This window comes from Pectobacterium cacticida, from assembly GCF_036885195.1.
GTDB lineage: Bacteria > Pseudomonadota > Gammaproteobacteria > Enterobacterales > Enterobacteriaceae > Pectobacterium > Pectobacterium cacticida.
The window spans coordinates 1441789-1499459 of sequence record NZ_CP133656.1 but is presented as its reverse complement, the minus strand read 5'-3'; the positions used below and the strand labels follow the sequence as shown (position 1 = coordinate 1499459).

General features: G+C 48.6%; 48 protein-coding genes, 5 tRNA genes and 5 pseudogenes (2 of these 58 only partly in view). 33 read left to right on the top strand and 25 right to left on the bottom strand.

Annotated features, from left to right (window positions below; translation table 11 throughout):
- The 4 genes in view from RFN81_RS07165 to yejF are tightly spaced (at most 9 nt apart) and all read left to right on the top strand, a layout consistent with a single transcriptional unit that may run on beyond the window.
- Nucleotides 1–514: the end of an extracellular solute-binding protein gene (locus RFN81_RS07165; protein ID WP_264498422.1), read on the top strand. It extends 1295 nt beyond the left edge of the window; only the last 514 of its 1809 coding nucleotides appear in the window; its start codon lies beyond the left edge, outside the window; its stop codon occupies nt 512–514.
- A 9-nt stretch (nt 515–523) separates the two neighbouring features.
- The gene (locus RFN81_RS07160; RefSeq protein WP_264498421.1) at nt 524–1618 is read left to right on the top strand and encodes a microcin C ABC transporter permease YejB; all 1095 of its coding nucleotides are present in this window, start codon (nt 524–526) and stop codon (nt 1616–1618) included.
- On the top strand, nt 1618–2643 hold the full coding sequence (locus tag RFN81_RS07155; RefSeq protein WP_264498420.1) for an ABC transporter permease: 1026 nt from the start codon (nt 1618–1620) through the stop codon (nt 2641–2643). Before RFN81_RS07160 ends, RFN81_RS07155 begins: the two co-directional genes overlap by 1 nt.
- A 1-nt stretch (nt 2644) precedes the next feature.
- On the top strand, nt 2645–4261 hold the full coding sequence (yejF, locus tag RFN81_RS07150) for a microcin C ABC transporter ATP-binding protein YejF (protein ID WP_264498419.1): 1617 nt from the start codon (nt 2645–2647) through the stop codon (nt 4259–4261).
- Between the two features lie 38 nt (nt 4262–4299).
- Here the strand turns inward: yejF and RFN81_RS07145 are convergent, their stop codons facing one another.
- From RFN81_RS07145 to rsuA, 3 genes are all read right to left on the bottom strand, one after another.
- Nucleotides 4300–4644 (bottom strand): YejG family protein, encoded by a 345-nt coding sequence (locus tag RFN81_RS07145; protein ID WP_264498418.1) that lies wholly within the window; start codon nt 4642–4644, stop codon nt 4300–4302.
- Nucleotides 4645–5026: 382 nt separating this feature from the next.
- Complete coding sequence (locus RFN81_RS07140; RefSeq protein ID WP_264498417.1) at nt 5027–6217, bottom strand: Bcr/CflA family multidrug efflux MFS transporter; 1191 nt, start codon at nt 6215–6217, stop codon at nt 5027–5029.
- A 40-nt stretch (nt 6218–6257) separates the two neighbouring features.
- Nucleotides 6258–6953 carry a 16S rRNA pseudouridine(516) synthase RsuA gene (gene rsuA / locus RFN81_RS07135; protein WP_264498416.1) on the bottom strand — a complete coding sequence of 232 codons (696 nt, stop codon included), beginning with the start codon at nt 6951–6953 and terminating at the stop codon, nt 6258–6260.
- 209 nt (nt 6954–7162) lie between these two features.
- Here rsuA and RFN81_RS07130 point away from each other — a divergent pair, with 209 nt between their 5' ends.
- The 3 genes from RFN81_RS07130 (at nt 7163) to rplY (ending at nt 9586) form a co-directional block, all read left to right on the top strand.
- Nucleotides 7163–7402, top strand: a complete 240-nt coding sequence (locus RFN81_RS07130) for a YecH family metal-binding protein (protein ID WP_264498415.1) — start codon at nt 7163–7165, stop codon at nt 7400–7402.
- Between the two features lie 3 nt (nt 7403–7405).
- On the top strand, nt 7406–9166 hold the full coding sequence (locus tag RFN81_RS07125; protein ID WP_264498414.1) for a DEAD/DEAH box helicase: 1761 nt from the start codon (nt 7406–7408) through the stop codon (nt 9164–9166).
- A gap of 135 nt (nt 9167–9301) precedes the next feature.
- Nucleotides 9302–9586, top strand: a complete 285-nt coding sequence (gene rplY, locus RFN81_RS07120) for a 50S ribosomal protein L25 (RefSeq protein WP_264498413.1) — start codon at nt 9302–9304, stop codon at nt 9584–9586.
- Between the two features lie 146 nt (nt 9587–9732).
- On the opposite strand, the gene yejK is transcribed toward rplY, so the two are convergent.
- A complete protein-coding gene (gene yejK / locus RFN81_RS07115; protein WP_264498412.1) occupies nt 9733–10743 on the bottom strand; it encodes a nucleoid-associated protein YejK in 1011 nt (336 codons plus the stop codon).
- A gap of 206 nt (nt 10744–10949) precedes the next feature.
- On the opposite strand from yejK, the gene RFN81_RS07110 reads away from it, so the two are divergent.
- The 4 genes from RFN81_RS07110 to RFN81_RS07095 all read left to right on the top strand — a co-directional run bounded on the left by RFN81_RS07110 (nt 10950) and on the right by RFN81_RS07095 (nt 14520).
- Complete coding sequence (locus RFN81_RS07110) at nt 10950–11180, top strand: YejL family protein (RefSeq protein ID WP_264498411.1); 231 nt, start codon at nt 10950–10952, stop codon at nt 11178–11180.
- A 14-nt stretch (nt 11181–11194) separates the two neighbouring features.
- A complete protein-coding gene (yejM, locus tag RFN81_RS07105) occupies nt 11195–12943 on the top strand; it encodes an LPS biosynthesis-modulating metalloenzyme YejM (RefSeq protein ID WP_264498410.1) in 1749 nt (582 codons plus the stop codon).
- 78 nt (nt 12944–13021) lie between these two features.
- Nucleotides 13022–13098, top strand: a tRNA-Pro gene (locus tag RFN81_RS07100).
- A gap of 171 nt (nt 13099–13269) precedes the next feature.
- Nucleotides 13270–14520 carry an integrase domain-containing protein gene (locus tag RFN81_RS07095; protein WP_264498409.1) on the top strand — a complete coding sequence of 417 codons (1251 nt, stop codon included), beginning with the start codon at nt 13270–13272 and terminating at the stop codon, nt 14518–14520.
- Between the two features lie 371 nt (nt 14521–14891).
- On the opposite strand, the pseudogene RFN81_RS07090 reads toward RFN81_RS07095, so the two are convergent.
- The 7 genes and pseudogenes from RFN81_RS07090 to RFN81_RS07060 all read right to left on the bottom strand — a co-directional run.
- Nucleotides 14892–15068 (bottom strand): annotated as a pseudogene (locus RFN81_RS07090) (transposase domain-containing protein); the annotation flags it as partial.
- Nucleotides 15069–15150: 82 nt separating this feature from the next.
- Complete coding sequence (gene ltrA / locus RFN81_RS07085; protein WP_264498408.1) at nt 15151–16383, bottom strand: group II intron reverse transcriptase/maturase; 1233 nt, start codon at nt 16381–16383, stop codon at nt 15151–15153.
- A gap of 511 nt (nt 16384–16894) precedes the next feature.
- Nucleotides 16895–18247, bottom strand: a pseudogene (gene tnpC, locus RFN81_RS07080) (IS66 family transposase); the annotation flags it as partial.
- 66 nt (nt 18248–18313) lie between these two features.
- Nucleotides 18314–18649 (bottom strand): IS66 family insertion sequence element accessory protein TnpB, encoded by a 336-nt coding sequence (gene tnpB, locus RFN81_RS07075; RefSeq protein ID WP_264498407.1) that lies wholly within the window; start codon nt 18647–18649, stop codon nt 18314–18316.
- The gene (gene tnpA / locus RFN81_RS07070; RefSeq protein ID WP_406626450.1) at nt 18643–18939 is read right to left on the bottom strand and encodes an IS66 family insertion sequence element accessory protein TnpA; all 297 of its coding nucleotides are present in this window, start codon (nt 18937–18939) and stop codon (nt 18643–18645) included. The genes tnpB (RFN81_RS07075) and tnpA (RFN81_RS07070) overlap by 7 nt, the downstream gene beginning before the upstream one ends.
- A gap of 524 nt (nt 18940–19463) precedes the next feature.
- Nucleotides 19464–20153 carry a hypothetical protein gene (locus tag RFN81_RS07065; protein WP_264498405.1) on the bottom strand — a complete coding sequence of 230 codons (690 nt, stop codon included), beginning with the start codon at nt 20151–20153 and terminating at the stop codon, nt 19464–19466.
- 39 nt (nt 20154–20192) lie between these two features.
- Nucleotides 20193–20654, bottom strand: a complete 462-nt coding sequence (locus RFN81_RS07060; protein ID WP_264498404.1) for a hypothetical protein — start codon at nt 20652–20654, stop codon at nt 20193–20195.
- Between the two features lie 483 nt (nt 20655–21137).
- Here RFN81_RS07060 and RFN81_RS07055 point away from each other — a divergent pair, with 483 nt between their 5' ends.
- The 7 genes and pseudogenes from RFN81_RS07055 to RFN81_RS07025 all read left to right on the top strand — a co-directional run.
- Nucleotides 21138–21407, top strand: a complete 270-nt coding sequence (locus RFN81_RS07055; protein WP_264498403.1) for a hypothetical protein — start codon at nt 21138–21140, stop codon at nt 21405–21407.
- A gap of 52 nt (nt 21408–21459) precedes the next feature.
- Nucleotides 21460–21730: pseudogene (locus RFN81_RS07050) on the top strand (conjugal transfer protein TraD).
- 171 nt (nt 21731–21901) lie between these two features.
- A complete protein-coding gene (locus RFN81_RS07045) occupies nt 21902–23110 on the top strand; it encodes an IS256 family transposase (protein WP_264495962.1) in 1209 nt (402 codons plus the stop codon).
- A gap of 288 nt (nt 23111–23398) precedes the next feature.
- Entirely contained in the window at nt 23399–23695 is a 297-nt protein-coding gene (tnpA, locus tag RFN81_RS07040; protein ID WP_406626449.1) for an IS66 family insertion sequence element accessory protein TnpA, read from the top strand.
- Nucleotides 23689–24024: an IS66 family insertion sequence element accessory protein TnpB gene (tnpB, locus tag RFN81_RS07035; RefSeq protein ID WP_264498401.1), complete on the top strand. Its 336-nt coding sequence runs from the start codon at nt 23689–23691 to the stop codon at nt 24022–24024. The genes tnpA (RFN81_RS07040) and tnpB (RFN81_RS07035) overlap by 7 nt, the downstream gene beginning before the upstream one ends.
- Before the next feature lie 66 nt (nt 24025–24090).
- Nucleotides 24091–25624, top strand: a pseudogene (tnpC, locus tag RFN81_RS07030) (IS66 family transposase).
- Nucleotides 25625–25756: 132 nt separating this feature from the next.
- Nucleotides 25757–25948: pseudogene (locus RFN81_RS07025) on the top strand (tyrosine-type recombinase/integrase); the annotation flags it as partial.
- 151 nt (nt 25949–26099) lie between these two features.
- Here the strand turns inward: RFN81_RS07025 and RFN81_RS07020 are convergent.
- The 5 genes from RFN81_RS07020 to ppk1 all read right to left on the bottom strand — a co-directional run bounded on the left by RFN81_RS07020 (nt 26100) and on the right by ppk1 (nt 31463).
- Nucleotides 26100–26186 (bottom strand) — tRNA-Leu (locus RFN81_RS07020).
- A gap of 6 nt (nt 26187–26192) precedes the next feature.
- A tRNA-Cys gene (locus RFN81_RS07015) sits at nt 26193–26266 on the bottom strand.
- Nucleotides 26267–27450: 1184 nt separating this feature from the next.
- Nucleotides 27451–27639, bottom strand: coding sequence for a YjfB family protein (locus tag RFN81_RS07005; protein ID WP_264498400.1), 189 nt, complete (start codon nt 27637–27639; stop codon nt 27451–27453).
- A 216-nt stretch (nt 27640–27855) separates the two neighbouring features.
- Nucleotides 27856–29391: an exopolyphosphatase gene (gene ppx / locus RFN81_RS07000; protein WP_264498399.1), complete on the bottom strand. Its 1536-nt coding sequence runs from the start codon at nt 29389–29391 to the stop codon at nt 27856–27858.
- Nucleotides 29391–31463: a polyphosphate kinase 1 gene (gene ppk1 / locus RFN81_RS06995; RefSeq protein WP_264498398.1), complete on the bottom strand. Its 2073-nt coding sequence runs from the start codon at nt 31461–31463 to the stop codon at nt 29391–29393. Before ppk1 ends, ppx begins: the two co-directional genes overlap by 1 nt.
- 217 nt (nt 31464–31680) lie before the next feature.
- Here ppk1 and RFN81_RS06990 point away from each other — a divergent pair, with 217 nt between their 5' ends.
- Genes RFN81_RS06990 through pstB form a run of 3 tightly spaced genes read left to right on the top strand, consistent with a single transcriptional unit; the run spans nt 31681 to nt 36320 of the window.
- Nucleotides 31681–33846: an ABC transporter permease subunit gene (locus RFN81_RS06990; RefSeq protein WP_264498397.1), complete on the top strand. Its 2166-nt coding sequence runs from the start codon at nt 31681–31683 to the stop codon at nt 33844–33846.
- Nucleotides 33843–35489 (top strand): phosphate ABC transporter permease PstA, encoded by a 1647-nt coding sequence (gene pstA, locus RFN81_RS06985; RefSeq protein WP_264498396.1) that lies wholly within the window; start codon nt 33843–33845, stop codon nt 35487–35489. Before RFN81_RS06990 ends, pstA begins: the two co-directional genes overlap by 4 nt.
- 15 nt (nt 35490–35504) lie before the next feature.
- Nucleotides 35505–36320 carry a phosphate ABC transporter ATP-binding protein PstB gene (pstB, locus tag RFN81_RS06980; RefSeq protein ID WP_264498395.1) on the top strand — a complete coding sequence of 272 codons (816 nt, stop codon included), beginning with the start codon at nt 35505–35507 and terminating at the stop codon, nt 36318–36320.
- Nucleotides 36321–36918: 598 nt separating this feature from the next.
- Here pstB and RFN81_RS06975 read toward each other — a convergent pair.
- Nucleotides 36919–37143: a DUF2594 family protein gene (locus tag RFN81_RS06975; RefSeq protein ID WP_264498394.1), complete on the bottom strand. Its 225-nt coding sequence runs from the start codon at nt 37141–37143 to the stop codon at nt 36919–36921.
- Nucleotides 37144–37776: 633 nt separating this feature from the next.
- On the opposite strand from RFN81_RS06975, the gene uvrY reads away from it, so the two are divergent.
- The 4 genes from uvrY to RFN81_RS06955 all read left to right on the top strand — a co-directional run bounded on the left by uvrY (nt 37777) and on the right by RFN81_RS06955 (nt 41079).
- The gene (uvrY, locus tag RFN81_RS06970) at nt 37777–38421 is read left to right on the top strand and encodes a UvrY/SirA/GacA family response regulator transcription factor (RefSeq protein WP_378928216.1); all 645 of its coding nucleotides are present in this window, start codon (nt 37777–37779) and stop codon (nt 38419–38421) included.
- A gap of 3 nt (nt 38422–38424) precedes the next feature.
- Complete coding sequence (gene uvrC, locus RFN81_RS06965; protein ID WP_264498393.1) at nt 38425–40257, top strand: excinuclease ABC subunit UvrC; 1833 nt, start codon at nt 38425–38427, stop codon at nt 40255–40257.
- A 58-nt stretch (nt 40258–40315) separates the two neighbouring features.
- On the top strand, nt 40316–40864 hold the full coding sequence (pgsA, locus tag RFN81_RS06960; RefSeq protein WP_264498392.1) for a CDP-diacylglycerol--glycerol-3-phosphate 3-phosphatidyltransferase: 549 nt from the start codon (nt 40316–40318) through the stop codon (nt 40862–40864).
- A gap of 139 nt (nt 40865–41003) precedes the next feature.
- A tRNA-Gly gene (locus RFN81_RS06955) sits at nt 41004–41079 on the top strand.
- Between the two features lie 569 nt (nt 41080–41648).
- Here the strand turns inward: RFN81_RS06955 and RFN81_RS06950 are convergent.
- Nucleotides 41649–41724: transfer RNA gene (locus tag RFN81_RS06950), tRNA-Lys, on the bottom strand.
- 334 nt (nt 41725–42058) lie between these two features.
- Here RFN81_RS06950 and cycA point away from each other — a divergent pair.
- Nucleotides 42059–43480 carry a D-serine/D-alanine/glycine transporter gene (gene cycA, locus RFN81_RS06945; RefSeq protein ID WP_264498391.1) on the top strand — a complete coding sequence of 474 codons (1422 nt, stop codon included), beginning with the start codon at nt 42059–42061 and terminating at the stop codon, nt 43478–43480.
- Nucleotides 43481–43629: 149 nt separating this feature from the next.
- Here cycA and RFN81_RS06940 read toward each other — a convergent pair whose 3' ends face one another.
- Nucleotides 43630–43896 (bottom strand): sigma-S stabilization anti-adapter protein IraP, encoded by a 267-nt coding sequence (locus RFN81_RS06940; RefSeq protein ID WP_264498390.1) that lies wholly within the window; start codon nt 43894–43896, stop codon nt 43630–43632.
- Between the two features lie 812 nt (nt 43897–44708).
- On the opposite strand from RFN81_RS06940, the gene RFN81_RS06935 reads away from it, so the two are divergent.
- Nucleotides 44709–45500 (top strand): NPP1 family protein, encoded by a 792-nt coding sequence (locus RFN81_RS06935; protein WP_264498389.1) that lies wholly within the window; start codon nt 44709–44711, stop codon nt 45498–45500.
- Nucleotides 45501–45639: 139 nt separating this feature from the next.
- Here RFN81_RS06935 and RFN81_RS06930 read toward each other — a convergent pair whose 3' ends face one another.
- Entirely contained in the window at nt 45640–46728 is a 1089-nt protein-coding gene (locus RFN81_RS06930; RefSeq protein ID WP_264498388.1) for an NADH:flavin oxidoreductase/NADH oxidase, read from the bottom strand.
- A gap of 87 nt (nt 46729–46815) precedes the next feature.
- Here RFN81_RS06930 and RFN81_RS06925 point away from each other — a divergent pair, with 87 nt between their 5' ends.
- Nucleotides 46816–47121 (top strand): ArsR/SmtB family transcription factor, encoded by a 306-nt coding sequence (locus RFN81_RS06925; protein WP_264498387.1) that lies wholly within the window; start codon nt 46816–46818, stop codon nt 47119–47121.
- An 80-nt stretch (nt 47122–47201) separates the two neighbouring features.
- Here the strand turns inward: RFN81_RS06925 and ompX are convergent, their stop codons facing one another.
- Nucleotides 47202–47717 carry an outer membrane protein OmpX gene (ompX, locus tag RFN81_RS06920; protein ID WP_264498386.1) on the bottom strand — a complete coding sequence of 172 codons (516 nt, stop codon included), beginning with the start codon at nt 47715–47717 and terminating at the stop codon, nt 47202–47204.
- A gap of 380 nt (nt 47718–48097) precedes the next feature.
- On the opposite strand from ompX, the gene rhtA reads away from it, so the two are divergent.
- The 5 genes from rhtA to glnQ all read left to right on the top strand — a co-directional run bounded on the left by rhtA (nt 48098) and on the right by glnQ (nt 52433).
- Entirely contained in the window at nt 48098–48967 is an 870-nt protein-coding gene (rhtA, locus tag RFN81_RS06915; protein ID WP_264498385.1) for a threonine/homoserine exporter RhtA, read from the top strand.
- A gap of 394 nt (nt 48968–49361) precedes the next feature.
- Nucleotides 49362–49865 (top strand): DNA starvation/stationary phase protection protein Dps, encoded by a 504-nt coding sequence (gene dps / locus RFN81_RS06910; protein ID WP_264498384.1) that lies wholly within the window; start codon nt 49362–49364, stop codon nt 49863–49865.
- Between the two features lie 416 nt (nt 49866–50281).
- The gene (gene glnH, locus RFN81_RS06905; RefSeq protein WP_264498383.1) at nt 50282–51028 is read left to right on the top strand and encodes a glutamine ABC transporter substrate-binding protein GlnH; all 747 of its coding nucleotides are present in this window, start codon (nt 50282–50284) and stop codon (nt 51026–51028) included.
- Nucleotides 51029–51054: 26 nt separating this feature from the next.
- On the top strand, nt 51055–51714 hold the full coding sequence (gene glnP / locus RFN81_RS06900) for a glutamine ABC transporter permease GlnP (protein ID WP_264498382.1): 660 nt from the start codon (nt 51055–51057) through the stop codon (nt 51712–51714).
- On the top strand, nt 51711–52433 hold the full coding sequence (gene glnQ, locus RFN81_RS06895; RefSeq protein ID WP_264498381.1) for a glutamine ABC transporter ATP-binding protein GlnQ: 723 nt from the start codon (nt 51711–51713) through the stop codon (nt 52431–52433). The genes glnP and glnQ overlap by 4 nt, the downstream gene beginning before the upstream one ends.
- Before the next feature lie 52 nt (nt 52434–52485).
- Here glnQ and RFN81_RS06890 read toward each other — a convergent pair whose 3' ends face one another.
- The 4 genes from RFN81_RS06890 to RFN81_RS06875 form a co-directional block, all read right to left on the bottom strand.
- Nucleotides 52486–54354 (bottom strand): M3 family metallopeptidase, encoded by a 1869-nt coding sequence (locus RFN81_RS06890; protein WP_264498380.1) that lies wholly within the window; start codon nt 54352–54354, stop codon nt 52486–52488.
- A 78-nt stretch (nt 54355–54432) separates the two neighbouring features.
- Nucleotides 54433–55401, bottom strand: coding sequence for a DNA-binding protein YbiB (gene ybiB / locus RFN81_RS06885; RefSeq protein WP_264498379.1), 969 nt, complete (start codon nt 55399–55401; stop codon nt 54433–54435).
- Between the two features lie 91 nt (nt 55402–55492).
- Complete coding sequence (locus tag RFN81_RS06880; protein WP_264498378.1) at nt 55493–56857, bottom strand: TolC family outer membrane protein; 1365 nt, start codon at nt 56855–56857, stop codon at nt 55493–55495.
- A 2-nt stretch (nt 56858–56859) separates the two neighbouring features.
- A protein-coding gene (locus RFN81_RS06875; protein ID WP_264498377.1) for an HlyD family type I secretion periplasmic adaptor subunit crosses the window boundary here: on the bottom strand, nt 56860–57671 show its 3' portion. 517 nt of this gene lie beyond the right edge of the window; the window shows 812 of its 1329 coding nt (coding positions 518–1329); the start codon falls outside the window, past its right edge — the gene reads right to left on this strand; its stop codon occupies nt 56860–56862.

Below are 57671 nucleotides of genomic sequence, written 5' to 3'. Positions count from 1 at the left end.
TATCTTTGAATTGTTGCTGCCAAGCGCCGGTAATTCACAATATGTCCTGCCTTTTCAACAAAGTTTGAAAAAATTAGGCATTACCATGACGGTACGCAATATCGATAGCGCGCAGTTCACCAACCGTATCCGTACGCGGGATTTCGATATGACGCCAACCGTTTACAGCGCGGTTCTCTATCCTAGTGATGACCTGCAAATTCGCTGGAGTTCACAGTATATCGATTCAACCTACAACAGGCCGGGGGTCAGCGATCCGGCTATCGATTCACTCATTCAGGACATCGTTGACCATCAAGGGCAAAAAGCGCCTTTGCTATCACTAGGCCGGGCACTGGATCGGGTGCTGACCTGGAATCAGCTGATGATCCCGATGTGGTATTCCAATCATGACCGTTTCGCCTATTGGAACAAGTTTGGTATGCCTGCGGTGCGGCCGGCTTATTCATTAGGTCTTGATAGTTGGTGGTACGATACCAAACGGGCAGCCACCCTACCCGCAGCGCGACGTTAAGGAAGCAAAATGGGAACCTATCTGTTACGCCGCCTATTGCTGGTCATTCCAACCCTATGGGCGATTATCACGATTAACTTTTTCATCGTTCAAATTGCCCCCGGCGGCCCGGTGGATCAAGCCATTGCGGCAATTGAAATGGGCCATGGCAGCGGTTTTACAGCCAACAGCGGGATGGATGCCAGCATGGCGCGCGTTGGCACCACTGGCGCCCCTAATATTGAGAACGCGTATCGAGGCTCCCGCGGGCTCGATCCCGAAGTCATTAAGGAAATTACCCAGCGTTATGGCTTCGATAAGCCGCTTCATGAACGCTATTTTAAACTGCTGTGGGACTATGTGCGTTTTGACTTCGGCGACAGTCTGTTTCGCGGGTCGTCAGTGTTGCAACTCATTAAAGAGAGTATGCCGGTTTCAATTACGTTGGGGCTATGGAGTACGCTAATTGTCTACCTAATCTCCATTCCCTTAGGGATCAGAAAAGCCGTGCAGAACGGTACTCCGTTTGATACCTGGAGTAGTACGCTGATTATCATCGGTTATGCCATTCCAGCGTTTTTATTTGCCATTATTTTGATTGTACTGTTCGCGGGCGGCAGCTATCTGGATTGGTTCCCGCTGCGCGGGTTGGTATCCAGCAATTTCGCTACCCTGCCGTGGTACAGCAAAATCACCGACTATCTGTGGCATATTACGCTACCGGTTGTGGCTTCCGTCATTGGCGGTTTCGCCGCCTTAACTATGCTTACCAAGAACTCCTTTATGGATGAAATTCGTAAGCAATATGTGGTGACGGCGCGCGCGAAGGGATTAGACGAAAAAAGCATTCTCTACCGCCATGTTTTTCGTAACGCCATGCTGTTAGTCATTGCCGGTTTTCCCGCCACATTTATCAGCATGTTTTTCACCGGTTCGCTGCTCATTGAGGTGATGTTCTCCCTCAACGGCCTAGGTCTGCTGGGCTATGACGCGACGCTACAACGCGATTACCCAGTGATGTTCGGCACGTTGTATATCTTTACGCTGATCGGTTTATTACTCAATATTGTCAGCGACATAACCTATACGCTGGTGGATCCGCGTATCGATTTTGAGGGACGCTAATGAGCCGCTTAAGCCCGATTAATCAAGCGCGTTGGGCGCGTTTTAAAAGTAATCGTCGCGGTTACTGGTCGTTGTGGATTTTCATGGCGCTGTTTATCCTCAGCCTACTTTCCGAACTGATCGCCAATGACAAACCGCTACTGGTAAAATACGATGGCAAATTCTATACGCCCGTACTTGTTGACTATAGCGAGAAAGTATTTGGCGGGCCATTGGATACTCCCGCCGACTTCCGCGATCCTTACATCGCTGAACGTATCGACGATAACGGCTGGGCTATTTGGCCATTGATTCGCTACAGCTACGACACCATCAATTACGCCACTACGGTATCTTTCCCATCCCCTCCCTCCTGGCAGAATTGGTTGGGTACGGATAGTCAGGGGAAGGATGTTGCCGCACAGGTGCTCTATGGCTTCCGCATCTCACTGCTGTTCGGCCTAGCGCTCACCATACTGTCCAGCGTGATCGGGATTGTTGTAGGGGCGACTCAGGGTTATTACGGCGGGCGTCTTGACCTCTGGGGCCAGCGTTTTATCGAAGTCTGGTCTGGTATGCCGACATTGTTTCTAATCATCCTGCTGTCGAGCGTTATTCAGCCGGATTTCTGGTGGCTCCTCGCTATAACGGTTCTTTTTGGCTGGATGAGCCTGGTTGGCGTGGTGCGAGCGGAATTTTTGCGCACCCGTAATTTTGACTATATTCGCGCGGCGCAGGCGATGGGCGTCAGTGACCGTGCCATTATGTTCCGCTGTATGCTGCCCAATGCGATGGTGGCCACATTGACCTATCTGCCCTTTATTCTCTGCGGCTCGATTACCACGCTCACATCGCTGGACTTTCTCGGCTTTGGTCTACCGATGGGCTCTCCGTCATTAGGGGCTTTATTGCTGGAGGGGAAAAACAACCTTCAGGCGCCGTGGCTAGGTATTACCGTATTTATTGTCCTTTCCGTCATGCTTTCCTTACTCATTTTTCTTGGCGAAGCGGTGCGCGACGCCTTTGACCCCAGCAAGGCGCATTAATATGTCCAGTTCACCATTATTGCAGATAGATAATCTTAGCATTGCCTTCCGCAAAGGCGACCAGGAACAGCGCGTTGTCAATGGGCTTTCACTGGCGGTAAACGCTGGCGAGACCTTGGCGATAGTCGGCGAATCGGGTTCGGGCAAAAGCGTCACCGCTCTGTCGATTTTGCGTTTACTCCCGTCGCCGCCGGTAGTGTATCCACAGGGAGATATCCGCTTTGCGGGGCAATCGCTATTGCATGCCGATGAAAAAACGCTACGCCAGGTGCGAGGGAATCGGATCGCCATGATCTTTCAGGAACCGATGGTGTCGCTCAACCCTTTGCATACCATTGAGAAGCAGCTCATCGAAGTGCTTTCGCTCCATCGCGGCATGCGTACCGAGGCAGCGCGTGGTGATGTGATCGCCTGTCTGGATCGTGTCGGTATCCGGCAGGCGAAGAACCGCCTGCATGACTTCCCACATCAGCTTTCCGGTGGAGAGCGCCAGCGCGTTATGATCGCGATGGCACTGCTGACCCGGCCCGATTTACTGATTGCCGATGAGCCCACCACGGCGTTGGACGTGACGGTTCAGGCACAGATCTTGAATTTGCTGAACGAGCTGAAGCAGGAAATGGGGATGAGTCTGCTCTTTATCACTCACGACCTGAATATTGTCCGTCAGCTGGCGGATAACGTGTTGGTCATGAAAGCGGGTCAAGCGGTAGAACAAAATCGCTGTCAGCGGCTTTTTAGCGCCCCTCAGCACCCTTATACGCGCCAATTGCTGAATGCCGAACCCGCCGGAGAACCGTTACCGCTAGCGGATAACGACGAACCGCTCTTGCGAGTGGAAAATCTGCATGTCTCGTTTCCTATCAAACGCGGGATTTTGCGTCGCACCGTCGATGAAAAGCAGGTTGTTAATAATATCAGTTTCACGTTACGACGCGGTGAGAGCATCGGTCTGGTGGGTGAGTCCGGTTCTGGAAAAAGTACCACTGGGCTAGCGCTCTTACGCCTTATCCAATCACGCGGTGAGATCTGGTTTGATGGCAACCCTTTGCAGGGGCTCACGCGTAAGCAAATGCTGCCCTTCCGCCGTCGGATTCAGGTGGTGTTTCAGGATCCTAACGCTGCGTTGAACCCGCGGCTCAATGTAGAGCAAATTATTGCCGAGGGGCTGACCGTCCACCATAGATTGAGTCAAACAGCACGTGACCAGCGGGTGATTGAAGCAATGCAGGAAGTTGGATTGGACCCCGCCACTCGCTTCCGCTATCCATCCGAATTCTCCGGCGGTCAACGTCAACGCATCGCTATCGCGCGAGCCATAATACTGCAACCTGAACTGTTGATCCTCGATGAACCAACGTCGTCTTTGGACAGAACAGTACAGGCGCAAATTTTGGCGCTCCTGAAATCATTGCAGGAAAAGCACAGAATTGCCTATTTATTTATCAGTCATGATTTGCAGATTGTTCGGTCACTGTGCCATCAGGTCATGGTATTACGACAAGGCAACGTTGTTGAACAAGGGTTATGTAAACAGGTATTCACGCATCCTGTCGAACCTTACACGCGTGAACTGTTACAGTTTTCCTCTTGTCTAGCGGAGACATCATTGACATAAAAAGGGATACCGCAGCGCGAATTCATTAATGCTGCGGTTTAAAGAGGGTACTGTGCCGACACCGATTCAGCGATAGCGACACCGACATTCTTCAGGCGGCACATTGCCGCACTTTCATCATTACGATGTAAAAACAGGCAGGGTTCACCTTCCCACTCAAGCACAGCGCATTCGACCTGTATTTCAGACAAGGATTGATGCAATTGGCGCATAATATCCCATGCCATATTGCCGTCATGACTCAATAGCTTAAGCCCAATCAGATTATTATCTTCTTCTCTGCCGCTCAGCGGAATCGGTTCAACGTTGATGCCTGTAAAACCCGATAACCAGCGATAACTTTGCGGCAAACGATGTACTACCGAAAGTTGAAAACTGTTCACAACTGTTATCCTCTGGTAATTATTCACAAAATAATAACATATTTATCATAGTAGCGTGTATATACCCTTTACCGCTACCTTTTGTGAACAAAAAAACAACAAACCCTGCATTTCAGACCGAAGTACTCGATAAATATCCCGATTGCAAGTGGTATTAATGCCAAACGGATCACGATTCAATCCTCTTTTCCGGTTATATGTAACCTTTTCCCTTTAAAATCTCAACTCTTTTAATTCCATTTTTTCACTTATGCATTAAATATTTTACATTCACAAAACAAAAATGGGATTCGATTGGCGCAATGAAAAGGAAAATACGGGATAAGAGAAAGGCGGGATAGATGCAGGTATGCCCCACCTGCATCTGATAAGGAGATAAAAATCAGGATGCGTTGCTACGATGTGCGAATAAATACAATAGGATGGCCCCCATCGAGCAGGCAGCCATTGAAATTACCATCGGCCAGGCACTATTAAAAGAAGCCAGTGAGAGGATAAGACCTACGACAGCGCCAAGGCCAAAGCGTAATGTGCCCGCGAGCGACGAAGCCGTGCCGGCCATATGCGGAAAACCGTCAAGAATCACTGCCATCGCGTTCGACGCCACCATGGCTATACAACCGACAAACAGCGCCACGCCAAACACTAATGGCAAGAAGCCGAGATCGAACAAACAGACAATAATCAGCCATATTCCCATCACACACTGAATGATTAATCCCGTTCGAAACATCGACATAGCACCTAACCGGCGTACATTACGGCTGTTAAATAGCGTCATTATAAATAGGAAGACGATGTTCAAAGCAAAGTAGTAGCCAAAATGCTGGGGGGACACGCCATAGAGATCAATATAGACAAATGGTCCGGCACTCAGGAAAGAAAACATACCGCAAAACGATAGTCCACTGGCCACCATATAGCTAAATACCCGTTTATGGCGGAATAAAATGGCAAAATTACCTATGGTCGTACGTAAATGGAACGCTTGCCGCTTCGCGGGCGGTAAGGTTTCCTTAATAAAAAAGAAAATCAACGCAGATGTCAGAAACGCCGCCCCGGAAATGGTCCAGAAAATGGCATGCCAGCTAAACAACAACAGCAACCAGCCGCCGACAATGGGCGCTATCAACGGCGCAATGGTCATTACCAACACAACAAACGACATCATGCGAGAAAAATCATCCCGTGAAAACATATCGCGCATCAATGCGTTAATTACCACCGACGCTGCTGCGGCAGAAATGCCATGTAAGAAACGCATATAAATCAGGTGTTCTATCGTTTGTGCCAGCGCACAGGCAGCACCAGCGAACGCAAAAACCAATGTGCCGCCAAGAATTACCGGCTTACGCCCCAGGCTATCCGCCATCGGCCCATAAAACATCTGACCTAGCGCAAAACCCAGTACATAGGTACTGAGCGTCATTTGAACTTGCCCACTTCCCACGCCAAACTCGTTAGCAATAGTCGGTAAGGCAGGCAAATACATATCGATGGCCAGCGGCATTAGCATCGAAATCAGGCCAAGGATAAAGATCAGGCCAAGATGAGAAGAACGGCGTAATCGCACTAATAACTCCAGAGAAGAAAGAGGGGAATGGTGAGTCGCCTTATTTTACGCTGGCAATCTCTTCATCACGTAACGCCCGGTATGCTCCCGGCTCCAGTTGACTATCCAGATAAATATCGCCTATGCGCTCACGGTGCAGCGCCACGACCCGATTCCCTACCGCGGCAAACATCCTTTTCACCTGATGATAGCGCCCTTCACCGATCGTCAGCCGGACCACATGTTCAGAAACCTGCTCAAGCGTTGCCGGTTTGGTAAGATCTTTCTCATTATGCAGTTGCACGCCCGCCGAAAACCGCGCGGCGGTATCCTCTGCCAGAGGTTGTTCTAGCGTCACCAGATACGTTTTTTCACATTCGTGTTTAGGCGAAGTAATTCGATGCGACCATTGCCCGTCGTCAGTGAGCAACACCAGCCCTGTGGTATCGATATCCAGACGCCCCGCCGCGTGCAGTTTATGCGCGACAGGGACATCCATAAAATACAAAATCGTGGGGTGGTCGGGATCGTCAGTTGAACAGACATAACCTTGCGGCTTATTCAGCATGAAATAGCGCGGCCCATTCAATTGCTCCAGCGGGTTGCCATCAAATTCAACCTGATGCTCAGGAGATAACTTAAATGCACCGCTCTTTACTACATCGCCATCCACCGTAACACGCTGCGCACGCAGTTCACGCGCCACCAGCGAACGGCTGATCCCCAAATGCTGGGAAAGAAATTTATCCAATCGCATTAACACTCATTACCTGTTTCAAAAACTACCTGTTTCAAATCATAGGATCGTAGTATACCGAGGCTTTATTGGCTCGTCCTGCAATTCCCATTGTATCGTTCGCCCTTTTTAATCGGCACTCGGCAGATTGGATGCATGCGGCAAACTACTCGCTCTCTAGGATATCGGCGGGCATAATAGGTGCTGATTTATCTTTTGGGGGTAATCACATGTCATCTATTCACGGTCATGAAGTACTGCAAATGATGCTCAGCTCAGGCGAGTCGTTTACCACTGAACAACTGATTAGCACGATAGAAGCCCGTTTCGGTCAAAATGCGCGTTTTCATACCTGCTCTGCCGACAATATGACGGCCACGACGTTAGTGCAGTTCCTTTCGGAACGTGGAAAATTTATCCCGCATGAGTCGGGCTTTACCACAAGTGCCAGTAAAATCTGCCGTCACTAGCGAATGGCATTCACGCTCCGCCCATACCAGCGTGAAGCGGTTTCCGCCACGCTCAATTATTTTCGTCACCATACTCAACCGGCTGTCATTGTTCTTCCGACCGGCGCCGGGAAAAGCCTGATCATCGCCGAATTGGCGCGGCTTGCTCGTGGCCGTGTACTCGTGCTGGCCCACGTCAAAGAGTTGGTTGCGCAAAACTACGAAAAATACTGCGCCTGGGGGCTGGAGGCGGATATCTTCGCCGCAGGATTACAGCAGCGAGAGAGTCAGGGGAAAGTGGTTTTCGGCAGTGTGCAGTCCGTTGCACGCAACCTCAGCCAGTTCGATCGTGCCTTTTCACTGCTGATCATTGATGAATGTCATCGTATTAGCGACGATGAAAACAGCCAGTATCAACACATCATCCACCACCTGCAAAAAACCAACCCTCGGTTGCGACTGCTCGGTCTCACTGCGACGCCCTATCGGCTGGGGAAAGGTTGGATATATCAGTACCACTATCACGGTATGGTACGCGGCGATGAGCATTGTCTATTCCGCGATTGTATCTATGAATTGCCGCTGCGTTATATGATCAAACAGGGTTTTCTGGTATCGCCCAATCGGCTTGATATGCCCGTGGTACAGTATGATTTCAGCACACTTGCCGCTCGCAGCAATGGGCTTTTCAGCGAGGCGGACCTGAATCACGAACTCAAACGTCAACAGCGTATTACGCCGCAGATTATCAGCCAAATTGTCGACTATGCGCAAACCCGGCGCGGCGTAATGATTTTTGCCGCAACCGTCGAACATGCTAAGGAAATTACCGCCCTGCTCCCTGTCGGCCAGGCGGCGCTAGTCAGTGCCGATACTCCTGTAATTGAACGCGATGCGCTGATTAACGCCTTCAAACAGCAGTCGCTGCGGTATCTGGTCAACGTCGCCGTGCTAACCACCGGCTTTGATGCCCCCCATGTCGATCTCATCGCCATTCTTCGCCCAACCGAGTCCGTCAGTCTGTATCAGCAAATTGTTGGGCGCGGTCTTCGCTTGTATCCAGAAAAAACAGACTGCCTGATACTGGATTACGCAGGCAACCCGCACGATCTCTATACGCCCGAAGTCGGCAATAGCAAGCCACACGGCGATAGCCAGCCGGTACAAGTTTTTTGTCCTCAATGCGGGTTTGCCAACCTATTTTGGGGCAAAACCGCGTCAAACGGCGAAATCCTAGAACATTATGGACGCCGCTGCCAAGGGTGGGAAATGACGGAAAACGGGCAGCGTCTACAGTGTGACTTCCGGTTTCGTTTCAAAGTCTGCCCACACTGCGGCGCAGAAAATGATATCGCAGCCCGACGCTGTCACCAGTGCGAGGAAGTCTTGGTCGATCCTGATGACATGCTAAAAGCCGCGCTGAAGCTGAAAGATGCGTTGGTTTTACGCTGTAGCGGCATGGCGTTTGAACAAGGGCGGGATGCGAAGGGCGAATGGCTAACCATCACCTATCACGACGAGGACGGCGCAGAGGTCAGTGAGCGTTTTCGCCTACACACATCCGCCCAGCGCCACGTTTTTCTGCAACAGTTTCTCCGCGTGCACCAACGGGCACCGGGAATACCGCTGACCTGGCAGCAGGCCACTGATATTATCGCGCAGCAGGCTTTATTACGTGCCCCCGACTTTGTGGTAGCCCGCAAAAAAGGCAAATTTTGGCAGATACGTGAGAAACTGTTTGATTATCAGGGTCGCTTTCGCCGCGCGAATGAACTCCGCGGCTAAGTCATTCTGAGATTCATTTGCCCGCGAGACGATATTCCGCTAGAATCCAGCCCGCTTTTGTTCGTAAAAGCTGAATAACCCCGCCTGCTGCTGGGTCGCCTGTAGCAGGGTTACTTTTTAAAAGTAGAGAATAAAATGATTACTATCAAAGCAGAAGTACGTAAGGATCAGGGTAAGGGTGCGAGCCGCCGCCTGCGTTCCGCTGGTAAATTCCCAGCCATCGTTTATGGCGGTTCAGAAGCGCCACTTTCTATCGAGTTGGATCACGACACAGTTAAAAACCAGGAAATCAAAGAAGGCTTCTATGGTGAAACGGTGATCCTGTCTATCGATGGTAAAGAAGTTCACGTCAAAGTTCAGGCCGTACAACGCCACGTTTTCAAGCCTAAGCTGACCCACATCGACTTCATTCGCGTTTAGTTTGCGCTGAAGTTGTTATTTCCAGGACGCTGGAAAGAAAAAACGCCGCTTATGTGGCGTTTTTTTGGGCTTAATAATACACTGTCACCTATAAACGGCCTCACCGTAAGTAATGTGACCGTTTAGCCTGTGAAAATTGCCCTTTTCTACGGTTTAGTCACGTTCATCCGACGCTGCAACTGATCGCGTAGGTTCGGCGGCGTGCCTTTTATTGTCAACGTATCCGTCGCCGGATCCCAGAAAATCCGCTCGCCAAGTAATAACGCATCAAAGTTCAGGCTAATTCCACCGCCGCTGCCAGAATATTTAGTCAACTGGCGCAACGTCCCACGGTCGGCAGGGAAGCGTTCTTCCAATTCATAGCCCTGTTCGGCTGAAAACTGCTGAAAGGTTTTCTCACCCAATGGTGGTAGTTCCTGTGACAATGACGCTAGCTCAATTTCCTCACCAGATTGCAACTGCTCATGACAGTAGCTATATACCTGTTGACGATAATTCTGACGTTCATTTTTATCTAATTGCGCCTCGTCACAATATTCGTCGACTGCTTTCAGCAAGCCACGATTTTGAGCTTTGGTGTCCAGGCCTTCAGAGGCAGCCAGAAAATCCATGAAAAAATCAGATACTTTTCTCCCTACCCGCCCTTTCAGAAACGTCAGATAGCGCAACGAATCGGGATTCGTTTCCCATTCTGTCAAATCAATACGCGCAACAATGTCGGCATGATTAATATCTAAATAATGTGTGGTACTAATATCTAACTGTTCGTTTACCCGCATACTGTTGCAACTATTGAGCACCGAGATTAATAAATAGTCGACAGCCAGATAACGGTATTGGCAAAACAAAACAATGCCGCCTTCCGCGAACGGATATTTCGCCAGTTCGTCGCGCAGACGTCCGGTAGCCGCACGAGAGAAACTTAGGAAATCTTCATCCCCTCTACGACAGGCTCTCAGCGCATCCGCCAGTTCACTTTGTTCGTTAAACACCCCGTAGGCTTTATTCTTAGCGCTATAAACACGGTGCAATTCTGCCATCATTTCTTCAACTGCCGCATTGGTCGATAGCAGCGAATCGCGCAACACCATTTCCAGCGTTTGTTCGTCACGTTTAATCAATTGATGCAAGGCAATCTGGGCGATATCCAGACTCATGGTAAACTCTCCTTTTAGCTAGGCGCGTATTCAAACACTGATACGTACAGCCCGCAATCATAAAACCCACCACACCTGATATCCGCTCATTGATGTAGTGATAACGGTATAGGAAGTAATAAAAGGTATATAGTTATAAAAGTGCAGAAAAGCATAAGCCTATACGGTAAGATAATCGACTTTACCAGCTTGAGATACGCCGTTTTATGCCACAATCATCCCGTTATAGTGACGAACATGTTGAACAACTGCTTTCTGAGATGGTCAACGTTCTGGAAAAGCATCATGCGCCTACCGACCTTGCTTTGATGGTGCTCGGTAATATGGTGACGAATCTGATTAATACCAGTATCGCGCCTGCGCAACGCCAGATTCTGGCGCACTCTTTCGCTGAGGCTCTGCAGGCTTCGATTAAAAAAACCGATAAAGCTCACTAAGTTTTGACCAACGTATGGTAACCAACCGTCAGCGCTACCGCGAAAAAGTCTCCCAAATGATCAGTTGGGGCCACTGGTTCGCTTTATTCAACATTTTGCTCACATTAGGGCTGGGTAGCCGCTATTTGTTTGTTGCCGACTGGCCTTCCTCTTTGTTCGGTCGACTTTACGCACTGGTGAGTTGGTTAGGTCATTTTAGCTTTATCGTCTTTGCCGCCTATCTCCTAATCATTTTCCCGCTGACGTTCATTGTACTGTCCCAGCGCTTGCTACGCTTCATATCCGCTACGCTGGCAACGGCGGGACTAACGTTACTGATAGTCGATGCGGAAGTATTTACGCGTTTTCACCTGCACCTTAACAGCACCGTTTGGGAACTCGTTGTCAACCCTGAGCAGGGTGAGATAGCCCGCGACTGGCAGTGGATGTTTATCGGCATTCCATTGATTTTTATGGTGGAAATGTTGTTCGGCACGTGGTGTTGGCAAAAATTACGCAGTCTGAACCGTCGACATATTGGTAAACCACTGGCAGGCGTTTTTATTTCAGCGTTCTTCGCGTCTCACCTCATGTATATCTGGGCTGATGCCAATTTCTATCGGCCGATTACCATGCAACGCGCTAATCTTCCTTTATCTTATCCGATGACAGCTCGGCGATTTCTGGAAAAACATGGCCTACTGGATGCACAGGAATATCAGCGTCGGCTAACGCAACAGGGTAACCCGGAAGCCATAACGGTTGAGTATCCACTTAGTAACATCACCTTCCGCGATAACGGCAGCGGCTACAATCTGTTAATGGTGATGATCGATGAAACGCCACCAAATGCCATACAAAATCGTATGCCTAATTTGTCGCGCTTCGCCGCAGAAAATGTGCTTTTCAGCGATCATTATGATTCAGGTTCACAGCCGAACGCCGCGCTATTTAACCTATTTTATGGCCTCTCGACGACCTACATGGACGGTATTCTGAGTTCACGCAAGCCATCGGCATTAATCACCGCATTAAGCCAACAAGGCTATCAGTTTGGGCTATTTTCGGCGAACGGCTTCAACAGCCCTCTTTATCGTCAGGCGCTGCTCGCTGACTTCTCCTTACCTCCCGCAAAACAGCAAAACGGCGACATCATCGTCACTCAGTGGCAGGAATGGCTTAATCGGGATACTCGCCCCTCCCCATGGTTTTCTTATGTTGAACTGAGTGGCACGACAAAAACCGCGAATAGCACAGACTCGAAACCGAACGCATACATTAACTATGAGGATGTTGACCGTCAGATAGGTCAAATCATTCATACTTTGCAGGAAAAAGAGCTATTGGAGAAAACGGTAGTTATCGTGACGACGACGCATAACCAGAATACTAATGTCAACCATGAGTCACGCTTCGCCCGTGCTCAGTGGAAAACACCGCTGATTGTTCACTGGCCGAACACCCCTGCGCAGACTATAACCAAAATGACGGACAACAAAGACGTCATGACCACATTAATGTTGCGTCTGCTCCATGTGAAAAACAACCCAGATGATTACTCACAAGGCGAAGATCTGTTTTCTGGACAACGACGCTATCCATGGTTAATTAACGGTGACGATGGCTCGTTGCAAATTACTACGCATGATCAACTCATCGTGTTAGAAAGTAATGGCAACTACCGGGCTTATGACACACAGGGAAATCAACTGCATAATGAAAAACCGCAGTTAACCCTGCTTTTACAGGTACTCACGAACGAAAGACGCTTTATTGCCAACTAACTGCCTAAATCTAAAGCAGTCATTTCATCCGGCTATTGCAATAAGGTCAGGAAACGGTAGTATAAGCGCCCATAGCATCGGCACGTAGCGCAGCCTGGTAGCGCACCGTCATGGGGTGTCGGGGGTCGGAGGTTCAAATCCTCTCGTGCCGACCAAATACATATTCGGTTAGTCTCGTTTACTACCGGAAACCCCACAGAAACCCGCATTCTCACTGAGTTTGCGGGTTTTTTGTTGCCTGTTATCTATCGGCATCCCCCGTTTACAGCCGGAAAGTTTGGGACTACATTTGGGACTATATCAGCGTAGTCCCAAAGGTAACGATCATGGCAATTCAGGCAAAGCCCCTCACGAACACGGAAGTCAAAGCCGCTAAAGCAATAGACAAAGAATTGTCGCTGCATGACGGTGGCGGGCTGTTACTGTTCGTCAAACCTTCCGGCACAAAGACATGGCGTTTTCGCTATTACCACCCACAAACTAAAAAACGCACTACGCTGACGTTTGGCAGCTATCCGGCAATTTCTTTAGCTGATGCAAGGCAAATGCGAGAAGCAGCCAAAGCACTCTTAGAAAAAAGTATCGATCCACAATTCCATCAGCAACAGCAGCGCGAACAAGAACAAGCCACCAACCTGAACACGTTCGCCAAAGTCTCCGCTGACTGGTACGAAGTGAAAAAATCCCAACCGCTGGCCGAGAACACCATTAAAGATATTTGGCGTTCGCTAGAAAAATACGTGTTCCCGTTCATCGGAACCTTACCGATCACCCAGCTTACTGCTCGTCACTTCATCACCGCGCTGGAACCAATACAGGCCAGCGGCAAGCTGGAAACCGTCAAGCGGTTAATCCAGCGAATTAATGAGGTAATGGATTATGCGGTTAACTCCGGGCTGATTCCTGCAAACCCCGCCGCCAAGATCCGCAAAGCGTTTCAAACACCGGTTAAAACTCATATGCCGACCATTAGGCCAGAAGCATTACCTGGCTTGATGAAAACGCTATCGGTCGCCAGCATTGAGTTACAGACCCGCTTATTGATTGAATGGCAGCTACTGACCGTTACCCGCCCTGCCGAAGCCGCTGAAACCCGCTGGAGTGAAATAAATCTTGCGGATAACACCTGGACGATCCCCGCTGGCCGTATGAAGATGCGCCGTGATCACATTATTCCCCTGCCCCCGCAGGCATTAGCCATTCTGGACGCCATGAAGCCCATCAGCGGACACCGAGAATACCTGTTTCCATCCAGTAAAGATCCGAAGCAGCCGATGAACAGCCAAACCGCTAACGCCGCATTGCGCCGTATGGGTTACAAAGGTGTACTGGTATCCCACGGCCTACGCGCCATTTTCAGTACCGCCGCCAATGAAGAAGGCTTTCCGCCAGATGTGATCGAAGCCGCCCTCGCCCACGTTGACACCAACGAAGTGCGCCGTGCCTATAACCGCTCCACCTATCTGGAACAGCGCAAGGTGTTGATGTGCTGGTGGGGGGAATTTGTGGAAACAGCCGCAACAGGAAAAGTGATGGCATCGGAAGGAGCAAGAGGCTTACGCATCGCGAATGGCTGATGCTGTATTTATATATGGGGCAATAAACTGAACCAGAAAAAACGCGTGGAATATGTAGTGCATATAGTCGGTGCTGTTCTCAGTGAGAACACGCCGAATAAGAGTGAATTCTTTCATCAACTGGTTCTAAGGCAACGTGCAGTTATCAGAATCATTATTTCAAAAATTTACTTAGCTTTCCTAATTTTAAACCTAAATTATCATACACCTCCCTCTATAACCGTTTAACTATCTGCACTGACCGGTCAACGCCGGTTTCATTGGAGATAAGCACGTATGAATCTGTTAGACAGAAAAATCCTGTTAAAGAAAGGTAAGCGAACGGCGAACTCGCGTTGTGTGATTAAAATAATGTAATAAGCTTACGGGGATTAACTGAAGCGGTTTTCGGCGTAAGGTAATAACTCATTGAGTCTGTTGTTGGGCCAGCTCGGTAAGCGGGTCAACACATCCCGCAACCAGATATACGGGTCGTGGCCGTTGAGTTTCGCGGTTTCCAGCAGACTCAGGATAGACGCCATCCTTTGCCCGGCACGCAACGACCCGGCAAGTCGAGTCAGCCCAGGGGAGTTTCACCCCTAGGCTGCTCACAGAACCGTACGTGACAGTCTCCCGTCATACGGCTCTTGATCACACATTCGATGCACGTAGTAGATACCAATGTGCGAATAACTTCGGCTTCTCTTTCTTGGCTAGACGTAGCCGATGCTCCGCTTGCCGCGTTGAGATTCGATACTTGGCCTTCATCCACTTGATCAGTCGGGATTGCAGCGCACTCCACAGCCGGTAACTGAAGTTTCGGTACCAGAACTTTCCGTAGTATTCGATCCATCCTCGAACCACAGCATCATGTCGCTTGGCATGTTCTTCCAAGCTGTCCACTGTGGATCGGTGGATGCGCCAGTCCTTGATCGTCTTCACTATCCTGAGCATTGCTTTCATCGACGCACCAGGCATGCATTTTCGGAACAGTTCCCCCTTGAAATTTTTCAGGGTCCGCACCTTGAAGTCATAACCAAGGAAAGTGAAGCTTGTAGCGACGTTGTATCGCTCGAACGTGTCGATATAGACCACCTTCGACTTTTCCTCATTGATGGTCAGTCCCACTTCAGCCATTCGCTGCGTCAGGCTTTGCCTGATCCGAACGGCTTCGCTCATACTCGAGCAGTGGATGACGATATCGTCGGCATACCGTTCGAACGGTATGCCGCAATGTGTCCTGTCCATCCATTTGTCGAAGGCGTAGTGCAGAAACAAGTTGGCTAGCAGCGGGGAAATAACGCCTCCTTGAGGCGTTCCTCGATCTCGCTCCTGTCTCTGCCCTACCTCATCCAGCATTGGCGCTTGAAGCCATCGCCGACAATATAAGATCACCCATTTTGGCATCTGGTGGTGTTCCAGCGCCTTGATGATCAAATCATGGCCGACATGGTCGAAGAACGCACTAATGTCCACTTCCAGTACCCACGACCTGTGGTGACACCGTCGTGTGCACTGGCGCAGGGCATCATGTGCCGATCTCCCTGGCCTGTACCCGTATGAGTCAGCATGGAAGATCGGATCAATCTCGGCCTCCATATAACGCTTCACCGCACCTTGGGCCACCCGATCGGCGACCGTCGGAATGCCTAGGACACGCTCCTTGCCGTTGTCCTTCGGGATGCGCTTCTCACGAACCGGCGGCGGAAAGTACGACCCCGAACATAGCCGGTTCCAGATCCGATAGAGGTTCCGATTTCGCTGTCGATCAAAGTCAGCAAGGGTCTGGCCATCACAGCCAGGCGCTCCGCGGTTGCGGCGTACATCATGATACGCCTGCCATACCAGCGATTTTGGTATCTCGAATGCTTTTCGTTGTGACAAAACTTCATCCTCGTTCGAGTTGTGCCTCGCACAACGAAAGTGATCCCCGCCCCTTCGCTCCAGACCCATTACAGACCCTTCAACGCTACTACGGGCGAGTCCGCCCCTATTCCCCGATAACGTGCCGGAAATAGGTTCTCACGTTCCCCAAAACGGCCTGATCCAGGCTCTTGCTGCCTTAACGACGGGTGCCGCACAGTCGGTAGTCAGGTTTCCTCTGTGCTGCTTGGGGTTCGGCTATACAAACCCGTTTTGACACCGACCAAGATTTCGTCGCTTCGTCGGTCAGTTCACTTGCGTTCAACTGCCTGAATCATACGTGACAGTAGAGTCTCTGCCTTTTCCCGAATCGCTCACCACCGACACGCTGAACATGTCCGCAGCTTCGGGTCGTTTGATCAGTGCGCCTGCACGCCCTGATCGGAGGGCCAACCTCCATCCGTCTTGGAACATGGAGTGTTCATGCCGCCAATCTCATATTGTCGTCATGACATCTCCTTCGTGACACACAAAGCCAGTTCTTGCGGCCTACGGCCACCGGGCGGAGGCTGTTTTCAGTGCGGTTATTGTCGATAGGCACCCGACCATCATCCAGGTAGCGCAGCAACGCCGGCCAGCGCTTCAGGGTGTAATCCAGCGCCTTACGCAGCCCGGAGTTCGGGGCCGTTTGCGTTTGTTGCAACAACAACCACGAGTGGAAGACCGCCAGTCGGGGTTTCGCATAGCGCTGTCGCCACTGGCGCCTTTTATCTGCGGACCGGTGTTTGATTTTGCGCTCAAGGTTGTACAGCTCGCGGATGGTGTCCAGAGCCAGCCTGGCGACCGGGCTTTTGTTGGCGGTGAACAGCGCGAAGAACTTGCGCCGGGCATGTGCCCGGCAGCCGGCCTCAAGGGCCTGACCACTGTCAAACAACGCCTGGTAACCCGCATATCCATCCACTACCAGCGTGCCGCGCCAGCCCTCAAGCACATCACGGGCATAGTGGCCACTGCGCCCCGGCTGGCAGTCATAAAGCACTATCGCCCGGTCAGCCCCCCGGGCGGTGATATAAGCCCACAGGTAACCGCGCCGGGTTTTGCCCTTGCCGGGGTCGAGGATAGACAGCGGGGTTTCATCGGCCTGCAGAACCGGGTGTTGCAACAGGTCGTGATGGAGCGCGTCGGCCAGCGGTTTGAGCGCGGTGCCAACCGCGCCGAACCAGCCCGCCAGGGTACTGCGAGGCAGGTCGACACCGCTGCGTTGATATATCGCCTGCTGACGGTAGAGCGGCAGGTGGTCAAGGCTCTTGGCACATACCACCTGCGCCAGTAGCCCCGGGCCGGGCAGACCTTTTTCAATCAGTTGTGCCGGTAACGGTTCGCTGACCACGGTCTCGCAGTGTTCACAACTGAACTGCGGGCGAACATGACGATGCACGATAAAGCGGGCCGGCACATATTCCAGCCGTTCGCTGATTTCATCACGGATGAAGCGCAGGGGATGACCACAGTCCGGGCAGCTATCGGACGCCGGGGCCAGACGGACCACTTCCCGGGGCAGTTCAGGCGGCAGGGTCTGGCGTTTGGCGACCTGCTGTTTTGGGGCGTTCGGCGCGGGTAACAGTGCAACCAGTTGCTGTTCGATATCGGCGACATCGGCTTCGATATCTTCATCGAACAGTCCGCGCTGTTCCCCCTGGAAGGCTTCGCTTTTTCGGCCAAAACGCCAGTGACGGGCATTTTTCAGCGCCTCTTCCAGTTGCTGGATATAGCCAGCCTGGGTCTGGTTTCGCTGCGTCTGCCGCTCAAGGTCCGCGAGTAATTTCAACGCCAGAGCGCGCAGTTCATCGGGGTTTTGTGAGGTCAGCAGCGAATCGATATCCATGCAGGGATTTTATCAAAAAAGAGATTTATTGTCATTTAAAATCAATGTATTAATTCACATTCATTTTTATTTCCATTGCGTTAAATCCAGGCCGTCTACCCGTTTCCAGTCGATGCCTTTTATCAGCCAGTCGAACTGTTCGGGCAACAACATCCAGGCGACATCCCCCTGTTTCGGCCAGATAAAATGGCCCTGATGAAGACGGCGAAGACACAGCCAGACACCGTGTTTGTCCCAGCGAAGGACTTTGATATGCGAGCGCGCCTTGTTGCAGAAGACAAAAGCGGCTTCCCCTTGCCAGGGTTGGTGCAGGTGGTCGGTAATGTATTGGGTCAGGGTATCGATACCCCGGCGCATATCGACCGGCTCGCGCGCTAGCCAGATGTGTTGCGGCGTTAACACAGGGACAAGGCCTGCATCACGGCCCGTAACTGGGCGGGAAGACAACTGACCGAACTGCCGTTGGGGAGGTTGAGCGTCACCGTGTCGGCGTTGTAATTTCCCGGCATAACCCGGTGCGCAGGAATAAATGCGGCGGGGACGGCGGCGTCATCGTGATGCTGTTTTAGCCAGTAATAAAAGGTGGCCGTGTTCAAATCGTGCTGCTGGCAATATTGCTGTTTAGTTAATCCACTCTGTTGCCAGGCGTCGAGATGCTGTTGCCGTTCACGGTGAGAATAGCGTTTTGCTATATTTTACCTCAGGTTCGTTGTATTGAATGAGGGCAGCATGTGGCAACAGAGTTTTGTTAACAATATGAGTTCACCGGACGCTTACGATGGGTTTTAGATGGTGTCCGAAGGACAAAAAGAATGTTAATTTATCCCGCCGTAAGGCGGGGGATCTCTAAAACACGAAAAATAATCGTGTTATTAGACGGTTTTCCCTGTTGCGCAATTCACAGGTTAACTATGGAAATCAGAATTAAATTTTAACAGGTGAAATGAAAAGCACTAATAAACAAAAATAAGTAACGCGAAGAGGTCGGATTTTAAGGATAGATTGATTTTACATACTATGTTTTTAAATTTAATTTTCAAGATGTTTTATGATTATTTATCCCATGTGATGGGCTATTTTGTGTGAATGAGCGCTAGAAAATATATGATTTAATTAAAATGTGCTCTTGAACTGTCAAGAGCACTTGTAACTCTCAGTCTTTCAAGTTGATATATCAGATCTTTTCTTGACTAATACACCTAAGGTCACTTTTTATTTAACTAAGGTGCAATAATCGCTTGCCGTTATAGTTATCGTTAACATGAGATTTAAGCTGATCCGGAGTTTTTTGTCGCAGTCTGTCATAGATTTTATGTAAATCATCGAGACTTTTAATAATTTCTTCAGCAGAATCTCCAGCAGATTTCAAGACATCTTTATAGAGTGCAGCAAAAGTCTGAAAATCAACTTTAGTCACATCTACAACAGAAATAGTATAATAATATGCAGAGACTGATTCTGTGTGAGTTAATAGTGATTGCGTCTTGACATTGCGCTTCCAAGCTAGAAAGTCGAATCGTAATAGAGAAATTCCGTCTGTGTAGCAAAGGTATTTTTCTCTATAGACTTCCTCTCCTTCCGAGCTGCCAAGAAATGAACTAACCAACAATTTAATTATATTTCCTATGCCAGTTGCGATGCTCTGTTCATCAATAAACATCCCTGCGGCTTCATCAACAACTTTGTTGATGTTATCGGCTTCTTTTTTTAAATAGGAGCGAGTTTGTCCATCTCTGTTGATGATTGCTGTGATCGGTAGTGTTTTACTTTGCTCTGCATTTTTAAGCTCATCAGTAATAGTTAATTTGTATAGGGTAAGTTGTTTGTTGGCCAATTCAGAAAGAAAACTTAATGCTTCTTTAGTTTCATCAGATAATTGACCAGATTTATCTATCTCTTTTGCCATAATAAGTATCCTTTTATGAATAGGATTGGTTAGAATAAATCACTGAATATCCGCGTGATAGATATATACATATACACTTTCTGCTCGTTGGAAAATGTTCCAACCTCTGCGCTTGATCAGAGCCTCTATTTTTCCTGAGATCGCTTTGGGGACGATAAGGTAAACTGAACCCGTTGCATCACTTGGCTTACCGTAAATTTTCATGACGTCAGTCGAGACACCGTCCAGAAAACGCATTTCATCACCGTCTCTGAAAATACCATAGGCTTTTACTTCAACCCATTGTGCCGGGCTGGTCATGGTAGCGTCGCAAACTAGATCACAGTAGGTTAAAGAGTCAGGATATCTCACCTCGCGTGCCACTGGCTCACCTTTAACAATATTCATGTAGTACCATAGTTCAGCCTGTACCCAGCCTTCAAATCCTCCTTTGCTGAGGCTTAATGCCGCAGCTTTCTCATCCTGAGCTTCGAGTACATAGATGATATCATTAACGTCCATCAGAATTTCCTCTCAAGTTAAAAAGCTAAAAACATTTCATAATATCTTATTTTAATAGTGTTCAATAAGTAATAGACAACGATCTGGTTTATTTCAAATAATTTTAATGTTCTTCTCAGGCTAATGATTTCAAACTATGTTTATTTCTAATGATAATTATTTTTTTCATTGCTTTTTTATTTTAAATGTTATTGATCGATCATAAAGTAGCGATTAAGTTAAATTATGGAAATAAAAATAACACCTAAATTATCCAACTAAACCGCTATGAACGAAATGAAACAAGAAACAAGAAAATAACATGAGACTTGGTGAGTTAGATGAGACAGCATTAATTCTACTGACAATAAATGCTGTGATGTGGGGAATAAATATTGGGTTGTTGAGTATGTGGGTTATCAGATAAGAATATAATTCTCTATCCTGTTGATAATTATTCAAAATATGTTAATTGAATTGCACTGAATATTACAAGGAGAGGATATGCATAAAAACCATGATGAAGCCATTGATTGGGTAGCCAGACGATTAATTGAAGACGGTATTTATACTGATGTTGAACAGGCCTATGCTAAGGCAGCAGAAACTATTTATCGAAAAAGAGAAGAGATAAGAGTAAAACAAGAAAAGGATTATTTCCGTTTTCGTATTAAGTCCGTAAAGAAAAGAATAGCATCAGGATACGAATACGCAAATATTCCCTACAAACCTAAAAAGCCGATAGTTAAAAACAGCCATTCAGATTCATTTTAGGCTTGGGATGCCGATGAAAAATAAAACCATAAAAATATAAAGGAGAGAAATAATGACAACAAAAACAATCAAACAACAAATTGCTTCAGCACAAGAGCGTCTATACTTCTTGGAAGCTAAAAAGAAACAGCAGACAAAAAGAGAAAACACCCGCCAGAAAATTATTTTCGGTGCAGAGGTTGCCAAATATTGGTTATGTAGATAAGGAATTGGTCTTTGGGATTCTGCTTGATATCCCAAATCTTCATGAAAGCGATATTGAAAGGTATAAAGCACAAGGCCAAACTTATATCGAAAATGTTATAAATAAATCCAAACAGTAAACTTTCCTTTTTCACGTCCGAACGGTGAGCCGACCTAAAACTTGTTTTTAGGTCGGTGAACTGTTGAGCAAGCCTCAGAGGGCGCGGTAGCTAATTTATTGAGACTGTAATTTAGATTGTGTATCTGCCTGTTTTTGATATGTTCACTCCAACAACAGAGACAGGCTAATTATGGACGAAAAGAAACTCAAAGCACTCGCTGCTGAACTGGCTAAAGGCCTTAAAACCGAAGCTGACCTGAATGCGTTTTCTCGTATGCTGACAAAGCTTACCGTCGAAACAGCACTCAATGCTGAGTTAACCGAGCACCTCGGGCACGAGAAAAATGCCCCAAAATCAGGCTCGAATACCCGCAACGGCTATTCATCTAAAACCCTGCTGTGCGATGACGGCGAGCTTGAAATCAACACGCCACGTGACCGTGAAAGCACCTTTGAACCGCAGTTAATAAAGAAAAATCAGACTCGCATCACGCAGATGGACAGCCAGATTTTATCCCTCTATGCCAAGGGCATGACCACGCGGGAAATTGTCGCCACGTTCAAAGAAATGTACGATGCCGATGTCTCTCCCACGCTGATATCTAAAGTGACCGACGCCGTTAAAGAGCAGGTTACTGCATGGCAAAACCGTCCGTTAGACTCACTGTATCCCATTGTTTATCTTGACTGTATTGTGGTGAAAGTTCGTGATGGCGGCAGTGTCATCAATAAAGCGGTGTTCCTTGCGCTGGGCATCAACACCGACGGTCAGAAAGAACTGCTGGGCATGTGGCTGGCGGAAAATGAAGGGGCGAAGTTCTGGTTGAACGTGCTGACAGAGCTTAAGAACCGGGGGCTTAAGGACATTCTCATTGCCTGCGTGGACGGTCTGAAGGGCTTCCCGGAGGCCATCAACAGCGTCTATCCGCAGACCCATATTCAGTTATGCATTATCCATATGGTACGCAATAGTCTGAAATACGTCTCATGGAAGGATTACAAAGCAGTCACCAGCGGGTTGAAAGCCGTGTATCAGGCACCGACAGAGGAAGCGGCGCTGATGGCGCTGGACAAATTCTCCGGCATCTGGGATGAGAAATACCCGCAAATCAGTAAGAGTTGGCGCACGCACTGGGAAAATCTCAATACATTCTTTGGCTACCCGCCCGATATCCGTAAGGCCATCTACACGACGAATGCCATCGAATCGTTGAACAGCGTCATCCGTCAGGCGATAAAGAAACGCAAAGTGTTCCCAACGGACGATTCGGTGCGGAAAGTGATTTATCTGGCGATCGAGTCGGCCTCGAAAAAATGGAGCATGCCGATACAGAACTGGCGGCTGGCGATGAGCCGTTTTATTATCGAGTTCGGTGACCGCCTGAGCGATCACCTTTAATACGGTGGCAGTTACACAGAATTATTTACAGGGTCAATTTATTCTCAACATTATCTCAGGAAGAGATTTGCAGTATATTCACTATTAATAAAAACATCACATTCATGAACTGGTGCTGAAAAAGTATGAATTTCTCTTTTGCAACGTGCCATAACTTTTTTACCATTGTAGGTCACTGTATAGACATTGGTGAAACTATTGCTGTAAGCGTCCGGCGAACTCATATTGTTAACAAAACTCTGTTGCCACATGCTGCCCTCATTCAATACAACGAACCTGAGGTAAAATATAGCAAAACGCTATTCTCACCGTGAACGGCAACAGCATCTCGACGCCTGGCAACAGAGTGGATTAACTAAACAGCAATATTGCCAGCAACAGGATATCAATGTGGCCACCTTTTATTACTGGCTAAAACAGCATCACGATGACGCCACCGTCCCCGCCGCATTTATTCCTGCGCACCGGGTTATGCCGGGAAATTACGACGCCGACACGGTGACGCTCAACCTCCCCAACGGCAGTTCGGTCAGTTGTCTTCCCGCCCAGTTACGGGCCGTGATGCAGGCCTTGTCCCTGTGTTAACGCCGCAACACATCTGGCTGGCGCGCGAGCCGGTCGATATGCGCCGGGGTATCGATTCCCTGACCCAATACATTACCGACCACCTGCATCAACCCTGGCAAGGGGAAGCCGCTTTTGTCTTCTGCAACAAGGCGCGCTCGCGTATCAAAGTCCTTCGCTGGGACAAACACGGTGTCTGGCTGTGTCTTCGCCGTCTTCATCAGGGCCATTTTATCTGGCCGAAACAGGGGGATGTCGCCTGGATGTTGTTGCCCGAACAGTTCGACTGGCTGATAAAAGGCATCGACTGGAAACGGGTAGACGGCCTGGATTTAACGCAATGGAAATAAAAATGAATGTGAATTAATGCATTGATTTTAAATGACAATAAATCTCTGTTTTGATAAAATCCCTGCATGGATATCGACTCGCTGCTGACCTCACAAAACCCCGATGAACTGCGCTCCCTGGCGTTGAAATTACTCGCGGACCTTGAGCGGCAGACGCAGCGAAACCAGACCCAGGCAGGCTATATCCAGCAACTCGAAGAGGCGCTGAAAAATGCCCGTCACTGGCGTTTTGGCCGAAAAAGCGAAGCCTTCCAGGGGGAACAGCGCGGACTGTTCGATGAAGATATCGACGCCGATGTCGCCGATATCGAGCAGCAACTGGTTGCACTGTTACCCGCGCCGAACGCCCCAAAACAGCAGGTCGCCAAACGCCAGGCTCTGCCGCCTGAACTGCCCCGGGAAGCGGTCCGTCTGGCCCCGGCGTCCGATAGCTGCCCGGACTGTGGTCATCCCCTGCGCTTCATCCGTGATGAAATCAGCGAACGGCTGGAATATGTGCCGGCCCGCTTTATCGTGCATCGCCATGTTCGCCCGCAGTTCAGTTGTGAACACTGCGAGACCGTGGTCAGCGAACCGTTACCGGCACAACTGATTGAAAAAGGTCTGCCCGGCCCGGGGCTACTGGCGCAGGTGGTGTGTGCCAAGAGCCTTGACCACCTGCCGCTCTACCGTCAGCAGGCGATATATCAACGCAGCGGTGTCGACCTGCCTCGCAGTACCCTGGCAGGCTGGTTCGGCGCGGTTGGCTCCGCGCTCAAACCGCTGGCCGACGCGCTCCATCACGACCTGTTGCAACACCCGGTTCTGCAGGCCGACGAAACCCCGCTGTCTATCCTCGACCCCGGCAAGGGCAAAACCCGGCGCGGTTACCTGTGGGCTTATATCACCGCCCGGGGGGCTGACCGGGCGATAGTGCTTTATGACTGCCAGCCGGGGCGCAGTGGCCACTATGCCCGTGATGTGCTTGAGGGCTGGCGCGGCACCCTGGTAGTGGATGGATATGCGGGTTACCAGGCGTTGTTTGACAGTGGTCAGGCCCTTGAGGCCGGCTGCCGGGCACATGCCCGGCGCAAGTTCTTCGCGCTGTTCACCGCCAACAAAAGCCCGGTCGCCAGGCTGGCTCTGGACACCACCACGCGAGCTGTACAAACTCGAGCGCAAAATCAAACACCGGTCCGCAGATAAAAGGCGCCAGTGGCGACAGCGCTATGCGAAACCCCGACTGGCGGTCTTCCACTCGTGGTTGTTGTTGCAACAAACGCAAACGGCCCCGAACTCCGGGCTGCGTAAGGCGCTGGATTACACCTTGAAGCGCTGGCCGGCGTTGCTGCGCTACCTGGATGATGGTCGGGTGCCTATCGACAATAACCGCACTGAAAACAGCCTCCGCCCGGTGGCCGTAGGCCGCAAGAACTGGCTTTTTGCCGGGTCGTTGCGTGCCGGGCAAAGGATGGCGTCTATCCTGAGTCTGCTGGAAACCGCGAAACTCAACGGACACGACCCGTATATCTGGTTGCGGGATGTGTTGACCCGCTTACCGAGCTGGCCCAACAACAGACTCAATGAGTTATTACCTTACGCCGAAAACCGCTTCAGTTAATCCCCGTAAGCTTATTACATTATTTTAATCACACAACGCGAGTTCGCCGTTCGCTTACGCTGGAAAAATACGTGTTCCCGTTCATCGGAACCTTGCCGATCACCCAGCTTACTGATCGTCACTTCATCACCGCGCTGGAGTGAGATAAACCTTACAGATAACACCTGGACGATCCCCGCTGGCCGCATGAAGATGCGTCGTGATCATATTATTCACCTGCCGCTACAGGCGTTAGCCATTCTGGACGCCATGAAGCCCATCAGCGGACACCGAGAATACCTGTTTCCATCCAGTAAAGATTCGAAGCAGCCTATGAACAGCCAATTCTTACCCCCCTAAAATCAAAACCGTTTAAAACTTCTGTCGCCATTCTGCCGCCATTTTGTCGCCACTGGCGTTTTACAGGCACAAAAAAACCACCTTGCGGTGGCTGAATTTAATCCTATAACTAATTGTTTTTATTGGTTTAAATCAATGGTGCCCGGGGCGGGACTTGAACCCGCACAGCGCGTACGCCGAGGGATTTTAAATCCCTTGTGTCTACCGATTCCACCACCCGGGCAAATATTGGAGGCGCGTTCCGGAGTCGAACCGGACTAGACGGATTTGCAATCCGCTACATAACCGCTTTGTTAACGCGCCAAATATTCGTTGTTAATCATTAATACTTTCCGACGAGTGATACTTTAAACGCCAACGGAGAAATATCAATAATTAACCATAAATCGTTGATTAAAAACAAATTTAAACTATGCATATCAATGCGATGGACGGCATTATGGACTAACCCTAAATTGATGGCAACCCCTTTAGGTAAAAATTTTCTATCCCTATCCGCTAAAAAATCATTGTTGCTCAATACGTAAGCGATCATACGAATGTGTTCGATTCTTCCAGCATAATCGGCGCTAGGATGTGTATAACGAAAAGTTTTTATGTACGGAGATCTCAGCCCGTCTCTACATGCTGTGCTTATTCCCAGGTTTTAAGGGGGCGATTTTTTAGCAGAATGAAAGGAAACACAATGGATGTGCCAGGTTGTATACAGTAGCGCTATGGCATCAATCAGGAGGCTGTATGTAGAGAAGTGGAAGTAAATGGTCTCTGTCACCGCTCTGTCTACAGGATGAAACTTACCCGCGCCATCATTTTATCCATTGAGGATGAAGCCATCATAAATGCCTACATAAAGGTCTGACACTTTACGAACTTACCTGTCAATGAACGTTCGGGAGAGAAGATGCTGTAAATCAATCTGATGCAGTGTTATGGAAGTTGCAATTTACTAAAGTGCTATCTGCATGAAAATAAGGATGTTACCCCGCCAAAATCTATTGCGTGACATAACCGCATTCTTCCCCTCAGCGCTTCTTTCTTCGTCCCTATGGAAACATGGATCTATTCTCTTCGATTGATAAGATCATTGGCTGGAAAGTGTAACTGTTCAGCGCGCTGCTGTTTATCATAATGATGACTAAACGCAGTGATAGTGGAGTAGGCAAAACGGCCTAAAAGAATGATGAAGCTGATGAGTAATACGACACGGGCGATACTAGAACCACGTCGTCGTGGGCGTATTGATAATCGTCGTCTATGGGTAAGCGTAGACATGCTCCATTAATCCTCAGCAGAAGCGAACATTCGCTGTTATTAATTTAGGCACAAGCCGTACGGGAGATCAATCCGTTATAGGAAAAAAGGGGATAGCTTACAACGGTAGACATGAGACTCAGGGAAAGGAAATACAATAAGCGTGATACCACAAGTATTATCTAAGGTGAAAAACCCGCCTAAGACACATTAGCGGGTTGTATTGTACTAAGGAATTAAGCCGTAGTATTGATATTGCGACCAATTGCCGGATTTGCTGGCAAAGGAGGCAATGCCTGTAAAATGCCCAGTGCAACAGCTTCCTGGCTGTCGAGCGCTTTTTTCATCACCAACGCGCTGGCCTCACTACTGGTGCGCAGCGTACTGAGATCGGTCGCGAATGATGCAATCTGTGATACATCCATTTTACTCTCCTTGATACGGAGTGACGCCTTATCCGGCATAAAAGGAAAAGCACCTTTCAGCCGAGGTTAAATAAGACTGATGAAATTTCCACCAGCCATTACAGTGGTATCGGCCCCTTCCTTGTAAACTTTACGTCAGACATACACTATCCGCTAGTCGCTTGCCTGCATAGCACCTGCCTATGCCGAGAACATCCCTGAATAACACGTTTATATTCAAGGATGTTCTTCTTCAATGGTCAACTGCCATCCGGTGACATCTTGCCAATATTCCTGTTCCCGTTCCAAATCCAGTTGTACCAGCATATTGTTAGCGAAGAATTGATGAGGAAATGTCAGCGTCCAGTGATTACCGTCAGTGTGTAACCGTAATGATTCTGGTGTCGTTGTCGCCTGACGCTGGTTGTTCAAGAGCGTCGCAAGTCGTAAGAGTTGCACCAGTGGCAAATATTGCTTTTTCTTGAACAGATTCAACCGAGGCAATTCTTCCAACTTGATAGCCTTACGATGCAGCCGGACAATCATTGATAGCACCAATTGTTGTTCCTGATTGAAACCGGGCAAATTGGTATTTTGCAGAATGTAGGCGGAATGGCGGTGCATCCCGCTATGATTGATGCCTAAACCAACCTCATGCAACATGGAGGCCCAGTTTAGAATGGCTTCAAGTTGCGGGTGCGTCAGGTTAGGATTTTGCTCGGCCCACTGCGCATAAAGATGTTGTGTCGTTTCTCGCACGCGCCGAGCCTGCTCCCGATCGATATTATAGTGGGTAGCGAGGCTTTGAGCGGTGCGGATACGGATATCCTGATGGCGAAAGCGCCCTTCCATTTCGTAAAGCACGCCTTCGCGTAGCGCGCCATCGGATAGGCGCAATGCTTTGATCGCCAGCGCATCGAAAATGCCGCACAGAATCGCCAGGCCAGGCACGAATACCGACTGCCGATCTTCGGATAACCCCGGCAGACTCAGTGATTTGAAATTTTTATACTGCACGATCTGCTCCCGCAACATTTCCAGCCGTTCGGGAGTAATCAGGCCGTCTTTTTCTCCCATCTCAACGAGGATATCGTGCGTAGCTTTGATCGTCCCCGACGCACCGAGAGCAAAACTCCAGCCGTATATACGATATTGCCAGGATAGCGTCTCAAGTTTTTGCGCCGCCGCGAGCCTTGCGCGTTGAAAGTTGGCTGCACTGATTTCCCCTTTAGGGAAAAACTGTTGCGCGAAACTGACACACCCCATACGACGACTTTCCACCAGCATCGGTTCGAAATTTTCGCCGATGACAAGCTCGGTGGAGCCACCGCCGATGTCAATGACCAATTTACGCCCCTTTTCCGGCTGAGTATGCTCCACGCCCATAAAGATCAGACGGGCTTCTTCGTGCCCGGAAATGATCTCTATCGGGTAAGGGATAATGCCTGCCGCTCGGCGCAAAAAGTCTTGTGCATTGGTCGCCTGACGCAACGCGTGCGTACCAACGATGGAAACGTTCATGGCAGGAAAACCTTGCAAACGTTCAGCAAACAGGGCCAAACAATTCAAGCCACGTTGAATAGCTTCTTCACTGAGCTTATTTTGGCTGTCCAGTCCATCGGCCAAATGCACTCGCTGTTTTAAACGCCCTAGAACCTGAAGTGCGCCGTTGACCACACGCGCAACCACCATGTGAAAACTATTGGATCCCAGATCGATAGCCGCAAATTCCTGTGGCTTCATCTCAATTTCTTCATTATTTGTTAACGGCATTATTCAGGCTTATCTCCAGGTTGCTCCAACGCCTTGATGTAATCATAAACGGCCAGTTGCGCGCGTACTTTACGCCGGTTGCCGCGTGATACATAGCGATTGCTCGACTCTTTGTCAATAACGCGGGCCTTCACCGTATCGCTGAACAAGATGTTCAACGTCTCCAGTATGCGATTCTTTAACGCCGGGTCGAGTATTTCTGCGGCAACTTCGATACGATAATCAATATTACGCGTCATCCAGTCGGCAGATGAAAGATAGACCTTCTTATCCCCGCCATTGTTAAAGACATATACGCGATCGTGTTCCAGAAAGCGGTCAACAATGCTAATGACATGAATATTGTCGCTAATACCGGGTAACTGCGGGATCAGCGAGCACATGCCGCGCACTAGCAGATTAATTTTCACGCCTGCCGAAGAGGCCCGATACAGTCTCTCCACTAACCCTTTATCAACCAGGTTATTGACTTTCAAGGTAATACCCGCATCGCGCTTCGCCAGTGCATTCTCGATCTCGGTATCGATCAATTGATAAAGTCTGTCGCGCGAGTTTTGCGGTGACACCAACAGATATTCAAAGCTAACCGGTCTGTAGGGGTTTTCAATAAAGTTAAAGACACTGCGCACTTCGTTGGTAATGCGTTCATCGGCGGTCAATAGCGAATAATCGGTATATAACCGAGCGGTTTTCTCATTGAAATTACCGGTACCAATATGGGCATAGCGTACAATATCGTCCCCCTCGCGACGAGAAATCAGAAACAATTTGGCGTGGATCTTTAATCCTGGCACAGAGAAAATTACGTGTACGCCGGCTTCCGTCAAGCGCTTAGCCCAATGGATATTGGCCTCTTCATCAAAACGCGCCTGTAGTTCTACCACAACCGTCACTTTCTTACCGTTATGCGCGGCATGGATCATCGAGTTGATAATGCGGGAATCTTTAGCAACGCGGTAAATATTGATTTTGATGGACAGTACATTGGGATCGAAAGACGCTTGTCGTAGTAGTTCTAATACATGCTCAAACGTGTGGTAAGGATAATAGAGCAGCACATCGCGCTCACGAATCGCATCGAATCCGTTGCGGAAATGGCTAAACCGAGTGTGGCGTAGGCGCGGCAAGGGTTTATTGACCAGATTGGCGCGCCCGACATTCGGGAAAGAAATAAAGTCTTTAAAATTGTGGTAACGACCACCAGGGATAACAGAATCATAGGACGAGATGCCCAGTTTATCCTGTAGCACGGTCACCATGGCATCCGGCATATCGCGTTGATAAACAAATCTTACCGGCTCAGCGGTTAGACGTTGCTTCAAGCTGGATGACATGAGTTCCAGCAGGCTGGATTCCATTTCCGTCACCAGATCGTATTCCGCGTCGCGCGTCATTTTCATGGAATAGGCGTTGAGTGCATCATAATCAAAGAAGCCCTTAAAAATGTCATCCAGGCAATAACGCAATATATTATCAATCAGAATCATTGTCTTACGACGACGCGGTGCTTCGGGCGGCAGGTTAACAAAACGCGGGATTTTATCTGAGGGAATTTCCAGCAAGGCGTAATTAATCTCATTGCCTCGGATGATTTCGACGGCGAGGTAGGTGTAGTCATCTTTCAGAAACTCGACCAAATCGGTTTCCTGTTGGATGAGAATAGGCGTGACAAGCGGACGCAGGTGATGCCTGAAATATTCTCGCAGCCATTCTTGCTGATTAGGGGAAACCTGACGTTCATTAACCAGAAAAATCTGATTACGCGCCATCTCTAATAATAGTTCGTTATACAGGCTGTCGAAGACTTGATCGGTTTTTAATACGCGAGCCTGAATTTTTCCTAAGAGACGCCGCAGATTGCCGTCCAGACCTTGCTCTTCGTTAATTAATATACGTCTTTTTAGATCGGCAAAGCGGACTTTATAAAATTCATCAAGATTGCTGGAGTAAATGCCGAGAAAGCGCATGCGCTCAATTAACGGATTGCTCTTATCTGCGGCTTCCTGGAGCACGCGTTCATTAAAGGATAACCAACTTAATTCTTTCTCTATGTAGAGTTTGTCCTGACTCATTGTCACTCCGCTCAACTCATGTACTAAAGGTTCATCCAATATTCATACCCCTTCCTAAAGAAGACAGGGTACAACACCATTATGGCGCGATGATGACGATAAAAGCTAACTTATAGACAGACTTACCATTGTCATATTATGAACGTAAAGGCAACATATGCTACCCACATCACGTTAGTCACATGACTCTGGCGGATTCACTCCAACGGCGAGAAGAATGGTAAAGATAAGCAATACATCACAGCATCGGGATCGACGGCGTTCGTGGGTAGATCGCTTAGTTCACCGCATCGTAGCGGGCAGCGGATTATTGGTGCTAATGATGCTGTTGTTAATCTTTTTTTATCTTTTATATGTGGTGACGCCACTATTCCTCGCGCCCACGATTAACGGACAAGAAACGGTGCCGCGCCACAGTGCAGAACCTTCACAGGCGCTAGGCATCAGCGACAATGGCCTGCTGGGGTTTCGCATTGACGACCAGGGATATGGCGAATTTATACCATTGACGGGAAACCAGTCCCTATCTCGTGTACGACTGGTTCCCGCGTTGAGTATGCTGGCAAAAAGTCAGGGCACGCGGCAGGTTTATGCCCTGAGCCAGCCTGACGGTCGTTTGGTTTTTGTTCAACCTCGGTTGCCTCAGACGGAAAATCGTTCCCCCGCCTGGGATTATCCGTTGGGTGAACAGCCCTATTCACTTGGGCTACCAGCGCAGCCGCTACGTCATTTGGCGATAGCAGCAGTGAGCGAAACACACGTTATTGTTGCGGCAATAGGACAGGAAAATACATTAATTATTGCCGATGTTGATCATAACGGCGCACGACAACGGGCAAGGATTTCTCTTCCTGTCGGAGCAACGAAGCAACTACTGCTGACACCTGATGGGCAATATGTGTATTTGCTCCAAGGTAACCAATTAACGCGGTGGCTGGTGGACACTGACGCACTGACGCGGCAAGAAACGCGGCAATTGCCGCAGGATGAACCCTTACACCTGGCGCTGCTATCCGGAGGGCGCTCACTGCTGGTCCTGTCTGCTGACGGACAGATTAGCCTATGGTTTGACGTTCCAGGCGCAACACGCACGATGCTGACGCCGATCCGTCAATTCCCTATTATGGGGAAATCCGTGCTGCTGGCGACGGAGGCGCAGCGACGCGTCTTTGCGACACTGAATGAACAGGGAATATTTTCACTCTTTGCCGACCAATCAGCGCATGCGCTGCTGACACAGAAATTACCCGCCCATGCGCAGAGCCTGGCATTTTCTCCACGCGGCTCAGCGATTATAGTTGAAACAGCGCAAGGCTGGCATCGTTATCGGGTCGATAACCCCTATCCCGATATCAGCTGGCGCGGGCTATGGCAAAAAATCTGGTATGAGAACTATCCGGCACCGGCACATATCTGGCAGTCCACGTCGGCAGATGATGATTATCAGGCTAAATTTGGCATGATGCCTCTGATGTTAGGCACGTTGAAAGCGGCATTGTACGCGATGCTCTTTGCCACACCGCTAGCGCTGTCTGCCGCGATATATACTGCCTGTTTTATGTCGTCGGCGCTGCGACGCTGGATAAAACCCATGCTGGAAATCATGGGAGCGCTGCCCACGGTCGTTGTGGGGCTGATTGCAGCCCTCTGGCTGGCACCGCATTTTGCAACCTATCTGTCCGCCATCCTGGTCATGCCCCTATTGTGGATGCTGGTCGTCCTCGGCTGTGGCTGGCTGATTGACAGCCTATCTGCACGCTGGCGTTTTCGCCTCCCGGCGGGCTGGGAGACACTGTTTCTCATTCCCGCTATTGCGCTAACATTCACGGTGAGTTGCTGGGTTGCCGCCCCGCTCGAAATAGCCATATTGGGCAAACCTCTGTATCAGTGGCTAGGCGACAATTTCGTGCAACGCAATACGCTGGTGGCAGGCGTCGCCCTCGGTTTCGCCCTCATTCCTCTGATTTTCTCACTGGCGGAAGATGCTTTATTCAGTGTCCCGATGCGTTTAAGCCAAGGGTCGTTAGCGCTAGGTGCAACGGCCTGGCAAACCCTATGGCGTGTTGTACTGCCCTCTGCCAGCGCCGGTATTTTCGCCGCACTGATGCTAAGTTTTGGCCGCGCCGTAGGGGAAACGATGATTGTGCTCATGGCGACGGGCAACACGCCGATTATGGATGAGGGGCTGCTGCGTGGCTTGCGCTCGCTGGCCGCTAATATCGCGATTGAAATGCCAGAAGCCGTAACGAATAGCGGTCACTATCGGGTGTTATTTTTATCGGCATTAGTCTTATTGGTATTTACGTTTATTGTAAACACGTTGGCCGAAAATATCCGGCAGCGCTTACGTCAGCGCTACCATGATGAAGGAGAAAACGCGTGAGGCACTGGTTCTCCTCAGGAAAACCCTGGATATGGCTGACAGCATCATCCATATCGATCAGCCTGTTGGCGATGCTGGTCATTTTTGTGCTGTTGGCCGGACAAGGCCTGCGTTATCTGTGGCCACAACCTGTCTGGTTATTCACGTTGCAGCCAGAACAAGGAACACCGCGCGCACTCATTGGTGAAATTTATGCGCAACAGACGCTCTCGCCCGAACATCTGGAACTGGCGGGTTTATCTTTTACGCCAGGGGAAACTGAAACCCGCTACTTAATTAAAACAGGCCAACGCGAAATCTACGGACAAAGCTTTCGTACCTTATTATCGCGTGACATTGTCCGTATTGATCAACCTGCGGACCTTCTCGTATTAAAGCGCACGAACATGAGCACCGCATATGGCTATCTGGCTGGAATGTTGGAAGGTGAGCAATCGCTAGTGGCAAAAGATCTTCCTGCAACCTTGCAACAGCGCATCGAGCAAGTACGAGGATTACTGGCAAAAACGCAATCAATACGCATGGGAGAGATGGCGAAGATCAATCAACAGGTTGAGGCACTGCGACAGGAAGAGAAAAAGCGGCAGCGTGCCAAAACACTGGATAATCAGATACAAGCTCGATTTCAGGCCGAGCACATTGAGCTTCAACGCCGCTTCGATGAGCTATCAAACCAGTTAGCGATGCTCAATCGAGACATTGATCGTGATACCTTACAATTACGAGACGCTAATGGCGCCATCCATCTCATCCCGCTTAAGGATATCGAACAAGCCTGGTATCCTAACACCATGAATTTTTGGGATAAAATTGGTCATTGGGCCATGCAGGCGAAATATATGCTGACACACTATTCACCGAACAATGGCGGTTCCGACCAGCTTTTTCCTGCCATTTTTGGCACCGTGTTAATGGTGGTGTTGATGTCTATACTCGTCATGCCTTTGGGGGCAATCGCGGCCATTTATCTGCATGAATATGCAGGGAAAAACACGCTTGCTCGCTGGGTTAGGATTGCCGTAGTAAATCTGGCTGGCGTGCCTTCCATTGTTTACGGCGTGTTCGGATTAGGTTTTTTTGTTTACCTCATTGGCGGCACGCTGGATCAACTGTTTTACTCTGAAGCATTGCCTAATCCAACATTCGGCACGCCGGGGCTGCTATGGGCATCGCTGACGCTTGCTCTGCTAACGTTGCCTGTAGTAATTGTGGCCACAGAGGAAGGGTTGTCACGTATTCCTATGTCCTTACGCCACGGTTCAATGGCGTTAGGTGCTACCAAAGCCGAAACGCTGTGGCATGTGGTACTGCCAATGTCGATTCCAGCTATGATGACAGGGTTGATCCTCGCCGTCGCGCGCGCCGCCGGCGAAACAGCTCCGCTCATGTTGGTCGGCGTGGTGAAATCCGTGCCAGTTTTGCCCATTGATGATATTTTCCCTTATCTGCACCTGGAGCGAAAATTTATGCATCTGGGGTTCCAAATATATGATTTGGCGTTTCAAAGCCCGGATGTAGACGCCGCCAGGCCATTGGTCTATATAACGACACTGTTGCTGGTGTTGATCGTTGTGGGATTGAACCTTGCGGCGATTGGCCTACGCCATGTTCTGCGTGAGAAATATCGTTCGTTATCACTCTAAAAGTAGGATGAAGTTATGGGATTCATGACACAAAAGGAGAGGATGCCGCTACCTGACGTACATCAACTGCAAGATGAACAGACGATGCTAACGGTAAAACATCTGAATTTGTATTATGGCGATAAGCAGGCCCTAAACGATATTTCGATGCGTATCCCTAAAAATCAGATTACCGCGTTAATTGGTCCGTCGGGCTGCGGTAAATCCACACTGCTACGCTGCTTTAATCGCATGAACGATCTGGTCGATCACTGCCATACTGATGGGCATATTGAATTAAACGGGATGTCTGTTAACGATCCGTTGCTAGACGTTGCCTTACTGCGCCGCCGGGTCGGTATGGTATTCCAGCGTCCAAATCCGTTTCCCAAATCGATCTACGAAAATATCATTTATGGTCTGAGATTACAGGGAGTACGCGAGCGTCGCCTTCTGGATGATACCGTTGAACGCGCGCTAAGAGCCGCGGCACTGTGGCATGAGGTAAAGGATCGTCTAAGCGAGAATGCGTTAATGCTATCTAGCGGGCAACAGCAGCGTTTGGTGATTGCTCGCGCTATCGCCATTGAACCGGAGGTATTATTGCTCGATGAGCCGACTTCATCACTCGACCCGATTTCTACATTGATTATTGAAGAATTGATGGGGACATTGAAGCAACACTTCACGTTAGTATTAGTCACACACAATATGCAACAAGCCGCTCGTGTCTCGGATTACACCGCATTTATTAATCAAGGCAAGCTGATCGAGTACAACCGTACTGACGATCTGTTCACTTCACCAGCCCAACGGCGTACCGAGGACTATATTACCGGGCGTTTTGGTTGATGGCTAAGAACCTATCCCATTAGGGCTATTTACCTGCTAATCAGGCTTACTGGGATAGGATCTAAGCCATGTCGCGATTTATTCGCATTACGCGCCTAACTGAGCGATCTATTTTTGTGCATGGAAGCCACGGCTGATTTAAACGAGAAATAATAATTCTTACTATTTAGAAAAATAAATGAATAACGATATTACTTTTATTTATATAAAGTAATGAAATAGAAAATCACCCTCTATTTATCACTTAATATTTTAATTAAAAATCATTAGAACATCCCCATCTGCCCTACATGGCGTTTAAGACCTGTACATGATTTGCTAAAAGAATCATCGGTGAGGGGAATACATTCGACATGGCTTAAGTTTATTCAATTCGACGGAATAGTGTACTTTTTACAATTAGCCAAGAACGAATGTCATTGATGTTGACTAAAGATTACTGTCAGTAAGATTTTATGATCATGTTCCCGATCTGCTCAATGCTTAAGCCTCCGACTTGGTTGTGCTATTGCCGTAGCCATGATTCATCAGGATAGGGAACCAGGGTATCACTACACCACCCAATAAAATTACCGTGATAGGCGTGTAGTGAAGAGCGCTAGTGACGATAGTGAGCCTTGATTTGTTTCATCGTGCTACTAAAAACAGCAGCTTGCTCATCATCTTCTAATTGTTCAATATATTTTTCCATCTTGATGATAACCTTTCCAGCATCTGCCTGACCTATCGATTTTAATAACAATGTGACCATCGCTTTTAGGCAGGTAACCTCATGGGCCAGCGTCTCTGTCGATGCGACAGTAGAAAAATCTTCGTTGCTCATTTTTTCTCCTTAAAAAGAAAATGGTATCCCCCTTTGCCCGTGGTATGCGCTATCGCTAACACGACCAGCGGACTAAGATAGGACGAACTATAACATAAAGCATATCACTGATTGATATTATTGATGGATAACACCATTTTAGTTACTGTTTTTTATGCGTTTAATTTATATAAAAAACGTTTATGTTTTATCTTTTTGGACAAAAAAAGCCATGGATGTGTTTCGATTAATACATATGATGTTCACTATGGACGTTATCCCCTGAATATATTATTTGTATACGACGTTGTTGATGATGATAAAACGTACATTAGCGGAATGTTTACAATAGTAATTTTTTGTTGACATTTAAAATATAAGACCAATCGTATGCCATTTGATGTGTGTTATTTTAGCCACTTCAAGTCATTGGGCAATTTAAACGCTACGGCATATCTTGATATGTTAATAGTGTGATCGATATACACCATCAAGTTAATGATAAATTGTTATGATTATGGGAGGTATGCCTTATCGACCAAATTCAAGATAGATATTCATTACCATTTGTGTTCAATGTTTTTGCAAATAACGTAGTATCACCTGCAAGTGACTTCTCATGTAAGTGCTACTCCCTTTTTGGAGAATTATTCTTTGATTAGCGTTTTTCTTGTTGATGACCATGAATTGGTGCGGGCAGGGATACGACGCATTCTTGACGATATCAAAGGTCTGAAAGTAGTTGGTGAAGCGTGCTGTGGTGAAGATGCCATTAAATGGTGTAGGAGCAACGATGCTAACGTCGTCCTGATGGACATGAATATGCCTGGCATCGGCGGGCTAGAAGCTACACGCAAAATCTTGCACTTCACACCGCATATAAAGGTCATCATGCTCACTATTTATACAGAGAATCCGTTGCCTGCTAAAGTGATGCAGGCTGGCGCGGCAGGATATGTGAGTAAAGCGGCGACGCCTCAGGAAGTGATCTCTGCCATTAGAGCTGTACATGCGGGCAAACGGTACATTGCCTCGGATATTGCCCAACAAATGGCATTGAGCCAGCTAACGCCGCAGACGGACACACCGTTAGCGTGTTTGTCTGAACGTGAATTACAGATTATGCTAATGATAACGAAGGGGCAAAAAGTAACTGAGATTTCAGATCGGCTCAATCTTAGCCCTAAAACAGTGAATAGCTATCGTTATCGTATGTTTAGCAAACTGAATATTAACGGCGACGTCGAATTAACGCATTTGGCTATAAAGCATGGACTTTTACCGCGGAGACATTACTAGGTAGTGAGTGAGTATTTCGATGCGTCGGCATTTTTAAAAACGGTCACCAGCCAACCGGGTGTCTACCGCATGTATGATGACAGCAATACGGTTATCTACGTGGGTAAGGCAAAAGACTTGAAAAAACGACTTGCCAGCTATTTCCGTAGCCATGTGGCGAGCCGCAAAACCGAGGCGTTAGTGAAAAGCATCAAGCATATTGATGTCACGATAACGCACACGGAAACCGAAGCCTTACTGCTGGAACACAACTACATCAAACTGTACCAGCCGCGCTATAACGTGCTATTGCGCGATGATAAATCCTACCCCATGATTTTTCTGAGCGGAGATGTTCATCCACGCTTGACCATCCATCGTGGTGCTAAGCATGCGAAGGGCGAATATTTTGGCCCGTTTCCCAACGGGAATGCCGTGCGTGAGACACTGATATTGCTGCAAAAACTTTTTCCAATACGTCAGTGTGAAAATAGTGTCTACCGCAACCGCTCTCGCCCTTGTCTGCAATATCAAATAGGCCGCTGTCTCGGACCCTGTGTTAGCGGTTTAGTCAGTGAGGCGGACTATCAACAGCAGGTGGAATATGTTCGCCTGTTCTTATCGGGTAAAGACCAGCAGGTGCTGAATCAACTGATCTCTCGAATGGAAGCCGCCAGTCGCGACCTTAATTTTGAAGAGGCAGCACGAATTCGCGATCAGATCCAAGCCGTTCGGCGGGTGACGGAAAAACAATTCGTTTCAGGCGATGGCGAAGATCTGGACGTTATCAGTGTCGCGTTTGAAGCTGGCATGGCGTGTGTTTATGTCCTGTTTATCCGACAGGGAAAAGTACTTGGCAGCCGCAGCTATTTTCCCAAAATCCCCAGTGGAACGGAATTAGGCGAAGTAGTACAAACATTTGTCGGACAATTTTACCTACAGGGCAATTCAGGCCGAACTCTCCCCTCAGAAATTTTACTTGATTTCACTTTGCCTGATAAGGATTTGCTAACGGAGTCCCTGACTGCGGTTGCGGGAAGAAAAGTACAGATTCAGACAAAGCCCCGTGGCGATCGGGCGCGTTATCTTAAGCTGGCGCGCACTAATGCTGCCACGGCGCTGGTCACGAAATTGTCCCAGCAATCGACTATTCGCCAGCGTCTGGACGCATTAGCAAACGTCTTACAATTACCTGAAATTCACCGTATGGAGTGTTTTGACATCAGCCATACGATGGGTGAACAAACTGTGGCATCCTGCGTGGTGTTTGACGCTAATGGCCCGCTACGCTCGGAATATCGCCGCTATAATATCAGTGGGATTACGCCAGGAGACGATTATGCCGCGATGGCGCAGGTTCTTCGGCGTCGATATGGTAAGGCGCTGGATGATAGTAAAATACCCGATGTCATCGTGATAGATGGCGGAAAAGGTCAACTCGGTCAGGCTCAGGCTGTGTTTGATGCGCTAGACGTAGCGTGGGATAAGAATAAGCCGCTATTATTGGGCGTCGCAAAGGGCAGCGATCGTAAAGCCGGGCTGGAAACGTTGTTTTTTGAAGCGACAGGTGAAGGCGTCGCCCTGCCATCCGATTCTCCGGCATTGCACGTTATTCAGCATATCCGTGATGAATCGCATGATCATGCGATTGGCGGACATCGAAAAAAGAGAGCCAAAGTTAAAAATACCAGCAGCCTGGAACTTATCGGCGGCGTAGGCCCCAAACGTCGCCAAACCCTGCTAAAATACATGGGCGGTCTACAGCCTCTGATGAATGCCACTATTGAGGAAATTGCAAATGTTCCAGGAATTTCGCCTGTATTGGCAGAAAAGATCTTCCATGCATTGAAACACTAGGGGCAATGTAGCAACATACTCCTAGTATCCACTCCAGCCAGATAATTACCTAAGCGCTATGCAATTTAATATACCGACGTTGCTTACCCTGTTTCGTGTTGCTCTGATTCCTTTTTTTGTGCTGGCGTTTTATCTTCCTTTCGCCTGGGCACCGTTGCTTTGTGCGCTAATCTTCGTGTTAGCCGCCGTGACGGATTGGTTCGATGGTTTTCTAGCCCGCCGCTGGAAACAAACTACACGCTTTGGCGCCTTCCTCGATCCCGTTGCGGATAAAGTAATGGTGGCCGTCGCGTTGGTGCTCGTTGCGGAATATTACCATTCCTGGTGGATTACTCTGCCGACAGCAACAATGATCGCCCGGGAAATCATTATTTCGGCACTACGCGAGTGGATGGCTGAGATTGGCAAAAGGAGCAGCGTCGCCGTATCGTGGATTGGAAAGGTGAAAACGACAGCGCAAATGATGGCGCTTTTTGCTTTGTTATGGCGGCCGGAACGGATCGTTGAGGGAATTGGCATAGTGGCATTGTACGTAGCGGCAGTGCTGACCTTCTGGTCTATGTTTCAGTATTTAAGCGCCGCACGCCACGACCTGCTTGAACATTGATCGAAATGCCGCAAAAAACGGCAACTAGATGAGATCGTTAGATGATTCGGTTGACTCGTCGTATCAGGCCAGTAAAATGCATCGCATTGGTGGTGGCGCTGGTTTGAGCGCAGTTAAGTAAGCCAATCAGTTCTATACTGCGGGAATAGCTCAGTTGGTAGAGCACGACCTTGCCAAGGTCGGGGTCGCGAGTTCGAGTCTCGTTTCCCGCTCCAATCTTTTTAGACGCTAAATCAATTAGCGCCTTTTTCTATCGACGATATCCATAACTGTTTTCAGTAGATACAATCCTGTTACGGGAGCTAGCATATACAAAACTCTCTCTTGCCATGTTTCAATGTGGAAAAACACGTAAAAGCATCCTACGATAAGTATCCCCATGAGCAAGCTAAAAACCCAGTCCCTGATAAATGAGAAAACGGCTTTAATCATACTTTTTCAACCTATTCCGCAACCATATCGATTAACTAATTGAATGCCTTGTCACCATGAACTCGCTTACGATGAGTTGCTGGATCACCTAAAACTATTGCGCGGGCAGATAGGAAAACATCACCGTTGGATATTTGTTCGCACGGCTGTAACGACCTCATCACATGGCCAAAAATGCCCGAAATACGGAAGTTAAGAGTCGATGGGTGTCAATAGAAATGGTATGCAGCTATGCCATCTGTCGCCAAATCATCTAACGCAATAAGCCAGAAAAATAGAGAGAATTTTTGCCAAGAATGGCACAAAGAGTAATTAGAAGAATAAAGAATGCGATGTAACAGTTCGAGGTTGTTGGTGGGTCGTGTAGGGCTCGAACCTACGACCAATTGATTAAGAGTCAACTGCTCTACCAACTGAGCTAACGACCCAACGGGGGAGGATTATTCTCTTCTCTGTTCCATCTGTCAATTACTTCAGATTAATTTTTTATGCACGACGATCGATCGTTCGTGATGAGTATATTTATCGACCTAACCACCCTCTTTATTCCTGATATTATTTACACATTACGCTCTCCTCTTTATTTAAGAGCAAAAAATATACAGAGCATATTCACACCATCTCTGGTCTTTATGCTTGGCTATTTGGGACATCCGCTGTAATAAGTCACACGGTTGCGCTATCTTACCCGCTTCAATTTTCGTACACGAGAGCCGCCTAAGAGCTCAAAACATCACCGACAGATACAGGAACGAGTAATACATGATCGAACAACCCAAAGAAGCGGCAGACCTTACCTCTGTACACGAGGAAGGGCTGCAACGGAATCTGACTAATCGTCATATTCAACTCATCGCCATTGGCGGAGCTATCGGTACCGGACTGTTCATGGGTTCCGGTAAGACGATTAGCATGGCTGGTCCTTCGATTATCTTCGTTTATATGATCATTGGATTTATGCTTTTTTTCGTCATGCGCGCGATGGGGGAAATCCTACTCTCCAATCTTAACTATAAATCATTCAGCGATTTCGCAGCCGACTTACTAGGGCCTTGGGCCGGTTTCTTTACCGGATGGACATACTGGTTTTGCTGGGTCGTAACTGGGATAGCCGATGTCGTAGCCATTAGCGCCTATTCTCAGTTTTGGTTCCCAGATTTATCGCAATGGGTTTCTTCTCTGTTATGCGTACTACTTCTACTCGCGCTAAATCTGGCAACAGTGAAGCTATTTGGCGAGATGGAGTTTTGGTTTGCAATGATAAAAATCATCGCTATCGTGGCATTAATTGTAGTCGGTGCCGTGTTGGTAATGATGCAATTTGCTTCCCCATCAGGAAACGTCGCTTCATTCAGCAACCTCTGGAATGATGGCGGCATGTTCCCTAAGGGGATAAGTGGTTTCTTCGCTGGCTTCCAAATAGCCGTATTTGCATTTGTCGGCATTGAACTGGTAGGTACAACCGCCGCTGAAACCAAAAACCCTAAAGTCGTGTTGCCTCGCGCGATAAATGCAATTCCGATCCGCATCATCATGTTTTATGTCTTTGCACTTATCATGATTATGTCTGTCACCCCCTGGGGGGCGATTACTGCCGAACGTAGTCCTTTCGTGGAAATGTTTGTACTCGTGGGTTTACCTGCCGCAGCCAGTCTGATCAACTTTGTCGTACTTACTTCCGCGGCATCCTCTGCTAATAGCGGCGTGTTCTCCACGAGCCGAATGCTATTTGGTCTTGCTAAACAAGGCGATGCGCCAAAACGTTTTGGCATCCTCTCCAAACGCGCTGTGCCATCGACCGGGCTAATGTTTTCCTGTATTTGTTTACTGTCGGGCGTGATATTGATCTATTTAATACCTAATGTGATGACCGTCTTTACGCTTGTAACCACTGTCTCCGCTATTTTATTTATGTTCATTTGGAGCATAATTCTATGCTCTTATCTAGCGTACCGTAGGAAACGGCCTCAACAACATGCAGAATCATCCTATAAAATGCCATTAGGTATTTTCATGTGCTGGGTATGTCTGGCTTTCTTTGCTTTTGTAATAATATTGTTAACATTACAGCCCGATACGCTACAGGCGCTCCTTGTTACTCCAGTGTGGTTCATTGTTCTCGCTGTAGCTTACCAGTTTGTTCGTGGAAATAAGCAATCCACTAACGAGAAACCAAGCATATAAATGTAATAAAGGCGCGAACAGTGTTTGCGCCTTCAGCTATTCCCCGTGAAATCATGCATAGCGCTAATATAAAACGTTGATTACTAAAATTATCCATTGTCAATAAGACGCACTCTTAATTAACCCCAAACTATTGACCTGATAGAATATTATTTTCGTAGTGAGTTGGTTGAGATGCGGCTGATATTTTTTGCTAATAGCTCGAAGGCCAGGTGATTATGTTCATCCTTCCACAACGAAGTATCGGCGGCGACGCCTTCTATTTTTCTATTTAACTCTTTGATTTTACTTTCATCAAATGTTGATACAATAGCAGAAATTAGCATCTCTAACGATTCAACCTTGGCATTAAGCGCTTTTTCTCCAACCTCTTTTTCTGCCAACTTAATTAGAAGATGAGAAAGGATAGTTTTCATTTTAACTCCTTGATCAAAAACGACCATCATACGCAACATTTTTTCGATGTATGGATTAGAGAAAACATAACGAAGAATAATGTAACACCGGAAATGGCTTGATCGCTAGCTTTTAATACCACTTTGTAGCGCATCCGGTTCTTACCACTGAAATAAAAAGAGGTTGCAGATAAAAATTTCAGACAAATAAAAAAAATAAAACACTGATTCGAATCATTAACACAATGGGCACATTAACAGTAAAAATTCACCGCGCACCTGCGGTTAAAATTATTTAAGTCACTGGAATTAAATAAAATTCACAAATCCCACCTTCGCGTTACAACAATGTTATTCCTATCACGTCAACTGGCACGTCCTTTGATAAATTCATTGTATACATTATTTCTGCACTGCAAATTATTTCATTGATTTCACGAATCTCATACAAAATACCTTATAACGCTCATTAGCAGCAATTTATCGCATTAACGTGTCAATTGTCGCGCTATGACAGAGCATGATCTTGATACAATCGATAATCGTATAGTCTGATGAATAACGTCGATCGATATCTCGCGATATTTAAAAAGTTAATTCCCGTCAACAATCATATTCCATTGCGAAAACTCTCATAAATTTTTCGGCGTTACCGATGCATCGTTAAATTATTTTGCAGGCTAAATATGTCTCTATTCATTGTTGAAAATAAATGATTTTTATTTCTTTTTTTTTCTTGCTAAAAAGACATCTATCTTCATGTCTTCCGATGTTGTGTTTTGTATTAGTTGTAGTAGCAATAGTATAAGCCTATGTCTTTTAAAGGAGTAAACATGTTTTCAGGAAAGAAATCAATCATGGTGGCGTCCCTGTTTTGTGTCGCTTTCTCTGCATATGCGGATCATTTTCCCAAACTAGACCAAGCGCTACCTTCAGGTATTGATGCTCTGGCTATCGCCCCTGTCTTCGATTTTGACAGCGATGGTTGCCTTCCCAGTGCAGGGTTTAGCCGAAGTGGAGAAAAAAATGGCGGTTTGAAACCTTCGGGGAGCCTGACAGGGGGGTGTAGGTGGACAACATTTTTAGACATGTCAAACACGCTGCACCGGTATGCCTGTATCGATCATGATGGCTCACGTTATTGCGGCAGCTTCTATTCGCTATACTTCCTAAAAGATCAGGTATTAGGTGGTTTGAAAACGGGTCATCGACATGACTGGGAGCACGTTGCCATCTGGACGAAAAACGGTGTGGTTACGCACGGTAGCTACAGCGCACATGGAAAATTGACAACAGAACCAGCAGCGAATATCGATAAACAAGGGGGGCACCTGAAATTTGTGTACCATAAAGACGGGGTACTAACACACGCTTTTCGCTTTTCCAAAGCGAATGAACAGGCAGAAAACCCCTACGGAACATTTGTCACACCGGACATTATTAGCTGGTATTCCATGTCGGGTGACGGTATTAGTAACGAAGAATTGCGTAATCAATTAAATTCATTTGATTATGGATCCGCAACGATTCCCCTTAAAGACAGTAACTTCCGGACCAATCTGAATAATGGACGACCGGATGGTTATCCTGAGTTTACAGATGACAGCATAAGAGCATCTAGATAATCATGATAAAAGAGGCATGCTTTATCATGCCTCTTTTTAATCAACACGCTACGTAATGGAAAAGTGTGCACCAATACATATCACGATAATGGAAATCACACAGGTAAAACAAATACCCGCCGCCACTTTTAGCGGTAAATTAGTATCGCTCCAACCAGTGAGCATAGGGAGCGGGCAATACCCACGAAGCGCGCTCGACACGTAATTCGCGCGCGGCCTGATAACTCCAATGCGGATTTGCCAAATGCGCTTTCCCTACCATAACCACATCTAATTGTCCTGATGCTACAGCCCGTTCAGCCAGTTCTGGTGTGCCGAATCCCCAGGCAGACGACACGGGAAGATTAGCCTGTTCACGCACTCGTTGGGCAATCGGTCCCATAAATGCTGGGGCCCATGGGATATTGGCTTCCGGCGTCGAGAAACCGATGCTGACGCTTAGCATATCCAGCCCTGCCTCTTTGAAACGCCGCGTTAGCTCGATAGATTCCTGCAACGTTTCTTCATCACGGCCGTCAAATTCAATCACACCGAAACGTGCAGTAAGCGGTAGATGCTGCGGCCAGACTTCGCGAACGGCAGCCAGCGTTTCCAGCAGAAATCGGCTACGATTAGCAAGACTGCCGCCATATTCATCGTTACGCTTATTTGAGTGAGGAGAAAAGAAGCTCTGCGCTAGATAGCCGTGAGCAAAATGCAATTCTAACCATTCAAAACCCGCCGCCAAAGCTCGGCGAGCAGCGGAAACAAAATCATCTCGTACACGCGCGATATCGTCCAGCGTCATTTCCCGCGGACACTTGGGCAAATTCGCGCCGAATGGCGCGGCGGAAGGAGCAATGGTTTGCCACCCACGCGGATCGTTGGCAGCGATATGGTCATCGCCTTCCCATGGAATGTTGGCGCTTGCTTTACGCCCGGCATGCGCGATTTGAATTCCGGGCACAGAACCCGCATCCTTGATGGATTTAGCCACTTTGGCAAAAGCCTGCGCCTGCTCATCATTCCAGATGCCGGCGCAACGCGGCGTAATGCGCCCTTCTGGCGAAACAGCCGTTGCTTCCACGATCACTAAGCCAGCGCCGCCGCGCGCCAGTGAAGCATAATGCACATGATGCCACTCGTTGATCAGTCCATTATCTGCGGAATAGGTACACATTGGCGGAACCGCAATTCGGTTGCGTAGCGTAATATCTTTGAGCTTGAAGGGTTGAAACAGTGCGGACATTGTCTTTCCTACCTTATCTGGTTATTTCGATATTTCGATATTATTCGAATAATGGATTTTAGACAACCCTAACGCTATAATCTGCCTATGAGACCCTTTAAACACCCTGCCCCCAGTGAGTTTACGCTTGAGCGCGTCCTATACGCCTTGAGCGATCCGCTGCGCATGGAAATCGTACGTCACCTGGCTGTACAGGGCGAAGCGACCTGTAGTGAACTTGACGGCGGTCGCCCAAAATCCAGCGTCTCACACCATTTTCGCGTGTTACGCGATTCAGGCCTGCTGCATACCACCAGCATCGGTACTACACATATCAACCGATTACGCCGTAACGAAATGCAACAGCGCTTCCCCGGTTTACTTGATGTCATCCTCTCTCAATCACATGAATAAAAAATCCGCCCATAAAGAGCGGATTTTTCAGATATAGCGACTAACCAATATTAGGAAGCCGCCAGTGCTACAACAATCGTTTAGAAGCGGTAGCCTACGCCAACAGCCCAGGCGCCTACGTCAACGCTACGGATACGGCTTTGTTCGTAGCCTACATCCAGCGCAACATCCTGCATCGGGTTAAACTGGAGGCCAGCGCCGTAGGTAAAGCCGTAATCGCTGTTGCTGTTATTATCACGACCGTTGGTCGCATTATAAGTGGCTTTACCGTGGCTGAAGCCTACAACGCCGTACAGGCTCGCCCAGTCATTCAAGCGATAAGCTGGGCCAGCAGTAAAGCCCATATACTGTCCTTTGCTATAGACACCTTGATCGCTGCCATTTTTTTCCAGGTAGGTGAACGAGCTAATTACGCCTAATGGGTTATTGTCTTGCTCATAACGGTATTTGAGGTTAAAACCTTTAACCTTATTGTAGACGCCCTGAGCATCACCTTGTGCATAACCGGCAGTGACAGTACTTTGACCAGCAAATGCAGAACCTGCCCCAACAGTGAGTACACATGCCAGAGCGGAAAGATACGCGATTTTTTTCATACTTATAGCCTCAAGATTCATTTTTATGAAATGACTACCTAACGCCATAAATATAACAAAGAAGTTCTAAATTTTCCGCCCAATAAATTTTCATCAATTGCGCATTAGATGTAACAAATATTGTCAAAACCTCTCTATGGGACTAATTATATTGATTTTTTATTGTGACAATCAGATTAAAAATAAATTCCCCAACGGAAGAAAAAAACAGATAATTCTTAATTTTTGTTCAATTTGCAGGCTACAAAAATTGAGCAAAATATAACTCAATTAAACGATATGTCAATAAAGGTCAATAAAAGTCAATACGCACCCGACGAATTGTTTACAATTAGATATAATAGCAACAAAATGTTGTGCTCATTTTAAGGTCGAAATTAATGTCCTTGATTCTTTGTCGCTCATCGTCGTTTGTACCGGTGTTGCTCCTCATTATCTCAATGCTTTCTATCCAGAGCGGTGCTGCTCTGGCAAAGAGCTTGTTCCCACTGGTTGGCCCCACGGGCGTGACGGCGCTACGTCTGGGTATGGGAACAATAATCCTGTGCATGGTCTTTAAGCCATGGCGAATGCGATTTAATAGCCACCTCCTGTCATTGTTGCTTTATGGCACAACGCTGGGCGGCATGAATTTTCTGTTCTATTTGTCATTGCAAACGGTGCCGCTTGGCATCGCTGTCGCGTTAGAATTTACCGGCCCCCTCGCGGTAGCGATGCTAGCCTCGCGAAAACTTGTCGATTTCCTATGGGTTTTTCTTGCCGTTAGCGGATTATGGCTCTTATTGCCGCTAGGTCACAACATTGGCAATGTTGATTTAACGGGTGCTGCCTGTGCAGTAGGTGCCGGTGCCTGCTGGGCACTCTACATTATCTCAGGGCAAAAGGCCGGCGTGAGTCATGGTCCGGGCACCGTTGCCATCGGCTCTGGCATTGCTGCGTTGATTTTCTGCCCACTCGGCGCCTATTACGCTCAGGGCACCCTGTTTTCATTATCAATACTCCCACTGGGTATTAGCGTGGCATTTCTGTCCACCGCGCTGCCCTATTCTTTGGAAATGGTCGCATTGACGCGCCTCCCCACCAAAACCTTCAGTACGTTGATGAGCATGGAACCTGCGATTGCCGCGCTATCAGGGATAGTCTTCCTCGGCGAACACCTGTCGTTGAGACAATGGATAGCCTTAACCTTTATTATTATTGCATCGGTGGGTGCTACGGTGACAATACAACCGACGAAAAAGATTACATAATAATAGATGCTGATATCGTTTGAAAAAACGCTATTTCGCTAGGGGTATAAATACAAAAATCACAATGGATAACTATGGCTGTAAACGCCTCACTCCATAGACAGTAATAGAGGTTCATCTTATATCGATGAACCTCATGAATAATAACCATTTTCATCTAAAAATGATAATATTTATCAAAATGAAATACTTTAGTGAAACTAAAATATTGCATTCATCCACGCGACTGGCCTATTATAATTTCGGAGTGATGGCTAGCAAGCACAACCACGACACCATTATGTTATAGCTATTAATTTAATAGATGAACTTTTCTAAAATTAATTTTTCTTACTGCTATAATTAATGACGTTGAACAGTAAGACTATAAATAATGAAAGAGAGGATAATGAATATGTCTACCGCCAAACTTGTGAAATCAGCACCGTCCGAACTGCTTTATACCCGCAACGATTTAGACGATAGCATCAAGACCTCGACAATTAAGCTGTTAAACCAACTGGTTGTTGACTTCATCGATCTGTCGTTGATTACCAAACAGGCTCATTGGAACATGCGCGGTGCGAACTTTATCGCCGTTCACGAAATGCTGGATGGCTTCCGCACCTCGATTATGGCTCATCAGGACACCATTGCGGAACGTGTCGTTCAACTTGGCGGCGTAGCGCTAGGCACGGTGCAAATTGTCGATAAACACACGTCGTTGAAAAGCTATCCAACCGATATCCATAACGTGCAGGACCATCTGAAAGCGCTGGCCGAACGTTACGCCGTTGTCGCCAATAACGTACGTCAGGCGATTGGTAAAACGGAAGACGAAGACTCAGCCGATATTCTTACTGCGGCATCACGCGATTTGGATCAGTTCCTGTGGTTCATTGAAGCCAACCTCGAATAATCAACGTCATCATTCCATAACGCATTGATCTGTAAACACATTAATTTGTAAACAAAGTAAAGGCTGCTCAGGCGGCCTTTACTGGTATGGGGCCGACTTATTTCATATTCTGTCAAGCACAATCGCTACGAAGTGCAGAACATCCTCTTATGGTGTTCAAAAAACTAGCTTTTACCCGCTTAAATCCCCCACAACGTTAATCAGCGGTTGTTTCCCTCGTAAAATCAGTTAATCATAAAGGTGATTTGACTGAGCGCATTAACGGTGAAAAATTCATCCGGCTCAGCAAGCCATCAAAGCAGGTTATGTATGCACAACCACGTTGCTAACCTGTGTATGGTTTTAAGACTATGCTGAAAACATGCTTAGCACCGGTAAAACAAAAACTCCCACAACTGCTAAATAGGAAGGATTTGATGAAATCATTACTTAAGGCCACTTTGGCGGCATTGACGCTGATGGTGAGCGTTTCTGGCTATGCCGCAGAGAAAGAGCTGATTGTCGCGACAGATACCGCTTTCGTCCCTTTTGAATTTAAACAAGGCGACAAATACGTCGGTTTCGATATTGACCTCTGGGATGCTATCGCTAAACAGCTCAACCTGAAGTACAGCCTGAAACCCATGGACTTCGGCGGTATTATTCCTGCCTTGCAAACGCGCAACATCGATCTGGCGCTCGCAGGCATTACCATTACCGAAGAACGTAAAAAAGCCATCGATTTTTCTGACGGTTACTATGACAGTGGTCTGCTGGTAATGGTTAAGGCAGACAACAATGATATCAAGGGTGTCCAGGACTTGGCGGGTAAAGTCGTCGCCGTGAAGAGCGGCACTGGCTCAGTCGATTACGTCAAAGACAATATCAAAACTAAAGATCTGCGTCAGTTCCCCAACATCGATAACGCCTATATGGAACTGGGTACCAACCGTGCTGACGCCGTACTGCACGACACACCGAATATTCTCTATTTCATCAAAACCGCGGGTAACGGTCAGTTTAAAGCGGTTGGTGATTCCATCAAGGCTCAGCAATACGGCATCGCCTTCCCAAAAGGCAGCGACGAACTGCGTGATAAAGTGAATGGCGCGCTGAAAACACTGCGTGAAAACGGCACTTATGCTGCGATCTACAAGAAGTGGTTTGGCGTAGAACCTAAGTAATTGCCGATTTAATCTGGAGATATTCCATGCAGTTTGATTGGAGCGCCATCTGGCCTTCTCTGCCCCTTCTTATGGAGGGGGCAAAAATGACGTTGTTGATTTCTGTTCTGGGGCTACTTGGCGGCCTGATAATAGGCGTAGCTGCGGGTTTTGCCCGCGCCTACGGCGGTTGGTTTTCCAGCCGTGTCTCACTCGTTTTCATAGAAATTATTCGTGGCACGCCGATAGTTGTGCAGGTGATGTTTATTTACTTCGCCCTGCCGATGATTTTCACCTCCATAAGAATTGACCCGTTTGCCGCTGCCGTGGTAACCATCATGATCAATTCTGGCGCGTACATTGCAGAAATTACCCGTGGTTCAGTATTGTCGATTCACAACGGCTTTCGCGAGGCGGGTTTAGCGTTAGGGCTGTCACGCCGTGCGACATTACGCTATGTCATCGCGCCGCTTGCTCTGCGCCGGATGCTGCCGCCGTTGGGTAACCAGTGGATTATCAGTATCAAAGATACATCATTATTCATCGTTATCGGTGTCGCTGAACTGACACGCTCAGGACAAGAAATCATTGCGGGCAACTTTCGTGCGCTGGAAATCTGGTCTGCGGTTGCCGTTATTTACCTGTGCATCACGCTGATCCTCAGCTTCATTCTGCGTCGTCTGGAAAGAAGACTTAAGATTATATGATTGAATTCAAAAACGTATCCAAACACTTTGGCAAAACGCAGGTCTTGCATAATATTGACCTCACCATCGGTCAGGGTGAAGTCGTGGTCATCATCGGGCCGTCAGGCTCAGGTAAGTCCACGCTGCTGCGTTGCATAAATAAATTGGAAGAAATTACCAGCGGCGAATTAATTGTTGATGGACTCAAAGTAAACGATCCCAATGTAGATGAACGGTTGATCCGCCAGGAAGCAGGGATGGTATTCCAACAGTTTTATCTGTTTCCGCACCTTACCGCGTTGGAAAACGTCGCTTTTGGGCCGATTCGGGTACGCGGCGCGAGTAAAGCAGACGCCGATAAGCTGGCTCTGGAGTTACTGGCGAAAGTCGGCCTGTCAGAACGCGCGAATCACTACCCTTCTGAGCTGTCCGGAGGGCAACAGCAGCGTGTCGCTATTGCGCGCGCGCTCGCGGTTAAGCCAAAACTGATGTTATTTGACGAGCCGACCTCCGCACTCGACCCGGAACTTCGCCATGAAGTGCTAACCGTAATGAAAGATCTGGCCGAGGAAGGTATGACGATGGTGATCGTCACTCATGAGGTGGGCTTCGCCCATAAGGTGGCTTCCCGTCTCATCTTTATTGACAAAGGCCGCATCGCGGAGGACGGCGACCCAGAAACGCTGATTACCAATCCGCCTAGCGACCGCCTACGTGAATTCCTGCAACACGTATCCTGATCGACAAGGGGGCTTTCGCCCCCTCCTTCTTACTTGCTATGTTTGTAAGCGATTATACTTCTGAACGTGGATATTCTCGTTCAATAAACGCCGCGAAATCCTGACACATCTTCCGATCCCCCTGCGCATTATCCGCCAGCACGCGATGTCCATCGACCACACGAATATGCGCATCCAGGTCGAAATCCGCTTCAGGCTGAGGGCGACGCATCGCCTGCGCAATCGTGCTCTGCGCCTGCTGCCAGGCTTCTTCCACCGTTAGATTGCAGGCCTGCGCCAGATAGGCTGGGTTAAACCCTTCGCCAGTCAAACTACGCAGCGTATCGTCATGGCTTACGCTATTGCCCGGCGACCAATAGTATCGAGCCAGATCGGGGCCAATGGCGGGATTGTCCGTCAAATACCCGTCGCGTTGCAGAAAATAGCGCCGCGTCTGTTCCACCGCCATCAGCGCCAGCAGATAGCCTTGATATGAACATGCCGATTCCATAGACAGCAGATGCGGGATCGCCAACGTCGGGCGAGGGCTACCGCTAATACCTAAAATGCGCTGCTCGGTGTCCCGCGCTAGTGCGGTAATCGCATCCGGCGTAAGCGCCGCATCATCCCATGAATAGAGCTGCCACTCAAAGTACGGCACTAATAGGATGTGTCGCTCATTGAAAGCGCGCATCGGCTGCTGAGTACGGATATTCGCCTGGATTAATGCGTCAGGGATCGTTTCTCCCTGTGCGTTTGTCGCATAGCGTTTTAGCCAGTCGGCGTCACCTAACAGGCTGTCGCAAAACATCGACTGCGTTTCAGCATAGGCCATTGAGGTCGGTGGAAATTCCTGCGAGAAGCACGGGGCATTCTGTCGAATATTGGCAAAATGCGCCGCATGCCCGCCTTCATGAAACAACGTATTAATACCGCTGGCGCCGCTGCCCACCTGATCTGGTTTTGCCAGACTGGTAAAATTAATCCGCGCGGGAACCCATTTACCCTGCTGCATAAACGGCGGCACCGGACCATGCATAAAGCCATTTTCATACTTCCCTTTCCGCACCAGCAAATCGAGCTGCAACTGCGCGCCGTTAAACCCAATATGCAGGCGCTTAAAACTGTTAATCCAGCGTTCCAACGAGGCAGAAAAGGGGAAGTAAGGATCGAGCTGGCGTGTCACATCCCCAGCGCTGGCATAGCGGATATTCCACGGTTGCAGCGCATCCTCGCCCTTGTCGGAAGCCAAATTCTTCAAACTGCGAATAGTCGCTTCACGCGTTTGTTCTTCGAAAGAATCGAGGATGGCAAAAAGCTGTTCCGGCGTCATCCGCTCCGTTTTATTGACCTTGTAGTCAAAATAGTTGCGATAACCCATCTGTCGCGCAAAGCGATTACGCAACGCAATGAGCTCAGGAAAACCGTTCTGCAATAGCCACTGTTCCAACGCGCGCAGTGCCTGATGGGAACTCTGGCGATAGGCTTCGACATCATTCGTCGCCTGATTGGTCAGCAACTCGCCAAGCGATGCGGACACCCGCTCGCCTCTGGCGTTCAGGTGCGTCATTTCATAGGATTGACGCTTGGCGTACAGCGCATTTTCCGCCGCGATAATCTCGTCCATCAGAACCTGAGCCTGTGGATCTTCAATCACATTGCAGTCAAAAAAACGGTACCAGCCTTGTAAGCCATGTAACAACGCCTGCTGTTGTTCATCTTGTGGACTATTTTTGAGCGTCGCAAGATGAGATCTTATTTCAGCCAGGCGCTGTGGCTGCGCAATAAAGCGCTTGTAGGCACGTTCAGCATCGGAGAAACGCTCAGCCACCGTACCATCGCCAATCCCCATATACTGTTGCCAAAAGAGTTCTTCTTTCGCCTGATGAACCGCGAGATAATCGCGATTCAGGGCATCAAAATAATCCACTACCTGTTGCATGTTATTCCTTCTCTCGTTTAATAACTGCCGTCCGGCGGTATGAAGTGGGGGATAAATGGCGTCCAGCCCGGCGTCCGCTCAACCGAGGCGTTTTTTAATCGTGGCGACAGCCTGTTCCATGGTCGCAACCTCACCGGCGGCCACCAAACAGCACGCCAGTTGCAGACGTATCGCCTGCGGGATAGCAATTTCGCCAGCCAGACACTGTACCGTCCAGCGCGCGGTGGTAATAGCATCTCTGGCTATCGGTAAAGCATCGGGCGCGACGGAAATATCCTGACGCAGTTGCAGCACTTTGGTTTGTTGCTGGTGGATAAAATGCATTTCCGGACAGCGTTGCGGATTGGCATAAACCTCTCCCTCCGTACCATGCATCAATAACGCCCGCCCATGAATATCGTTAAAAAAGGTTCCCACACGGGTGACGTACTCAGGGTGGGAAACGCTGGCGATACGTAGCGCTTCACTTTCACCAAACGGCGTCGCCACTTTCGCCAGGGTATGACTGCTATTACGCACGCCCATACGCCAGCGAAGCTGCAATTGGCGATCGATAGACGGACACAGGAGCGAAATGGGCATAAATACCGGGCTACCGTTATCCAATTCCTGCTGGGCCTGCGCGGCATTCTCCGCAATGGTCACCCCGAGGTGACGCAAAATCTCCGCGCTGGTAACACGGGTCGGATCGTCGCTTACGCCATGGACTAGCACGGGAAAACCCAACTTAGCCAGTAGTAGCGCGAGCAACGGTGTCAGATTAGCCAGCTTGCGTGCCCCATTGTAGCTAGGGATCACGATGGGCATAGGCAGGCCTTCGGGAGGATGCAGACGCAGTACCTGTTCGTCCATCGCCTGGTAAAAACCCAGCATCTCAGCGTCAGACTCACCCTTGATGCGAAATGCTATCAATAACCCGCCAAGTTCCAGATCCGGTACGTCACCACGCAACATCGCGCTATACAGCGCATACGCGGTTGCCTGATCGATGTCTCGCGCATGATTTTTCCCGCGTCCGACGTCTTTGATAATTTTAGTGTAATCCATGCTGGCCCCTTGTTTACCGCGACACAGTAAAACGCTTACCGACGAAAATAACATGTTTAGCGATTTCCGGGTCACTCTGACACAGAGGAAATTACTCTTGTGCCGGATCGGCATCGTAAACCGTCGCCGCGGGCTGAAACCAGGCAGCCAGTTCCAGAATATCGTTCTCGTCGAGCGTCCCTGCCGTATAACGCAGTAATAACCCCGCCTGAAGCCAACTGTATTTAGCTTCCGCTAGCTCTCGCCGCGCGTTATACCACGCCTGTTCCGCCAGCAGAATATCCAGGTTGATACGTTCACCGCCCGCCACGCTTAATCGCGTCGCGGTGACCGCGTCCCGCGCCGCCGCAGTCGTCATTTGCCAGGCGCTGATTTTCGCGGCGCCATTGTTGAATAAGTTGTAATACTTTTTCAATTCCGCCAGCGTTCGCTTGGTATGATCATCGAGTTCCGCCTGACGCTGCTGATATTCCGCAGCCGCCTGCCTCACCGAGGCCGAAACGGAACCACCGGCATAGAGTGGGACATTCAACTGCAAACCGACGCTCTGCGTGTCGTATTTCTGATTATAATTATATTCACTTTCTGAGCGGCTATTGCGCGATGATGCCACCAGCGACAGCGTAGGCAAGTGTCCGGCACGATAGCGTTCCATCTCGTAGCGACTGACCGTCAGTTCTTCACGCCGCATCGCCAACGTAGCGTTGTGTCGCACGGTAAGAGCGCGCCACTGCGCCAATGTCATCTTGCCAGAGGTTGCTGAGAGCGGTTGAATCAGCCTCAGCGGAGGTAACGCCGTTATCTCTATCCTCGTGCCAGTCATGTTTTCCAGATCGGTAATCGCCGCATCCAGATTGTCCTGCTGTTCGATACGCTGCGCGTCGATCAGCGTAAAACGCGCTGCCGTTTCCCGTACATCCGTCAGCGTGCCTTCCCCCGCCTGCAAAAGGCGTTTATTCAGCGCCAATTGTTCCTGATAAGCACGCCGCTGTGCATCCAGCAATTGCAGTTTTTCCTGGGCCAGCAACGCGCTGCTCCAGGCATTATACAGCCGTACCATCAGTTCCTGAGTACGATCGCGAAAACGCCGATCGGCCATCAGCGTGCGGGCGATCCCCTGCTGATAGCGAGCCCAGGCCGCATAATCCAGTAACGGCTGGCGCAATGATAGCGTTGACGTATAGCTGTCATAATCGCGCTTTACGGTGTTATCGCGCAAACGCTCTGCTTGAGTCACTTTAGAGTGGCTGCGATTCACGCTGTAGCCATACTGGAGAGTGGGTAACAAACCGGCTCGTCCGATGGACGCCTCTTCACGCCCCGCCCTATACTCAAACGTCGCCGCACGAAACTGGGCATCGTTTCGCAGTACCAATTCCCAGGCCTCAAGCAGCCCTAACGCGTTAGCGCAGGCAGAAAACAGCCCTAATAACAACCCTATCGCTATCCGTTGCATGATTACTCTTCCGTTAGTGCCAGATGCAGGCGATCCATCAGCGGCTTGAAAAGATAATTGACGAACGTACGTTCTCCGGTACGCACAAACCCCTGTACCGGCATGCCGGGTTTGATTTCCAACCCTTCAAGCGCACGTATCCCTTCATCATCCACCCGCACACGCAAACTGTAATACGGGGAGCCATCTCGCACATCCAACAGGCGATCGGCGGATACCAGTGAGACGGTTCCCGCCACGCGCGGCGTTGTGCGCTGGTTAAAGGCGACGAACTGAAGCTCAACGGGGAGACCCGGCCAGACCTTATCCACCAGTTCAACGGGAAGACGCGCATCGACCAATAGCGGTTGATTGTCCGGCACGATCTCCAGTAGCGTCTGTCCAGGCGCGATCACTTCGCCTGGCGTAAACACATTCAGCGCGACTACCGTACCGGAAACGGGAGCGCGCATCTGAACATGCGCCAAATCGAAATCGGCTTTTTCCTTCTTACTGACCACCTCACTCAGCAAAGCCCGGACGTCTGCCAACTCACTATTCACCTCTTTGTCGTATTCCTGCTGGCGCTGGGCGATGAGTAAGGTTTGTTGCTCAATGTCGCGCCGGATACGCTGCATGTCTCCCGTCAATTGCGCGATATCGCCATTAAGCTGCGCCAACAGGCGTTCATTCTCTAACATCTTGTTGCGTGGTACATAGTTTTCCGCTGCCAGCGAACGTAGTCCTTGCACCTGTTGAGCCAGCATTGCTTGTTGTTTCTGCTTACTGGACATCACCTGACGCTGCGCGCTCAGCGATGCCTCAAGACCCGCAA

Coding starts and splice junctions, on each gene's coding strand:
- RFN81_RS07160 (WP_264498421.1), top strand. CDS start 524: ATGGGAACCTATCTGTTACGCCGCCTATTGCTGGTCATTCCAACCCTA.
- RFN81_RS07155 (WP_264498420.1), top strand. CDS start 1,618: ATGAGCCGCTTAAGCCCGATTAATCAAGCGCGTTGGGCGCGTTTTAAA.
- yejF (WP_264498419.1), top strand. CDS start 2,645: ATGTCCAGTTCACCATTATTGCAGATAGATAATCTTAGCATTGCCTTC.
- rsuA (WP_264498416.1), bottom strand. CDS start 6,953: ATGCGATTGGATAAATTTCTTTCCCAGCATTTGGGGATCAGCCGTTCG.
- RFN81_RS07130 (WP_264498415.1), top strand. CDS start 7,163: ATGTCATCTATTCACGGTCATGAAGTACTGCAAATGATGCTCAGCTCA.
- RFN81_RS07125 (WP_264498414.1), top strand. CDS start 7,406: ATGGCATTCACGCTCCGCCCATACCAGCGTGAAGCGGTTTCCGCCACG.
- rplY (WP_264498413.1), top strand. CDS start 9,302: ATGATTACTATCAAAGCAGAAGTACGTAAGGATCAGGGTAAGGGTGCG.
- yejK (WP_264498412.1), bottom strand. CDS start 10,743: ATGAGTCTGGATATCGCCCAGATTGCCTTGCATCAATTGATTAAACGT.
- RFN81_RS07110 (WP_264498411.1), top strand. CDS start 10,950: ATGCCACAATCATCCCGTTATAGTGACGAACATGTTGAACAACTGCTT.
- yejM (WP_264498410.1), top strand. CDS start 11,195: ATGGTAACCAACCGTCAGCGCTACCGCGAAAAAGTCTCCCAAATGATC.
- RFN81_RS07095 (WP_264498409.1), top strand. CDS start 13,270: ATGGCAATTCAGGCAAAGCCCCTCACGAACACGGAAGTCAAAGCCGCT.
- RFN81_RS07065 (WP_264498405.1), bottom strand. CDS start 20,153: ATGGCAAAAGAGATAGATAAATCTGGTCAATTATCTGATGAAACTAAA.
- RFN81_RS07060 (WP_264498404.1), bottom strand. CDS start 20,654: ATGGACGTTAATGATATCATCTATGTACTCGAAGCTCAGGATGAGAAA.
- RFN81_RS07055 (WP_264498403.1), top strand. CDS start 21,138: ATGCATAAAAACCATGATGAAGCCATTGATTGGGTAGCCAGACGATTA.
- RFN81_RS07045 (WP_264495962.1), top strand. CDS start 21,902: ATGGACGAAAAGAAACTCAAAGCACTCGCTGCTGAACTGGCTAAAGGC.
- RFN81_RS07005 (WP_264498400.1), bottom strand. CDS start 27,639: ATGGATGTATCACAGATTGCATCATTCGCGACCGATCTCAGTACGCTG.
- ppx (WP_264498399.1), bottom strand. CDS start 29,391: ATGCCGTTAACAAATAATGAAGAAATTGAGATGAAGCCACAGGAATTT.
- ppk1 (WP_264498398.1), bottom strand. CDS start 31,463: ATGAGTCAGGACAAACTCTACATAGAGAAAGAATTAAGTTGGTTATCC.
- RFN81_RS06990 (WP_264498397.1), top strand. CDS start 31,681: ATGGTAAAGATAAGCAATACATCACAGCATCGGGATCGACGGCGTTCG.
- pstB (WP_264498395.1), top strand. CDS start 35,505: ATGGGATTCATGACACAAAAGGAGAGGATGCCGCTACCTGACGTACAT.
- RFN81_RS06975 (WP_264498394.1), bottom strand. CDS start 37,143: ATGAGCAACGAAGATTTTTCTACTGTCGCATCGACAGAGACGCTGGCC.
- pgsA (WP_264498392.1), top strand. CDS start 40,316: ATGCAATTTAATATACCGACGTTGCTTACCCTGTTTCGTGTTGCTCTG.
- cycA (WP_264498391.1), top strand. CDS start 42,059: ATGATCGAACAACCCAAAGAAGCGGCAGACCTTACCTCTGTACACGAG.
- RFN81_RS06940 (WP_264498390.1), bottom strand. CDS start 43,896: ATGAAAACTATCCTTTCTCATCTTCTAATTAAGTTGGCAGAAAAAGAG.
- RFN81_RS06935 (WP_264498389.1), top strand. CDS start 44,709: ATGTTTTCAGGAAAGAAATCAATCATGGTGGCGTCCCTGTTTTGTGTC.
- RFN81_RS06930 (WP_264498388.1), bottom strand. CDS start 46,728: ATGTCCGCACTGTTTCAACCCTTCAAGCTCAAAGATATTACGCTACGC.
- RFN81_RS06925 (WP_264498387.1), top strand. CDS start 46,816: ATGAGACCCTTTAAACACCCTGCCCCCAGTGAGTTTACGCTTGAGCGC.
- ompX (WP_264498386.1), bottom strand. CDS start 47,717: ATGAAAAAAATCGCGTATCTTTCCGCTCTGGCATGTGTACTCACTGTT.
- rhtA (WP_264498385.1), top strand. CDS start 48,098: ATGTCCTTGATTCTTTGTCGCTCATCGTCGTTTGTACCGGTGTTGCTC.
- dps (WP_264498384.1), top strand. CDS start 49,362: ATGTCTACCGCCAAACTTGTGAAATCAGCACCGTCCGAACTGCTTTAT.
- glnH (WP_264498383.1), top strand. CDS start 50,282: ATGAAATCATTACTTAAGGCCACTTTGGCGGCATTGACGCTGATGGTG.
- glnP (WP_264498382.1), top strand. CDS start 51,055: ATGCAGTTTGATTGGAGCGCCATCTGGCCTTCTCTGCCCCTTCTTATG.
- glnQ (WP_264498381.1), top strand. CDS start 51,711: ATGATTGAATTCAAAAACGTATCCAAACACTTTGGCAAAACGCAGGTC.
- RFN81_RS06890 (WP_264498380.1), bottom strand. CDS start 54,354: ATGCAACAGGTAGTGGATTATTTTGATGCCCTGAATCGCGATTATCTC.
- ybiB (WP_264498379.1), bottom strand. CDS start 55,401: ATGGATTACACTAAAATTATCAAAGACGTCGGACGCGGGAAAAATCAT.
- RFN81_RS06880 (WP_264498378.1), bottom strand. CDS start 56,857: ATGCAACGGATAGCGATAGGGTTGTTATTAGGGCTGTTTTCTGCCTGC.